The organism is Marinobacter lacisalsi (genome assembly GCF_042651045.1).
In the GTDB taxonomy this organism is placed as follows: Bacteria; Pseudomonadota; Gammaproteobacteria; order Pseudomonadales; family Oleiphilaceae; genus Marinobacter; species Marinobacter lacisalsi.
This window is the reverse complement of sequence record NZ_JBHSDI010000014.1, coordinates 1-57,671: the sequence shown is the minus strand read 5'-3', so window position 1 is coordinate 57,671 and position 57,671 is coordinate 1. Positions and strand designations below refer to the sequence as shown.

At 57.1% G+C, this 57,671-nt stretch carries 52 protein-coding genes and 2 tRNA genes (1 of these 54 running past the window's edge); 42 read left to right on the top strand and 12 right to left on the bottom strand.

Annotation, left to right across the window (positions count from 1 at the left end; translation table 11 throughout):
* The 5 genes from ACFOZ5_RS11565 to ACFOZ5_RS11545 all read left to right on the top strand — a co-directional run.
* A protein-coding gene (locus ACFOZ5_RS11565) for a GH36-type glycosyl hydrolase domain-containing protein (RefSeq protein ID WP_379887423.1) crosses the window boundary here: on the top strand, positions 1–7,491 show its 3' portion. The gene continues 1,041 nt to the left of window position 1, outside the view; the window shows 7,491 of its 8,532 coding nt (coding positions 1,042–8,532); its start codon lies beyond the left edge, outside the window; its stop codon occupies positions 7,489–7,491.
* A 140-nt stretch (positions 7,492–7,631) separates the two neighbouring features.
* Complete coding sequence (gene tadA, locus ACFOZ5_RS11560) at positions 7,632–8,123, top strand: tRNA adenosine(34) deaminase TadA (protein WP_379887421.1); 492 nt, start codon at positions 7,632–7,634, stop codon at positions 8,121–8,123.
* 29 nt (positions 8,124–8,152) lie between these two features.
* Positions 8,153–9,145: a UDP-glucose 4-epimerase GalE gene (gene galE / locus ACFOZ5_RS11555; RefSeq protein WP_379887419.1), complete on the top strand. Its 993-nt coding sequence runs from the start codon at positions 8,153–8,155 to the stop codon at positions 9,143–9,145.
* 66 nt (positions 9,146–9,211) lie between these two features.
* Positions 9,212–10,555 (top strand): UDP-glucose dehydrogenase family protein, encoded by a 1,344-nt coding sequence (locus ACFOZ5_RS11550; protein ID WP_379887416.1) that lies wholly within the window; start codon positions 9,212–9,214, stop codon positions 10,553–10,555.
* 4 nt (positions 10,556–10,559) lie between these two features.
* On the top strand, positions 10,560–10,985 hold the full coding sequence (locus ACFOZ5_RS11545) for an HIT domain-containing protein (RefSeq protein WP_379887414.1): 426 nt from the start codon (positions 10,560–10,562) through the stop codon (positions 10,983–10,985).
* 7 nt (positions 10,986–10,992) lie between these two features.
* Here the strand turns inward: ACFOZ5_RS11545 and fabR are convergent, their stop codons facing one another.
* Positions 10,993–11,622 (bottom strand): HTH-type transcriptional repressor FabR, encoded by a 630-nt coding sequence (gene fabR / locus ACFOZ5_RS11540; protein WP_379887412.1) that lies wholly within the window; start codon positions 11,620–11,622, stop codon positions 10,993–10,995.
* A gap of 471 nt (positions 11,623–12,093) precedes the next feature.
* Here fabR and aspS point away from each other — a divergent pair, with 471 nt between their 5' ends.
* The 15 genes from aspS (at position 12,094) to nadA (ending at position 24,332) form a co-directional block, all read left to right on the top strand.
* Complete coding sequence (gene aspS / locus ACFOZ5_RS11535; RefSeq protein WP_379887410.1) at positions 12,094–13,899, top strand: aspartate--tRNA ligase; 1,806 nt, start codon at positions 12,094–12,096, stop codon at positions 13,897–13,899.
* Positions 13,900–13,984: 85 nt separating this feature from the next.
* Complete coding sequence (locus ACFOZ5_RS11530) at positions 13,985–14,734, top strand: YebC/PmpR family DNA-binding transcriptional regulator (protein ID WP_379887408.1); 750 nt, start codon at positions 13,985–13,987, stop codon at positions 14,732–14,734.
* 51 nt (positions 14,735–14,785) lie between these two features.
* A complete protein-coding gene (ruvC, locus tag ACFOZ5_RS11525) occupies positions 14,786–15,343 on the top strand; it encodes a crossover junction endodeoxyribonuclease RuvC (protein ID WP_379887406.1) in 558 nt (185 codons plus the stop codon).
* Positions 15,344–15,384: 41 nt separating this feature from the next.
* On the top strand, positions 15,385–16,014 hold the full coding sequence (gene ruvA, locus ACFOZ5_RS11520) for a Holliday junction branch migration protein RuvA (RefSeq protein WP_379887404.1): 630 nt from the start codon (positions 15,385–15,387) through the stop codon (positions 16,012–16,014).
* Positions 16,015–16,281: 267 nt separating this feature from the next.
* Positions 16,282–17,319 carry a Holliday junction branch migration DNA helicase RuvB gene (gene ruvB / locus ACFOZ5_RS11515; RefSeq protein WP_379887402.1) on the top strand — a complete coding sequence of 346 codons (1,038 nt, stop codon included), beginning with the start codon at positions 16,282–16,284 and terminating at the stop codon, positions 17,317–17,319.
* Positions 17,303–17,758: a YbgC/FadM family acyl-CoA thioesterase gene (locus ACFOZ5_RS11510; protein WP_379887400.1), complete on the top strand. Its 456-nt coding sequence runs from the start codon at positions 17,303–17,305 to the stop codon at positions 17,756–17,758. The genes ruvB and ACFOZ5_RS11510 overlap by 17 nt, the downstream gene beginning before the upstream one ends.
* A gap of 20 nt (positions 17,759–17,778) precedes the next feature.
* Complete coding sequence (gene tolQ / locus ACFOZ5_RS11505) at positions 17,779–18,468, top strand: protein TolQ (protein WP_379887398.1); 690 nt, start codon at positions 17,779–17,781, stop codon at positions 18,466–18,468.
* A 26-nt stretch (positions 18,469–18,494) separates the two neighbouring features.
* Positions 18,495–18,947, top strand: a complete 453-nt coding sequence (tolR, locus tag ACFOZ5_RS11500; protein WP_379887396.1) for a protein TolR — start codon at positions 18,495–18,497, stop codon at positions 18,945–18,947.
* 3 nt (positions 18,948–18,950) lie between these two features.
* A complete protein-coding gene (gene tolA / locus ACFOZ5_RS11495) occupies positions 18,951–20,000 on the top strand; it encodes a cell envelope integrity protein TolA (RefSeq protein ID WP_379887394.1) in 1,050 nt (349 codons plus the stop codon).
* A gap of 53 nt (positions 20,001–20,053) precedes the next feature.
* Positions 20,054–21,388: a Tol-Pal system beta propeller repeat protein TolB gene (gene tolB / locus ACFOZ5_RS11490; RefSeq protein WP_379887392.1), complete on the top strand. Its 1,335-nt coding sequence runs from the start codon at positions 20,054–20,056 to the stop codon at positions 21,386–21,388.
* Positions 21,389–21,455: 67 nt separating this feature from the next.
* Positions 21,456–22,025: a peptidoglycan-associated lipoprotein Pal gene (gene pal / locus ACFOZ5_RS11485; RefSeq protein ID WP_379887390.1), complete on the top strand. Its 570-nt coding sequence runs from the start codon at positions 21,456–21,458 to the stop codon at positions 22,023–22,025.
* Between the two features lie 31 nt (positions 22,026–22,056).
* Positions 22,057–22,824 carry a tol-pal system protein YbgF gene (gene ybgF, locus ACFOZ5_RS11480; protein ID WP_379887388.1) on the top strand — a complete coding sequence of 256 codons (768 nt, stop codon included), beginning with the start codon at positions 22,057–22,059 and terminating at the stop codon, positions 22,822–22,824.
* A 47-nt stretch (positions 22,825–22,871) separates the two neighbouring features.
* Positions 22,872–22,947 (top strand) — tRNA-Lys (locus ACFOZ5_RS11475).
* 43 nt (positions 22,948–22,990) lie between these two features.
* Positions 22,991–23,066 (top strand) — tRNA-Lys (locus ACFOZ5_RS11470).
* A 204-nt stretch (positions 23,067–23,270) separates the two neighbouring features.
* The gene (nadA, locus tag ACFOZ5_RS11465; protein WP_379887443.1) at positions 23,271–24,332 is read left to right on the top strand and encodes a quinolinate synthase NadA; all 1,062 of its coding nucleotides are present in this window, start codon (positions 23,271–23,273) and stop codon (positions 24,330–24,332) included.
* A 21-nt stretch (positions 24,333–24,353) separates the two neighbouring features.
* Here nadA and ACFOZ5_RS11460 read toward each other — a convergent pair whose 3' ends face one another.
* A complete protein-coding gene (locus ACFOZ5_RS11460) occupies positions 24,354–25,832 on the bottom strand; it encodes a M48 family metalloprotease (RefSeq protein ID WP_379887386.1) in 1,479 nt (492 codons plus the stop codon).
* 135 nt (positions 25,833–25,967) lie between these two features.
* Between ACFOZ5_RS11460 and ACFOZ5_RS11455 the strand changes: the two genes are divergently transcribed.
* Positions 25,968–26,201, top strand: coding sequence for a sulfurtransferase TusA family protein (locus ACFOZ5_RS11455; protein WP_379887384.1), 234 nt, complete (start codon positions 25,968–25,970; stop codon positions 26,199–26,201).
* Between the two features lie 8 nt (positions 26,202–26,209).
* On the top strand, positions 26,210–27,283 hold the full coding sequence (locus ACFOZ5_RS11450; RefSeq protein WP_379887383.1) for an AI-2E family transporter: 1,074 nt from the start codon (positions 26,210–26,212) through the stop codon (positions 27,281–27,283).
* Between the two features lie 75 nt (positions 27,284–27,358).
* On the opposite strand, the gene ACFOZ5_RS11445 is transcribed toward ACFOZ5_RS11450, so the two are convergent.
* Positions 27,359–27,829 (bottom strand): peroxiredoxin, encoded by a 471-nt coding sequence (locus tag ACFOZ5_RS11445; RefSeq protein WP_379887381.1) that lies wholly within the window; start codon positions 27,827–27,829, stop codon positions 27,359–27,361.
* Between the two features lie 74 nt (positions 27,830–27,903).
* Here ACFOZ5_RS11445 and dapA point away from each other — a divergent pair, with 74 nt between their 5' ends.
* The 6 genes from dapA (at position 27,904) to ACFOZ5_RS11415 (ending at position 33,407) form a co-directional block, all read left to right on the top strand.
* Positions 27,904–28,782 (top strand): 4-hydroxy-tetrahydrodipicolinate synthase, encoded by an 879-nt coding sequence (gene dapA, locus ACFOZ5_RS11440; protein ID WP_379887379.1) that lies wholly within the window; start codon positions 27,904–27,906, stop codon positions 28,780–28,782.
* Positions 28,783–29,874, top strand: a complete 1,092-nt coding sequence (bamC, locus tag ACFOZ5_RS11435; RefSeq protein WP_379887377.1) for an outer membrane protein assembly factor BamC — start codon at positions 28,783–28,785, stop codon at positions 29,872–29,874.
* A gap of 80 nt (positions 29,875–29,954) precedes the next feature.
* Positions 29,955–30,671, top strand: coding sequence for a phosphoribosylaminoimidazolesuccinocarboxamide synthase (gene purC / locus ACFOZ5_RS11430; RefSeq protein WP_379887375.1), 717 nt, complete (start codon positions 29,955–29,957; stop codon positions 30,669–30,671).
* Between the two features lie 76 nt (positions 30,672–30,747).
* A complete protein-coding gene (locus ACFOZ5_RS11425) occupies positions 30,748–31,479 on the top strand; it encodes a TIGR04219 family outer membrane beta-barrel protein (protein ID WP_379887372.1) in 732 nt (243 codons plus the stop codon).
* A 107-nt stretch (positions 31,480–31,586) separates the two neighbouring features.
* Complete coding sequence (locus ACFOZ5_RS11420; protein WP_379887370.1) at positions 31,587–32,594, top strand: NAD-dependent epimerase; 1,008 nt, start codon at positions 31,587–31,589, stop codon at positions 32,592–32,594.
* 21 nt (positions 32,595–32,615) lie between these two features.
* A complete protein-coding gene (locus ACFOZ5_RS11415) occupies positions 32,616–33,407 on the top strand; it encodes a GNAT family N-acetyltransferase (protein WP_379887368.1) in 792 nt (263 codons plus the stop codon).
* Between the two features lie 298 nt (positions 33,408–33,705).
* Here ACFOZ5_RS11415 and ACFOZ5_RS11410 read toward each other — a convergent pair whose 3' ends face one another.
* Positions 33,706–34,353, bottom strand: coding sequence for a TetR/AcrR family transcriptional regulator (locus tag ACFOZ5_RS11410; protein WP_379887366.1), 648 nt, complete (start codon positions 34,351–34,353; stop codon positions 33,706–33,708).
* 171 nt (positions 34,354–34,524) lie between these two features.
* Between ACFOZ5_RS11410 and ACFOZ5_RS11405 the strand changes: the two genes are divergently transcribed.
* The 6 genes from ACFOZ5_RS11405 to ACFOZ5_RS11380 all read left to right on the top strand — a co-directional run bounded on the left by ACFOZ5_RS11405 (position 34,525) and on the right by ACFOZ5_RS11380 (position 40,846).
* On the top strand, positions 34,525–37,803 hold the full coding sequence (locus ACFOZ5_RS11405) for a carboxyl transferase domain-containing protein (RefSeq protein WP_379887364.1): 3,279 nt from the start codon (positions 34,525–34,527) through the stop codon (positions 37,801–37,803).
* Positions 37,804–37,945: 142 nt separating this feature from the next.
* Positions 37,946–38,251 (top strand): type II toxin-antitoxin system RelE/ParE family toxin, encoded by a 306-nt coding sequence (locus ACFOZ5_RS11400; protein WP_379887362.1) that lies wholly within the window; start codon positions 37,946–37,948, stop codon positions 38,249–38,251.
* A gap of 12 nt (positions 38,252–38,263) precedes the next feature.
* Positions 38,264–38,626, top strand: coding sequence for an addiction module antidote protein (locus tag ACFOZ5_RS11395; RefSeq protein ID WP_379887360.1), 363 nt, complete (start codon positions 38,264–38,266; stop codon positions 38,624–38,626).
* 452 nt (positions 38,627–39,078) lie between these two features.
* Positions 39,079–39,579, top strand: a complete 501-nt coding sequence (locus ACFOZ5_RS11390; RefSeq protein WP_379887358.1) for a hypothetical protein — start codon at positions 39,079–39,081, stop codon at positions 39,577–39,579.
* Positions 39,580–39,885: 306 nt separating this feature from the next.
* Positions 39,886–40,398: a hypothetical protein gene (locus ACFOZ5_RS11385; protein ID WP_379887355.1), complete on the top strand. Its 513-nt coding sequence runs from the start codon at positions 39,886–39,888 to the stop codon at positions 40,396–40,398.
* On the top strand, positions 40,388–40,846 hold the full coding sequence (locus ACFOZ5_RS11380) for a hypothetical protein (protein ID WP_379887353.1): 459 nt from the start codon (positions 40,388–40,390) through the stop codon (positions 40,844–40,846). Before ACFOZ5_RS11385 ends, ACFOZ5_RS11380 begins: the two co-directional genes overlap by 11 nt.
* A gap of 295 nt (positions 40,847–41,141) precedes the next feature.
* On the opposite strand, the gene ACFOZ5_RS11375 is transcribed toward ACFOZ5_RS11380, so the two are convergent.
* The 6 genes from ACFOZ5_RS11375 to ACFOZ5_RS11350 all read right to left on the bottom strand — a co-directional run bounded on the left by ACFOZ5_RS11375 (position 41,142) and on the right by ACFOZ5_RS11350 (position 46,388).
* Positions 41,142–42,284 carry a tyrosine-type recombinase/integrase gene (locus tag ACFOZ5_RS11375; protein ID WP_379887352.1) on the bottom strand — a complete coding sequence of 381 codons (1,143 nt, stop codon included), beginning with the start codon at positions 42,282–42,284 and terminating at the stop codon, positions 41,142–41,144.
* Positions 42,284–42,484 carry a DNA-binding protein gene (locus tag ACFOZ5_RS11370; RefSeq protein ID WP_379887350.1) on the bottom strand — a complete coding sequence of 67 codons (201 nt, stop codon included), beginning with the start codon at positions 42,482–42,484 and terminating at the stop codon, positions 42,284–42,286. Before ACFOZ5_RS11370 ends, ACFOZ5_RS11375 begins: the two co-directional genes overlap by 1 nt.
* A gap of 751 nt (positions 42,485–43,235) precedes the next feature.
* Positions 43,236–43,439 (bottom strand): hypothetical protein, encoded by a 204-nt coding sequence (locus ACFOZ5_RS11365; RefSeq protein ID WP_379887348.1) that lies wholly within the window; start codon positions 43,437–43,439, stop codon positions 43,236–43,238.
* Between the two features lie 313 nt (positions 43,440–43,752).
* Positions 43,753–44,682, bottom strand: coding sequence for a nucleotidyl transferase AbiEii/AbiGii toxin family protein (locus ACFOZ5_RS11360; RefSeq protein WP_379887346.1), 930 nt, complete (start codon positions 44,680–44,682; stop codon positions 43,753–43,755).
* The gene (locus ACFOZ5_RS11355) at positions 44,660–45,454 is read right to left on the bottom strand and encodes a type IV toxin-antitoxin system AbiEi family antitoxin domain-containing protein (protein WP_379887344.1); all 795 of its coding nucleotides are present in this window, start codon (positions 45,452–45,454) and stop codon (positions 44,660–44,662) included. Before ACFOZ5_RS11355 ends, ACFOZ5_RS11360 begins: the two co-directional genes overlap by 23 nt.
* 205 nt (positions 45,455–45,659) lie before the next feature.
* A complete protein-coding gene (locus ACFOZ5_RS11350; protein ID WP_379887342.1) occupies positions 45,660–46,388 on the bottom strand; it encodes a hypothetical protein in 729 nt (242 codons plus the stop codon).
* 157 nt (positions 46,389–46,545) lie between these two features.
* On the opposite strand from ACFOZ5_RS11350, the gene ACFOZ5_RS11345 reads away from it, so the two are divergent.
* Positions 46,546–46,767, top strand: a complete 222-nt coding sequence (locus ACFOZ5_RS11345; RefSeq protein ID WP_379887340.1) for a hypothetical protein — start codon at positions 46,546–46,548, stop codon at positions 46,765–46,767.
* Positions 46,768–46,785: 18 nt separating this feature from the next.
* Here the strand turns inward: ACFOZ5_RS11345 and ACFOZ5_RS11340 are convergent, their stop codons facing one another.
* Positions 46,786–47,373: a hypothetical protein gene (locus ACFOZ5_RS11340; RefSeq protein WP_379887338.1), complete on the bottom strand. Its 588-nt coding sequence runs from the start codon at positions 47,371–47,373 to the stop codon at positions 46,786–46,788.
* An 83-nt stretch (positions 47,374–47,456) separates the two neighbouring features.
* Between ACFOZ5_RS11340 and mobI the strand changes: the two genes are divergently transcribed.
* Positions 47,457–48,068, top strand: coding sequence for a conjugative transfer protein MobI(A/C) (gene mobI / locus ACFOZ5_RS11335; protein WP_379887336.1), 612 nt, complete (start codon positions 47,457–47,459; stop codon positions 48,066–48,068).
* Positions 48,069–48,368: 300 nt separating this feature from the next.
* Here mobI and ACFOZ5_RS11330 read toward each other — a convergent pair whose 3' ends face one another.
* On the bottom strand, positions 48,369–48,728 hold the full coding sequence (locus ACFOZ5_RS11330; RefSeq protein ID WP_379887334.1) for a hypothetical protein: 360 nt from the start codon (positions 48,726–48,728) through the stop codon (positions 48,369–48,371).
* Between the two features lie 244 nt (positions 48,729–48,972).
* On the opposite strand from ACFOZ5_RS11330, the gene ACFOZ5_RS11325 reads away from it, so the two are divergent.
* The 6 genes from ACFOZ5_RS11325 to ACFOZ5_RS11300 are packed head-to-tail and all read left to right on the top strand — an operon-like array spanning position 48,973 to position 57,571.
* Positions 48,973–49,170: a hypothetical protein gene (locus tag ACFOZ5_RS11325; RefSeq protein WP_379887332.1), complete on the top strand. Its 198-nt coding sequence runs from the start codon at positions 48,973–48,975 to the stop codon at positions 49,168–49,170.
* The gene (locus ACFOZ5_RS11320) at positions 49,167–52,292 is read left to right on the top strand and encodes an anti-phage-associated DUF499 domain-containing protein (protein ID WP_379887330.1); all 3,126 of its coding nucleotides are present in this window, start codon (positions 49,167–49,169) and stop codon (positions 52,290–52,292) included. Before ACFOZ5_RS11325 ends, ACFOZ5_RS11320 begins: the two co-directional genes overlap by 4 nt.
* A gap of 4 nt (positions 52,293–52,296) precedes the next feature.
* Positions 52,297–52,929, top strand: coding sequence for an anti-phage-associated DUF3780 domain-containing protein (locus ACFOZ5_RS11315; protein WP_379887328.1), 633 nt, complete (start codon positions 52,297–52,299; stop codon positions 52,927–52,929).
* 3 nt (positions 52,930–52,932) lie between these two features.
* The gene (locus ACFOZ5_RS11310; protein ID WP_379887326.1) at positions 52,933–55,755 is read left to right on the top strand and encodes a TrlF family AAA-like ATPase; all 2,823 of its coding nucleotides are present in this window, start codon (positions 52,933–52,935) and stop codon (positions 55,753–55,755) included.
* Between the two features lie 2 nt (positions 55,756–55,757).
* Complete coding sequence (locus ACFOZ5_RS11305) at positions 55,758–57,026, top strand: ATP-binding protein (protein ID WP_379887324.1); 1,269 nt, start codon at positions 55,758–55,760, stop codon at positions 57,024–57,026.
* A complete protein-coding gene (locus ACFOZ5_RS11300; protein WP_379887322.1) occupies positions 57,026–57,571 on the top strand; it encodes a DUF1156 domain-containing protein in 546 nt (181 codons plus the stop codon). Before ACFOZ5_RS11305 ends, ACFOZ5_RS11300 begins: the two co-directional genes overlap by 1 nt.
* Positions 57,572–57,671: the final 100 nt, after the last annotated feature.

Below are 57,671 nucleotides of genomic sequence, written 5' to 3'. Positions count from 1 at the left end.
CAGGGCCACCGCTGCGCCCACGTCGGCTACTACCTGATCGGTCAGGGGTTGTCGCACCTTGAAAGAACGGTCGGTTGCCGGCTATCGCTGAAAACCCGCATAAAACGGGCGAGCAGACCTGGACGGCTTAGGTTGTACCTCGGCTCCATCCTGATGCTGACGGTGCTGGCCTCGGCGGGGGCGCTGTACCCGCTTGGTGGATTTACAGCCGCTGACTGGCGCTACTGGTTTTTCACCATCATGGTGGTGATGGGTGCTTCGGCGCTGGCCGTCGCGCTGGTAAACTTGGCGGTTACGCTGCTTGTGCCACCGCGTGGTCTGCCACGGCTGGATTTCTCCCAGGGTATACCAGACGTTCACCGTACCATGGTGGTGGTACCCACGTTGCTGGGCAGCCGGGGGGAAGTTGACAGCCTGATCGAGGCCCTGGAGATACGGTATCTCGGCAATCGCGACCCCAATCTGTATTTCGCTCTGCTGACGGATTTTCCCGATGCGCCGGAGCAAACGCTGCCGAAAGACGACGCCTTGCTTGCCTATGCACGCGAAGCGGTTAAGTCACTTAATGAAATTTACCGTGAAGACCGCCCCTGCATCTTTTATCTCTTTCACCGGCCGCGTCTCTGGAACCCGTTCGAGCGTTTGTGGATGGGCTACGAGCGCAAGCGCGGCAAGCTCGAGCAATTCAACGCCCGGCTGCGGGGCGGTGCACAAAGCGCGTTCTCCGAGATCATCGGCGACCCGTCTATTCTACCGTCGATTCAGTACGTCATTACCCTGGATACCGATACCCAGCTGCCCCGGGACGCGGCACATACCCTGGTGGGCAATCTGGCGCACCCACTGAACCGACCGGTCTATGACGCCGGCAAGGGGCGCATCGTTGAGGGCTATGGAATCCTGCAGCCGCGCGCCTCGATCAGTCTGAACAGCGCCAGCCGGTCATGCTTCACCCGACTGTTCTCCGGTGACTCCGGCCTTGATCCCTATACCCGCGAAGTGTCCGATGTCTACCAGGATCTGTTCGGGGAAGGCTCATTCATTGGTAAGGGCATCTACGATGTCGATGCGTTTCGTCAGGCCGCCGACGGACGCTTCCCCGAGAACCTCATCCTCAGCCACGACCTGCTGGAAAGCGGTTATGTCCGTTCGGCCCTGGTGACCGACGTCGACCTCATCGAGGAACAGCCGGCCAGTATCGCCACCGAGTCCAGTAGACGCCACCGTTGGATTCGGGGCGACTGGCAGCTTGCTGGCTGGTTGTTGCCACGGGTGCCGGGGCCTCCCGGCCCGAACGGCGCCGGGTCAACGCGGCAGGCGAATCCGTTGTCGGCGCTGTCTTTGTGGAAAATCTTCGACAACCTGCGACGCAGTCTGGTGGTGCCGGCGTTGCTTGCGCTGCTGGTGGGCGGGTGGCTTTGGGCGCCGGCTCCCGGGGTAGTGTGGACTTTGCTGGTCGTCGCGGTGGTTTTCCTGCCTTCCCTGCTGGCCACACTGATTGAGCTGATTCGCAAGCCTGATGAATTCGACTGGCTGGTGCACCTGGGCCTGACCGGTAAGTCGGCGGGCCGCCCACTCGCGGTCGCGCTCCTGACCCTGGTCTTCCTGCCCTATGACACGCGCATATCCCTGGGGGCGATTCTGAGCTCGGGGGTACGTATGCCGTTTACGCGTCGCGGCTTGTTGCTGTGGCAACTGCCCGGCTATGCGCGCCGCAACGCCTGTCAGTCGTTGACGGATTTTTTCCGGGAGATGTGGGTTGCGCCGGCTCTCACGGGTGGGGTGGGTATGGCCCTGGTTCTGGCGGGGAGCTCTCCGGCGGTGTGGTTTTCTGCATCCCCCATCCTGTTGTTGTGGTTTGTGTCACCCGTCGTTGGCTGGTGGATCAGTCGCCCTCTCACAACCCCGGCTCCGGGCCTGAGTGGCGAGCAGCAGGTCTTCCTGCGCACCGTGGCCCGTCGGACCTGGCGCTACTTCGCGGAGTTCGTGGGCCCGGGTGACAACTGGTTGCCCCCCGACAACTTCCAGATTTCTCCTGTGCCGGCCATCGCCTCGCGTACCTCGCCCACCAATATCGGCATGTCGCTGCTGGCTGATCTGGCTGCGGTCGACTTCGGTTATCTCACGGTCGGGGAGTGCCTGCAACGCATCGACAACACCCTTGCCACGATGGAAAAGCTGGAACGTTACCGCGGCCATCTCTTCAACTGGTATGACACCCGGACGCTGCAACCGCTCCATCCGCATTACATATCGTCGGTGGACAGCGGCAATCTCGCCGGTAGCTTGCTCACCCTGCAGGCGGGATTGGCCGAGCTGAAAGACCTGCCGGTGCTGTCGTTCAGTGCGTTTCAGGGCCTGGAGGACACGTTTCAGGTATTGATCGACCACATGCCCGACTCGCCTGTCCCGGAACTGACAAACAACGTCCGCACGTTAGAGGAAACCCTGATCGCCGTCAGGCGTGAGACGCCACCACAGACTGTGGCCGCCACTATCCGTGTGCTGGACCGGATTCAGGTCGCCGGCGCCGGACTGTTGGCCTGGTTGCCGAAGGCTAACGGTGGGAGCAGCGAGCTGGTTTACTGGGCGCGGGCATTTGACCGGCAACTACTTGGTCTTCTTGGAGAACTCGAATCTCTGGTGCCCGATGAATGGCATGGCAGCGCACTTCCCACTCGCGCGGAGCTGGTCGGCGCCAATGTGGCGGGCGCGCAGACTCAGATCGATCTGATCGACAACCTGATCGACCGTTGTGGCGCCCTGGCAGAAATGGATTTCAGGTTTCTCTACGACACCGGACGGGGCCTTCTGACCATTGGCTACGACGTCAGCGAACGGCGTCGTGATCCTGCCTGCTATGACCTCCTGGCCTCGGAAGCACGCCTGGCCAGCTTCCTGCTGATCGCCCAGGGCCAGGTGCCGCAAAAACACTGGTTTACGCTCGGTCGTCTGCTGACCAGCCATGGTGGTCATGTCAGTCTGATTTCGTGGAGCGGCTCGATGTTCGAGTATCTGATGCCGCAACTCATCATGCCCAGCTTCGGGAGCACCCTGCTGGAGCAGACCTGCAAGGCCGCGGTATCCCGTCAGATCGAGTACGGCCGGCAACGGGCGGTGCCCTGGGGCATTTCTGAATCCTGCTATAACGCCACGGATATCCATCAGGTCTATCAATACCGGGCGTTCGGCGTGCCCGGGCTTGGCCTCAAACGCGGGCTGGGTGACGACCTGGTGATCGCGCCTTATGCCAGCGCACTGGCACTGACAGTGTTGCCACGGGCGGCCTGTCTTAATCTGCAGGTACTGGTTGATGAAGGCTTCCTTGGCGCCTACGGCTTCTACGAGGCCATTGACTACACGCCGGCGCGTATACCACGGGGGAAGCCAAACGCCATCGTGCAGACCTTCATGGCACACCATCAGGGCATGAGCTTCCTGGCTTTCGCGCATGTTCTGTTCAATCAGCCAATGCAGCGGCGCTTCATGTCAGACCCCCTCGCACGGGCGACGGAACTGTTGCTGCAGGAGCGGGTGCCGAAAAAGGGCAACACCCTTCACCCGCACGCGGCCGAAGTCAGCGCCGCTGCCAGCCCGCCCAGCGCGGAATTGGGCGCGACCATGCGGATATTTGCCGACCCAGGTACCCGGTTTCCCGAAGTTCACCTGCTGTCGAACGGCAGTTACCACGTTATGGCGACCCATGCCGGGGGCAGTACCAGTCGCTGGCGTGACCTTGCGGTCACCCGCTGGAGTGAAGATGCCACCACCGACTGCTGGGGCACCTTTATTTACCTGCGTGACCGCGACGACAGCAAGTACTGGTCGACCACACACCAGCCAACCCTGCGCCCGGCCGATCATTACGAGGCGATTTTCGTGCAGGGGCGTGCAGAATACCGGCGGCGTGATCATGCGATCGAATCCCATACAGAAATCAGCGTGTCGCCGGAGGACGATGTCGAAATCCGTCGTGTGACACTGACCAACCAGTCGTCCCGTAACCGTCATATTGAAGTAACGAGCTTTGCTGAAGTGGTATTGGCGCCATTGAACGCGGACCTGGCCCATCGTTCTTTCAGCAATCTTTTTGTACAGACCGAGATCCTGGCCGGTCAACGGGCCATCCTCTGTACCCGGCGACCCCGCACGCCCGGTGAGCCGGTACCCTGGATGTTCCACCTGCTGGCGGCACCGGGCGCTGTGGCTGACAAGCCAACCTACGAGACCGATCGCGCGCGCTTCATTGGTCGTGGTCGCACGGCGACCAATCCGTTGGTGCTTGATAACGGAAACCATCCATCCACCCTGTCTAACACACAGGGCGCCGTGCTGGACCCCTGCGTGGCGATCCGCAGCACCCTGACCCTGCTGCCGGATGAATCGGCGAGCGTGCAGGTCATTTCCGGGGTAGCGGAAACGCGTGATGCGGCACTGGCGCTGCTTGAGAAATACTGCGACCGCCACTTCGTTGATCGCGCGTTCGAACTGGCCTGGTTCCAGAGCCAGGAGGTGCTGCGACATCTCAATGCGACCGAAGCAGATGCCCAAATTTTTGGCCGTCTGGCCAGCTCCGTGGTTTACTGCAATGCCCTTCGTCGTGCGGTGCCCAGTATCATCGCCCGTAATCAGCTCGGTCAGCCCGGATTGTGGCGCTTTGCCATCTCGGGGGATCTGCCCATCGTGCTGCTGCTTATCGGCGACGTTAACCGCATTGATGTGGTCAAGCAGGCAGTGCAGGCCCACGCCTATTGGCGCATGAAGGGTCTTGCCGTCGATCTGGTCATTATCAATGAAGGCTTCTCCGGCTATCGGGCGGAGCTACAGGATCTGATCATGGGGCTGATCAATGCAGGGCCTGAAGCACAGGTGATCGATAGACCGGGGGGGATCTTCGTGCGGCGTGCCGAGGAGCTGTCCGAGGATGAACGTGTACTGCTTCAGACGGTTTCACGCATTGTCTTCAGCGATACCACCGAAACGCTGATCGAGCAGGTGGATCGTCGCGTATCGTCCGAGCGTGCATCCGATCTGCTGGAACCTTCGCTGCGCAGGGATGCCGAGCCGGTTGCGCCGCTGGCACCTCGTGAGCGCATCTTCAGTAATGGTCTGGGCGGCTTCACACCCGATGGCCAGGAATACGTCATAACCCTGGAACCCGGGCAGACCACGCCGGCGCCCTGGGCCAACGTGATCGCCAGCCCCCATATCGGTACCGCCATCAGCGAGAGCGGCAGTGCCTATACGTGGGTGGAAAACGCCCACGAATTCCGCCTCACCCCCTGGCACAACGATCCGCTCTCCGATAACAGCGGCGAAGCGTTCTATATTCGCGACGAGGAAACCGGCGCGTTCTGGTCGCCAACGCCGCTGCCAGCCCGCGGTCGCTCCGGCTATGTATGCCGGCATGGCTTTGGTTACAGTGTCTTTGAGCACGTTGAGGCCGAAATCTCTTCCCAACTGAGCACCTACGTGGCGATGGATGCGCCGGTCAAATTCGTGGTGATCAAGCTGCATAATCGGTCATCGCGTACACGCAGACTTTCGGTTAGCGGGTATTGGGAGCTGGTGCTGGGGGAGTGGCGGCATGCCAATCTGATGCACATTGTCACCGAAGTGGATTTGCATACCGGGGCTCTGTTCGCCCGCAATGCCTACGGTCGCGAATGCGCCAACCGTGTGGTGTTCGCACAGTCGAGCGAGCGCGAACGGACAGTGAGCGGAAACCGTACCGAGTTCATCGGGCGCAACGGCTTGCTCGCCAGTCCCGCAGCGATGCGCAGGAAGGGACTGTCAGGCACGACCGGGGCCGGCTTTGATCCATGCGCCGCCATTCAGGCCCCGATTCAGCTCGACCCCGGCCAGGAATATGAAATCGTGTTTGTGTTCGGCGCGGCCGGCAATGCTGATGAGGCACGACACCTTATCCAGCAATTCGGCGGCCAGGCCGGCGCCTGGCAGGCCCTGGATGCGGTACGGGAACACTGGAACCGTACCCTTGGCGCGGTCCAGGTCGACACACCGGACATGGCGCTTAACGTCTTGGCGAACGGCTGGCTGGTCTACCAGACCCTTTCGTGCCGGCTGTGGGGCCGCAGCGGCTACTACCAGTCCGGTGGCGCCTACGGTTTCCGCGACCAGTTGCAGGATACCATGGCGTTGATTCATGCCGCGCCAGGGCTCGCCCGCGAGCAGCTGATCCGGCATGCCGGGCGCCAGTTCCTCAAGGGCGATGTACAGCACTGGTGGCACCCACCCGGCGGACAGGGCGTGCGCACCCATTTTTCCGATGACTATCTGTGGCTGCCCTATGCCACCTGCCGTTATGTGCGGGCGACCGGCGATGTCAGCGTGCTTGATGAGTCCATCCATTTCCTGGAAGGGCGTGAGTTATATGCCGAGGAGGAGGCCTACTACGACCAGCCGCAATGCTCGCCCCAGGCAGCGAGCCTTTATGAACACTGCGTTCGTGCCATCAGGTACGGCCTGCGTTTTGGCAAGCATCATTTGCCGCTGATGGGTTGCGGTGACTGGAACGATGGCATGAACCTTGTTGGCAAGGATGGCCGGGGAGAGAGCGTGTGGCTGGCCTGGTTCCTGGTGGAGAACCTCGAGCTTTTTGCCAGCCTCGCCGGTGACCACAATGATCATGAATTTGCGGAGCAGTGCGGCGACCAGGCGGTACGATTGCGCAGCAATATCGAGGCCCAGGCCTGGGATGGCCAGTGGTACCGACGTGCCTATTTTGATGATGGCACCCCCATGGGTTCGTCCAGCAACGACGAGTGCCAGATCGATTCGATCAGCCAGAGCTGGGCGGTGATTTCAAAAGGTGGCGACAAGCTCCGGGCCCGCCAGGCGATGATGGCCGTTGACCAGCGCCTGGTGCGGCGAGACAAGCAGATTATCCAGTTGCTCGACCCGCCTTTTGATACATCAGACCTGGAGCCTGGCTACATCAAGGGGTATATCCCTGGCGTGCGGGAGAACGGTGGGCAATACACCCATGCCGCTATCTGGACCACAATGGCATTCGCCATGCTGGGTGACACCGAGCGTGCGTGGGAATTTTTCGCGATCCTCAATCCGGTTAACCACGGCAGTACGCCTGAAGCCATCGAGCGCTACAAGGTCGAGCCCTACGTTATGTGCGCAGATATCTATGGCGTGTCGCCGCACATTGGCCGCGGTGGCTGGACCTGGTACACCGGCGCGGCAGGCTGGATGTACCGGCTGACCACAGAAACCCTGCTGGGACTCCAGCTGGAAGGGGACCATCTGCGGATTGCGCCCTGCGTGCCGGTGGACTGGACTGGCTATCGAATCCAATACCGCTTTGGTGACACGGTCTACGACATCACTGTCAGTAGAACCGGCGAATCCCCAGGGCAGGTGTCCCGTGTGGTGGTAGACGGGACCGAGCGTCCCGACACCCGTATCCCTATGGTCGACGACCACGAGGACCACGTCGTTGAGGTGCATCTGGGTTAACCCGGCGGACACGTGTTCTCTGGCCGTAGCCGACCATGGTGTTTCCCCTGGTCTCAGTGTTATGCCAAAATTTAACGTCTTGAAAATTCTGTCGCTAAAAAAGCCTGTCTACAACGAAAGGGAGCGAGTCCGGATTTGCCATGCACTGTGACACTGACCAATACTGGATGACTCGCGCCCTGACCCTGGCCCGCTATGCAGCCAGCCAGGGTGAGGTGCCGGTGGGTGCTGTCGTGGTTATTGATGGAAAGGAAGTTGGCGTCGGGTATAATTCGCCCATCTCGTCCTGTGATCCTACCGGCCACGCGGAAATCCGCGCCCTCCGTGATGCCGCCGCCCGGCAGGGCAACTACCGCTTGTCCGGTGCCACGCTTTACGTAACACTCGAACCCTGTACCATGTGCGTAGGTGCGCTGGTCCACAGTCGGATATCAAGGCTGGTATACGGCGCGACAGAGCCGAAGGGTGGGGCGGTTGAGTCGGTACGGGCCACCCTGGATGAGCCCCATTTCAACTGGACGGTCGCGACGACCAGCGGAGTTCTGGCTGCCGAGTGCGGTCAGACGCTGACAGATTTTTTCGCCGCCCGCCGGGAACAGATCCGTCGGGCCCGAACCAACCCTCAGGCCTGAGTGATTCAGGGACGAAACGGAACAACAGCATGAAAGTACTGGTGACCGGCGGGGCCGGCTATATCGGGAGTCATGTGGTGCGCCAGCTGGGTCAGGCGGGGCATGACATCATTGTTTTCGATAACCTCTCCACCGGCTACGCCTGGGCGGTCACCGCCGGTGAGCTGGTGGTGGGTGATCTGGCCGACGAGAAAGCCATCGATGAGCTGTTCACCCGCCATACGTTCGATGCGGTATTGCACTTTGCCGCCAACATCGTGGTGCCGGAGTCCGTCGCCAATCCCCTCAAGTACTACAGCAACAACACCCGCAATACCCTGAATCTGCTCAAGGCTGTGGAGCGGTACGGTGTGTCCTACATGGTGTTCTCGTCCACGGCGGCGGTTTACGGCATGCCGGAGGAAACCGTGCTCACCGAGGATATGCCCCTGGCGCCCATCAACCCTTATGGGGCCTCCAAAATGATGAGCGAGCGCATGATCATGGATCTGGCCGCGGCATCCCCCTTGAGTTACGTTATCCTCCGTTATTTCAACGTTGCCGGTGCCAACCCGGACGGACTGCTGGGCCAGGCGACCCCGGAAGCCACGCACCTGATCAAGGTGGCCTGTGAATGTGCCACCGGCATACGGGACGGCATGAGCATTTTCGGCACCGATTACGACACCCGAGACGGTACCTGCGTCCGTGATTATATCCACGTGGAAGACCTGGCCAAGGCTCACGTCATGGCACTGGACTACATGGCGCAAGGGGGCGACTCCCGGGTGCTCAATTGTGGCTATGGCCGCGGGTTTACGGTTCGCGAGGTGATTGATGTGGTGAAGGCGCGCTCCGGTGTCGATTTCCCGGTACAGGAAACCGGCCGTCGCGCCGGCGACCCTGAAGCGCTGATGGCGGACAACCAGCGGATCATCGAAACCCTTGGCTGGCGCCCCGACCACGATGATTTGGAGACCATCGTCCAGACGGCGCTGGACTGGGAATTCAAATGGCAGGATATCCAGAATCAAAGCAAATAGAAATCAATGCGTTGCGATATAAAATTAAAGTGATTTCAACTCGATTAACAGGCAGGGAATGAACCCATGAAGATTACCATTTTCGGCACAGGTTATGTGGGGCTGGTGACAGGCGCGTGCCTGGCTGACTCCGGGCATGATGTGCTTTGCATGGACGTTGACCAGGGAAAGATCGAGCGACTCAAGAATGGCCAGATTCCGATCTATGAACCCGGGCTTGAGCCCATTGTCCGCCACAACACCGAGGCCGGGCGTCTGAACTTCACCACGGATACCGCTGAAGCAGTGGCCCACGGTCTGCTGCAGTTTATTGCCGTGGGCACACCCCCGGACGAGGACGGGTCAGCGGACCTGCAGTATGTGCTGGCGGTGGCGAAGTCCATTGGTGAGCACATGAATGACTACAAGGTGGTCGTGGACAAGTCCACTGTGCCGGTGGGCACTGCCGACAAAGTGCGCGACGCGGTCAGACACCAGCTGGACCGTCGTGGCGCCGAGCTGGACTTCGACGTGGTCTCCAACCCGGAATTCCTGAAGGAAGGCGCTGCCGTTAACGACTTCATGAAGCCGGATCGCATTATCATCGGTACCAACAGTGACAAGGCTGAAGAGGTACTGCGGGAGGTCTATTACCCCTTTAACCGCAACCATGACCGGATGATCTTTATGGACATCCGCTCCGCTGAGCTGACCAAATATGCCGCCAATGCCATGCTGGCCACCAAGATCAGCTTCATGAACGAGATTGCCAACCTGTCCGAGCGCCTGGGTGCTGATATCGAGGCGGTTCGTCGGGGTATTGGTTCCGACCCGCGAATCGGCTATCACTTTATCTATCCCGGCTGCGGTTACGGTGGTTCCTGTTTCCCCAAGGATGTGCAGGCCCTGGCGCGCACCGCCCACGGCTGTGGCTACGAGTCGAAGCTGCTCAACGCCGTGGAAGCGGTGAACTACGACCAGAAGCATGTGCTGTTTGACAAGGTAAGCCACTATTTCCAGGGCGACCTGGCGAACAAGACTGTCGCGGTGTGGGGGCTCGCCTTCAAACCCAACACCGACGACATGCGTGAGGCTCCGGCCCGCACATTGATGGAGTCCCTGTGGGAGGCCGGTGCAAAGGTACAGGCCTTTGATCCCGAGGCCATGGAGGAAACCCAGCGCATCTATGGTAACCGCGACGACCTGCAGCTGTGTGGTACCAAGGAGCAGGCGCTGCGGGGTGCCGATATTCTGGTGATCTGCACCGAGTGGAAGGAATTCCGCTCGCCGGATTTCGAGGCCATGGCCACGACGCTTAAAGAGCCGGTGATCATCGATGGCCGCAACATGTATGACCCGCAGGTGCTGGATCGCTATGACCTGATCTATTACGCCATCGGCCGTGGGCGTAACCAGTTCAGCGCCGGCTGACCCCATGAACAGTGAGTTCTGTCTTCACCCGCGGCTCGAGGCTGACACCATCAGCCTCGGCCGCACATCGCTTTGTGATATCCGGCTGATGAACGACCGCACCTGGCCTTGGGTGATGCTGGTGCCCCGCCGCCCGGACATACGGGAAATCTATCAGTTGTCGGTGGCTGAACAGCAGCAATTGTTGGCGGAGTCATCCCTGCTTGGTGAGGGCATGATGAGGGCGTTCAGTGGTGACAAGCTGAATGTGGCGGCGTTGGGGAACATGGTTCCGCAGCTTCATCTGCATCACATTGTCCGCCGGGAAGGGGATGCCGGCTGGCCCGGACCTGTCTGGGGGCTGCAGCCGCCGGAGCCCTATACGAATGAAGAGCTGGTAAAGTGCCGGGATCGCCTGGAGTCGGTGCTGGCCCGGCTGAGAACTTCCTGACTGCCGGTCATGACTGCGCCGTACGGTGACGGCGGGCCATTACCTGGGAGCCGAGCAGAACCATCCGCAGTTCCATCTTCAGCCGTAGCCGTAGCTGTTCCTTTTCTTCGCGGCTGGCGTCGAGGGCTTCCGCGCCCTGATTGAACACCAGGGTCACCATGGCTTCGGCAACTGTGCGTGGACTGGTAAGAGGCTTGCCCCGCTCTTCGCCGAAACGGGCCAGGTCATCCGCCAGTTCCGTCACGAAGTGATCGATTTCGGCCTTCACCGCTGTACGGAACTGCGTGGAAACCCCGGTGCGCTCCCTCAGCATCAGCCGGAACAGGTTGGCGTTATTGGCGAGATACTCCAGAAAGGTGTCCACCGAGGTGCTGATGGCGCTGCCGTCCCGGGCGATCCGCTTGCGGGCCTGTCGCATGAGTTGGCGAAGGGCAACGCCGCCTTCATCCACCAGTGCCAGGCCCAGTTCGTCCAGCTCCGCGAAATGACGATAGAACGACGTTGGCGCTATTCCGGCCTCGCGGGCCACTTCCCGCAGGCTGAGGCTGCCAAAGCCGCGGTCAGCGTTCAGCTGGGAAAGGGCCGCATCCATCAGGGCGCGGCGGGTACGGAGTTTTTGTTCGGCGCGGGCTGACACGAAGTGGTCCTTGTAGGTTTTGACGGCAGTTTATTGTAGTCATGCAATCATGAGGATGGTAGCGGGTCAGGATAATCCCGGTGTCCCGTTTGGTTAGTTCGCTGACCTACTGAGCCGCTGAGAGCCTTGAGAGCAAGGCGCGGTGGCGAAGGTTTGGTGGTTCCAAATCGAGTCAGCGCAACGCGGCTATCGAGGCTCTCAGTGGCTCCCGAAGGGCGCGACGCTGGGGCCTCTGGCCTGTGTTGCCAGTCCTTGGTGTGGAACCACCACACCTGCGAACTGGCGCCTTGGCCAGAGGCCCCAGCGTCACGCAGTAGGTCAGCGAACTAACCAAACGGGACACCAGGTCCTGATTTTGGGTGCAATTGTGTTTATAATGACCCGCTTTTTTACACCCCCTTAGGGGCGGCCGCCATCAGGTGGCACGAATTCTTCAGCACACACACTTGAACGATAGCGATGGGAACGGGTATGCGCAGTCATTATTGCGGTGGAATCAACGAATCAAACATCGATCAGGACGTCACGCTCTGTGGCTGGGTTCACCGCCGGCGGGACCACGGGGGCGTCATCTTCCTGGACCTGCGTGACCGGGATGGCATGGCCCAGGTGGTGTTCGACCCTGATACCGAAGAAAGCTTCGCCAAGGCTGAGAAGGTGCGCAGCGAGTTCGTGATTCAGGTCACCGGCCGGGTCCGCCGTCGTCCCGCCGGCACCGAGAACGCCAACATGCCCACCGGGCAGGTGGAAGTGCTCGGTCGCGAGCTGACCATCCTCAACGCTGCGGCAACGCCGCCGTTCCCCCTGGACGAGCACGTGGATGTGGGCGAGGATGTACGCCTGCGCTACCGTTTCGTGGACCTGCGTCGTCCCGAGATGCTGAACAGGCTGCGGTTCCGTTCCCGCGTCACCAGCTATCTTCGTAACTTCCTGGATGGCAACGGGTTCATGGACGTGGAAACCCCGATCCTCACCCGCGCCACGCCGGAAGGCGCCCGTGACTACCTGGTGCCCAGCCGCACCCACGAAGGCTCCTTCTTTGCGTTGCCCCAGTCGCCCCAGCTGTTCAAACAGCTGCTGATGGTGTCCGGTGTTGACCGTTACTACCAGATCGCCAAGTGCTTCCGTGACGAAGACCTGCGCGCTGACCGTCAGCCAGAATTCACCCAGGTGGATATCGAGGCCTCCTTCGTCAATGAAGAAGACCTGATGCAGCTGACCGAGTCCATGACCCGTAACCTGTTCAAGGACGTGCTGGACGTGGCCTTGCCGGAATTTCCGCGCATGCCATACGCCGAAGCCATGCAACGTTATGGCTCCGACAAGCCGGACCTGCGCATCCCGCTGGAGCTGGTGGATGTGGGTGATCTGGTCGAGAGCGTCGACTTCAAGGTGTTCTCCGGTCCCGCGAAGGATCCGAAAGGTCGTGTGGCGGCACTGCGTGTTCCACAGGGTGGCAGCCTGACCCGCAAGCAGATTGACGACTATACCAAATTTGTCGGTATCTACGGCGCCAAGGGTCTGGCCTACATCAAGGTGAACGAGATCGCCAAGGGTGTGGAAGGCCTGCAGTCTCCCATCGTCAAGTTCCTCGGCGATGAAACCGCCATGGCGGTGATGGAACGTGCCGGTGCGGAAGACGGCGATATTGTCTTCTTCGGTGCCGACAAGACCAACGTGGTCAACGAGGCCCTGGGCGCGTTGCGGATCAAGGTCGGTCACGACCTGGATATGCTTACCAGCGACTGGGCCCCCCTGTGGGTCGTGGATTTCCCCATGTTCGAGGAAACCGACAACGGTCGCCTGACGGCTATTCACCATCCGTTTACCGCGCCCAGCTGCACCCCGGAAGAGCTGGCAGCGGACCCCGCCAACGCGCTGTCGCGGGCCTACGATATGGTGCTGAACGGTACCGAGCTGGGTGGCGGTTCCATCCGTATCCACGATGAGAACACCCAGCAGTCCGTGTTCCGTGTGCTGGGTATCGACGAAGAGGAAGCCCGGGCCAAGTTCGGCTTCCTGCTGGATGCCCTGAAGTTCGGTTGTCCTCCCCACGGTGGTCTGGCGTTCGGCCTTGATCGCCTGGTCATGCTGATGACCGGCTCCAGCTCCATCCGTGATGTGATCGCCTTCCCCAAAACCCAGAGCGCCACCTGTCTGATGACCCAGGCTCCGGGTGAAGTGGACGAGAAACAGCTCAGGGAGCTCAATATCCGCCTGCGCAAGAAGCCGGCTGCGACGGCTGCTGACAACGAAGGCGGCAAGTCAGAAGGTTAACGAACGATAGTCCGACACCAGCCGCTCCGGTCATCCGCCGGAGCGGCGTCTCATTCACAGGCCAGCAGAAATAGGGGAGTGGTTTATGGCCGGGCACAGCAAATGGGCCAATATCAAACACCGCAAGGCGGCCCAGGATGCAAAACGTGGCAAGATCTTCACCAAGATCATTCGTGAACTGGTGGTGGCGGCAAAGCTCGGTGGCCCGGACCCGAACGACAACCCGCGTCTGCGGGCGGTTATGGACAAGGCTCTCACGGCCAACATGAAAAAGGACACCATCGAGCGCGCTATCGAAAGGGGCGCCGGTGGCGGTGATGACGACAACTACGAGGAGCTCACCTACGAGGGGTATGGCCCCGGTGGTGTTGCCATGTATGTGGAAGTCATGACCGATAACCGCAACCGCACGGTGGCCGAGGTTCGCCATGCCTTCAACAAGTTTGGCGGCAACCTGGGCACCGATGGTTCGGTGGCCTTCCTGTTCAGCAAGCAGGGCATTCTCAGCTACGCCCCGGGCACCAGCGAGGAACAGCTGATGGAAGTGGCGCTGGAAGCCGGCGCCGAGGATATCGTCGAGCAGGATGATGGTTCCCTCGAGGTGCGCACCACCCCGGACAATTACCTGGATGTGAAAGAAGCACTGGTCGAAGCTGGCCTGGAGCCGGACAATGGGGAAGTGACCATGGTTCCCGCCACCACGGTGGACCTGGACCGTGATGGTACCGAATCCAACCTCAAGCTGATCGACATGCTGGAAGATCTGGATGACGTGCAGAATGTCTACTCCAACGCCGAGTTTTCCGATGAGGTGTTGCAGGAACTGAACGGCTAGGCGTGTGCATGGCCGTTTTCCTACCCACATAGTCCACGGGAGCTGGGCCTGATGGCGATCATCCTGGGTGTGGACCCCGGGTCCCGTACCACCGGGTATGGCATTATCCGCACCGGTGGTCGCAAGACCGAATACCTGGACAGCGGCTGTATACGGGTCGGCGAACGCCCCATGGCCGAGCGGCTGCAGATTATCTTCCAGAGCCTGGCCACCCTGATTGCCGAGTTCCGACCGGACGAATTTGCCATTGAGCAGGTCTTTATGGCCCGCAACCCGGATTCTGCCCTCAAGCTCGGCCAGGCCCGGGGCGTGGCCATTGTCAGTGCGGCCAATTCCGGACTGGCGGTGCACGAGTACTCCGCTCGCCAGGTCAAGCAGGCTGTGGTTGGCAAGGGCGGCGCCGACAAGTCCCAGGTCCAGCATATGGTGCAGGCGATCCTCCAGTTGTCCCGAAAGCCCCAGGAAGACGCCGCCGATGCTCTCGCTATCGCCCTGTGCCATGCCCATATGAGCCAGAGCGTGGCGCGATTGTCCGGGGCGGCGGGGCAGGCTGTCTCAACGTCTCAGGCAACAGCGAGGGGGCGTGTCCGGGGCGGTCGGATGCGTTAACCTCCCCCTCATTCTGAAACACTCGAACGGAGGCAGACCCGGTGATCGGACGACTGCGCGGTATCCTGGTAGAAAAACAGCCCGGACAGGTCCTGGTGGAGGCCGCTGGCCTGGGCTACGAAGTGGACATTCCCTACACCACCTTCTTTCACTTGCCGGAAACCGGTCAGGAGGTGGTGCTGCACACCCACTTTGCCGTGCGCGAGGATGCCCACAGCCTGTTCGGCTTTGCCAACCGGCTGGACCGGGACCTGTTCCGGCTGCTGATCAAGGTTAACGGGGTGGGGCCGCGGCTTGCGGTGGGCATCCTGTCCGGGCTGGACGCCGATCAGTTTATCCAGTGTGTGGAGCAGCGGGATGCCAGCGCCCTGGTCAAGCTGCCCGGTGTGGGCAAGAAAACCGCCGAGCGACTGCTGATCGATATGGGCGACCGTATTGGTCAACTGGAGGGGCAGTTCGTGCCCCGTGGCACCGGGGCCGTGAACGCTGGCGAGACACCGAAACGGCCGCCTCGCCAGCCGGACGCCTCGGAAGAGGCGGAAGCCGCGCTGATTGCCCTGGGCTACAAGCCCCAGGAAGCCACCAGGGCGATCAATCGTGTCGCGGAAGAGGGCATGAGCCGGGAAGACCTCATCCGCAATGCCCTCAAGGCCATGATCCCCACCGGTTAACGTCGGTTTTCAGGGCGGCGGCAGCGGCATGATGCGGAGGAATGTGTAAAGAGCGTAACGTGACAGGCATACTACTGACCGTACAATGTGTCCGGGTTGAGGGGGTTACCTGAGGTGCCTGAATTTGGTCTGTTTCAGGCAGGTGCAAACAGGAAAACGCCGAAGGACTCCGTAAATGCCGGTCAGGGCGGATGAACTGATGTGCCCAATGGCACACTAATCATCCGATCACAGGTATGATGGTGAAAACCTGTAACGAGTCTTTACATGATTGAATCTGATCGACTGATTTCTCCCCAGGCCGGTCTCCAGGAAGAGGTCTATGACCGGGCCATACGGCCCCACCGCCTGGAAGACTATGTGGGGCAGCCCACGGTTCGCGAGCAGATGGAGATCTTCATTGCTGCCGCACGGGCCCGCAGCGAAGCGCTGGACCACACGCTCATCTTTGGCCCGCCGGGTCTGGGCAAGACCACCCTCGCCAATATCATTGCCAATGAAATGGGAGTGGCCATCAAGACCACCTCCGGCCCGGTACTGGAAAAGGCCGGTGACCTGGCTGCCCTCCTGACCAATCTCGAGCATGGCGACGTCTTGTTTATCGACGAGATTCATCGCCTCAATGCGGTGGTGGAGGAAGTGCTCTATCCGGCGATGGAGGATTACCAGCTCGACATCATGATCGGAGAGGGCCCCGCCGCCCGTTCCATCAAGCTTGATCTGCCCCCTTTTACCCTGGTCGGTGCGACTACCCGGGCGGGGCTGCTGACCTCACCCCTGCGGGATCGCTTCGGTATCGTGCAGCGGCTGGAGTTCTACAACACCCGGGATCTGACCTCGATTATCCTGCGGTCCGCGTCCCTGTCACACGTGTCTATTGACGATGCCGGGGCCTACGAGATAGCCAGGCGTTCCCGGGGCACACCCAGAATCGCCAACCGTCTCTTGCGCCGGGTGCGTGACTACGCGGAAGTGAAGGCCGATGGGGCCATTACCGCCGAGGTGGCCGACCTGGCCCTCAACATGCTGAAAGTGGATAACGAAGGGTTCGATCATATGGACCGCCGGCTGCTGCTGGCGATGATTGAAAAATTCGACGGTGGACCGGTGGGCGTTGACAGCCTTGCCGCGGCCATCAGTGAAGAGAGGGGCACCATTGAGGATGTGCTGGAACCGTTTCTCATCCAGCAGGGCTTCATGGTGCGTACACCACGGGGCCGTATGGTGACCAACAGTGCCTATCTCCATTTTGGTGCCACACCCACATCATCCCGGCAGGAGGACCTCCTTGACGGACAGCAGTAACGACGTCGCCCGGACTTCATCCAACTTTACCCTGCCGGTACGTGTCTATATCGAAGATACCGATGCGGGGGGTATTATCTTTCATGCCAAGTACCTGCACTATATGGAGCGGGCCCGGACCGAGTGGGTTCGCAGCCGGGGTGTTGGCCTGAGGTCCGGGCTTGGTGACAACATCAGTTACGTGGTGCAGAAGATCAACATCCATTATGCCGCACCGGGTTATCTGGATGACGAACTACTGGTGACAGCGGACCTGGTGGGAGCCGGGCGTGTGTGGATGGAGTTCGATCAGCGGGTAAGCCGCAAGGGTGACGGCCGGGAGCTGTCCCGGGCAAATGTCAGGGTTGCCTGTGTGGCCCTGGATTCCGGGAGGCCGAGGCGGTTGCCGGACGACCTGAGCGAGTTGCTGAAACAGCAGCTGGCGGCAAAGACATCTTAGAACGACATCAGGAGTAAACGGTGGATTCAGAACTTTCCGTATGGCACCTCATCGCCCAGGCAGGCCCGCTGGTCAAGCTGGTCATGCTGCTGCTGGCGCTGGCGTCGGTAATATCGTGGGCACTGATCTTCCAGCGCATCCAGGTCTTTCGCAAGGCCCGTCGGGCGCAACTGACATTCGAGGAACAGTTCTGGTCAGGCATGGATCTTGGTCAGCTCTACCGGGAGGTCAATGCCAATCCGACACCCTATTCGGGCATGGAGTCTGTGTTCCGAGCCGGTTTTCGTGAGTTCTCCCGCCTGCGCCAGCAGAGCCGTGATCCGGATGCCGTGATGGAAGGCGTCCAGCGGGCCATGCGGGTGGCCTTTTCCCGTGAGCAGGAGCGCCTGGAAATGCACCTGCCCTTTCTCGCTACCGTTGGCTCCACCAGCCCCTATATTGGTCTGTTTGGCACTGTCTGGGGCATCATGAATTCGTTCCGTGGGCTGGCAACCGTGCAACAGGCGACGCTGGCCACGGTAGCCCCGGGCATCTCCGAGGCGCTTATTGCGACCGCGATGGGCCTGTTCGCTGCTATTCCGGCGGTCATCGCCTATAACCGTTTTTCCGCCAAGTCCGATGCATTGCTGAAGAATTATGAAACCTTTGCCGAGGAATTCTCCAGCATCCTGCATCGCCGGGTTCATGACAGCGGCGCCAGCCAGGGCTGATCGCCAGGGCGACAGGAGGGGATGTAATGAAAGGCGGAATGATGCAGATGGATCGCCGCAAGCCCATGGCGGAGATCAATGTCGTACCCTACATTGACGTGATGCTGGTGTTGCTGGTGATCTTCATGGTGACGGCGCCCATGCTGACCCAGGGGGTCAAGGTGGAGCTGCCGGAGACGACATCGGATCCGATCCAGGCGGAGAAAGACACCGAGTCGGTGGTGGTATCGATTGATGCCAACGGTGCCTACTATTTGCAGGTAGGGGATGAGGGCAGTGACCCGATGCCGCTTGCGCAGGTCCAGGAAATGGTCGGCAAGATCATGGCCGGGCGCACCAACCGGGAGGTATTGGTGCGTGGTGACCAGAACGTGCAGTACGGCAAGGTGGTACGCCTGATGTCGGTGTTGCAGCAGGCTGGCGCCACCAATGTGGGCCTGATTACCGAGGCTGAAAAGACGGACGAGGCGGGTGGATAATCTGTGACGGATCCACGACCCGAAAAACGTATGGACGTGCGACCGGCGTGGACATCGCCGGTGCTGTTTTCGCTGGTGCTCCACGGGGCGATTGTGGCCATCACCCTGATGAGCTGGCACTGGATTTCGCCCATGGAGGAACCTCCCGAGCCGAGCATAACGGCCCGTCTGGTTTCTCCGGAGGCCGTGCCGCCGCAAGAAACCACTGCGCCACCACCGCAATCGGAGCCTGATGAGCCGACGCCGGTAGAGGAGGAACAGCAAGAGCAGAAGGAGCAGCAGCGACTCCAGCAGGAACAGGAGCGTCAGCGCCAGGAAGAGGCCGAGCGCCGGGAACAGGAGCGCCTTGAGCAGCAGCGTCGTGAACAGGAAGCGGCAGCACAGGAGCGTGAGCGCAAGGCAAGGGAAGAAGAAGCTGCCCGTGAACGCGCCAAGGCCGAAGCGGAAGAGCGGGCCCGTCGCCAGGCAGAGGAAGAACGCAAGGCCCGCGAGGCCGCCGAGCGTAAGGCGGAAGAGGAACGCCAGCGTCAGGAACAGCAGCGCCGAGAGGAAGAAGAGCGGCGCCGGCAGGAGGAAGAACGCAAACGCCAGGAGGAAGAGCGTCGCCGTCAGGAAGAGGCCGAGCGTCAGCGCCAGGAAGAGGAAAAGCTCCGCCAGCGTGAGCAGCAACTGGAAGCCATGGCCCGGGAAGCCGAGCAGGCCAGGCTGGCGGAACAGCGTCGGCAGCAGGAGGCGGCTGCGGCCCGCGCCCGGGAAACCGAAATGCTGAACGAGCGGTCCCGTTATGCGAACCTGATTCGGCAAGCGATCGAGAATCAGTGGCGCACACCGATTTCCGCGAAGGAAGGCATGAGTGTTGTATTGCAACTGACTCTGCTGCCTACCGGTGAGCTGCAGTCGGTGGAGGTTCTCGAAAGCAGTGGTAACCGGGCCTTCGACAACTCCGCCATCAGTGCTGCCCGTGCGGTCAGCCGTTACCAGGTCCCGGATAGCCGCGACACCTTTGAGAAATACTTCAGGCAGTTGAAAATTCATTTCCAGCCGGAGGTTTGAGGTGCAGTGCTGTGTCCCCGATTGGAAATCCGACAAACGATGGTGAGACCACAATGACACAAATGAATCAGGCGCTGACAACAGGGCGTATGCACAGAACCGTAGCGGCATTGCTGGTCCTGCTGATGGCCGTCATGCTGCTGGCTACCAGTGCCCGGGCGGAATTGATGATTCGGGTCACCAAGGGTGTTGGCGAAGCCACACCGGTGGCGGTGGTGCCCTTTGGCAAATCGGGTGATCTGCCAGCGGGTGAGGACATCAGCACTATTATCCGCAACGATCTGGAGATGAGTGGCGATTTCAGCCCCCTGTCGGCGGAAAAGATGCTGAGCCTGCCGACCAGCGGCGATGACGTTTTCTTCCGCGACTGGCGCCTGCTGGGGCAGCCCTATCTGCTGGTCGGGAATGTGACCCGGGAAGGGGATCGGGTCAGGGTTCGCTATGAGCTCTTCGATGTGAACAGTGAAAAACGCCTGTTGGGGGAAACGTCCACCACCTCGGTGAACAACATCCGCACCCTTGCGCACCATATCAGCGACAAGGTGTACGAAGCCCTCACCGGGGTGCCGGGCGTGTTTTCTACCAAACTTGCCTACGTCACTCTGGATGAACATGAGGGCAAGCCCCGTTACCGTCTGCAGGTCAGCGATGTGGACGGGCGCCGGGCCAGTGTCAGGCTCGAGAGCCGGGAACCCGTCCTGTCGCCAGCGTGGTCGCCGGACGGCAAGCAGCTGGCCTACGTGTCTTTTGAAAGCGGCAGGCCACAGATCTTTGTGCACGAACTGGCTACCGGCAAACGTACCGTCGTGGCCTCCTATCCGGGTCTGAACTCTGCCCCCAACTGGTCTCCCGATGGCCGCTCATTGTTGGTGACCCTGTCGCGTTCGGGTAACGCGGAGATCTACCGGCTGGATCTGGACTCCCGTTCCCTGACACGCCTGACGGACCACTGGGGTATTGATACCGAAGGGGAGTGGCACCCCGACGGCGAAGCCATTGCGTTCACTTCTGACCGCTCCGGCGGCCCCCAGATCTACATCAAGGACAGTCAGAGCGCCTCGCCCCGAAGGGTCACCTTTGGCGGTCGATATAACGCCCGGCCCCGATTCGGCCCGGATGGCGAGTATATCTACTATGTCCATCAGCGCGATGGCGCCTTTCATATTGCCCGTACCGAACTGGACTCCGGTGATGAGCAGGTATTGACCCGCACCGGAGCGGATGAATCCCCGAGCATCGCGCCCAACGGGCGCATGCTGATCTACGCGACCCGTCAGGGTAATGACAATGTACTGACGGTTATTTCCGCCGATGGCGGTGCTGCGTATACCCTGCCGGCGGCCCGGGGCGATGTGCGTGAACCCGCCTGGTCTCCGATCCTCCGTTGAACGGCGGTGGAACAGGATGCGGGACGTTGAAGACAGGAAAACAGAAACCAAACCAGAAGGATGTTTTATGAATACCATGATCAAGAAATCCGCATTTGCCCTCGTGCTCTCACTGGGGCTGGTCGCAGGTTGTAGTACCACCGGAGACGAGCCGATGGGCGACGACGAAATGAGTGCGGTGGACCAGGATGGTGGTGCCTCCACCTACGGCGGTGACGACAGCGGCGGTATTTCCTCCGATGAGCTGAGCGACCGCGAGCGCCGGCAGCAGGCGGGGCAGGGTGCCTCCGGCGATGATGCGGCCCTGCGTCGTATTACCACCTTCTACTTCGACTTTGATACGGCCGAGATCAAGGCGGAATCCCGTGATGTGCTGGCGGCCCACGCCCGGTACCTGTCCAGCAACCCGAACGTCAACGTGCGCCTGGAAGGCCACACGGACGAGCGTGGTACCAAGGAATACAACCTGGCTCTGGGCGAGCGCCGCGCCAATGCGGTACAGCGTTTCCTGGTGGTCAACGGTGCTGACCGCAGCCAGCTTGAAACCGTAAGCTATGGCGAAGAAAAGCCGGCGGCCATGGGTTCCAACGAGAGTGCCTGGGCCCAGAACCGTCGGGTTGAACTGATTTTCCGCTGATATTGAGCGGCGACTGACAATAGGTGTTCCCATGAGAAAGCTCCTCGTGGCGGCAGTGGCGCTGGCGGTTTCCGCCGGCGCCCTGGCGCAATCATCCACGCCCGCGTACCAGAATAACCAGTCGGAAGCCCGTCGGCAGTCTGCCGGCAATCAGGGTAATGCCGAGCTGTTTTTCATGATCGAACGACTCCAGCAGGAAGTTCGCAGCCTGCGTGGTGAGCTCGAGGAGCAGCGGCACCAGCTGGATCGGCTGACGCAGCAATCCCGTGAGCGCTACATTGACCTGGACCAGCGCCTGCTGGAACTTTCGGAGAAGCAGGATCAACGCCAGTCCAGCACAGGCGGATCGGGGCGTTCACCCGCTGCCGCGTCCCCCCAGCGACAGGTACCGCAAACCGTGAGCCGGGAATACCGGCAGCCTTCCGCGGAGGAACGGGAAACCTACGAGAAAATCCAGACCCTGATCCAGCAGGACAAGGCCTATGACAAGGCCATCGGAGAGCTCTACGATTTCATCAGCGAGTATCCGGAAGGAGACCTGACGGTCAATGCCTATTACTGGCTGGGGGAGGTCTACCTGGTCAAGCCTCAGCTGGAGCAGGCCAAGCAGGCCTTTACCATCGTGGCGACCCGTTTCCAGGATCACCGCAAGGCGCCGGATGCCCTTTACAAGCTGGGGGTGGTGCATGACCGCATGGGTGAGAAAGACCAGGCGGAAAGGTACATGAAACGGGTCGTTGATCAGTACGGAGCCAGCCAGGCTGCCAGTCTGGCAAAAAAATACCTGGGAGCCAGTTAAAAGGGGTTGATCACCCCGGAAAAATCCGTACTATATGCGCCTCGTTTGGGTCGTTAGCTCAGTTGGTAGAGCAGTTGGCTTTTAACCAATTGGTCGAAGGTTCGAATCCTTCACGACCCACCAAATCAAGAGGCTGGCACGGAGCGCTGGTCTGATCCCCGGTTACGGGTCGTTAGCTCAGTTGGTAGAGCAGTTGGCTTTTAACCAATTGGTCGAAGGTTCGAATCCTTCACGACCCACCAATCAGGCAGGCGGATCTAATGTCGCTGTCTGCCGTAAAAAGAGCCTCCGGGCTCTTTTTTTTTGTCTGGAAATCCCCACAATCAGGGGAGTGTGGCAACTATCCATAGTGCAGGCTGGCCGTGTCAGGCCTATGACCGGAAAGTGAGGGCCAAGTATGGGTGGTATACTGCACGCATTCTGGAGTAGCAACAGAGAAGCGAATGATGACACGAGCTGAAGATCGTATCCTGGTTCAGGAACACCTCGCCCACAAGGCAGAGCCAAAACCTCTGAGCGACGAGGAAAAGGCCGGGCTGGAGGCGCGCATCCGCGAGGCCCTGCGGGAACAGGATGCGGTACTGGTGGCCCACTATTACACCGATCCGGACATCCAGCGCCTGGCCGAGGAAACCGGCGGGTGCGTGGCGGATTCTCTGGAGATGGCCCGTTTTGGCAACGAGCATCCGGCTTCTACAGTGGTCGTGGCAGGTGTCCGCTTCATGGGGGAGACCGCCAAGATCCTCAATCCGGAAAAACGCGTGCTGATGCCCACCCTGGAAGCAACCTGCTCACTGGATATCGGCTGCCCCGCCGATGAGTTCACTGCCTTCTGCGATCAGCATCCGGACAGGACCGTGGTGGTCTACGCCAATACGTCCGCCGCTGTGAAGGCGAGGGCAGACTGGGTGGTTACCTCCAGCTGCGCGCCTGCGATCGTCGAACACCTTGATTCCCGGGGCGAGAAAATCCTGTGGGCACCGGACAAGCACCTGGGCGGCTATATCCAGCGGGCCACCGGAGCCGACATGCTGATGTGGGATGGCTCCTGCATCGTGCACGAGGAGTTCAAGTACCAGGGGCTGGAGGATCTCAAGGCCCTGTATCCGGATGCCGCCGTGCTGGTGCATCCGGAATCTCCGGAGGCCGTGGTGGACATGGCGGATGTGGTCGGTTCAACCTCGCAGCTGATCAATGCTGTGCAGTCCATGCCCAACGAACGCTTTATCGTGGCCACCGATAACGGCATTTTCTATAAAATGCAGCAACTGGCCCCGAACAAGACCCTGGTCGAGGCGCCCACCGCCGGTAATGGTGCCACCTGTCGCAGTTGTGCCCACTGCCCGTGGATGGCCATGAACGGGCTGGAGAATCTGCTGCATGTACTGGAGCAGGGTGATCAGGAAATCCATGTGGATGAGGCCCTGCGTGAGGATGCACTGCGTCCGCTGCGGAGGATGCTGGATTTCACCGCCAGAATGAACCTCCAGGTGGCCGGTAACGCCTGAATCAGTCGCCGGCCGGTTGCTTCAGGACCGGTTCAGGCGACGACCCACTTCCGCCAGCCTCTCGGATATAACCTGCCTGAGCGGGGCGCTGTGCGGTACCCGCTCCTGGGCCTGGCGAAGCTGGCGTTGGGCAGCTTCCAGGTCACCCATGAGAATGTCGTACTCGGCCCGCGCGCGGTGCACGCCCACGATGTTCCGGGCCATGCCCTCGGCCTCGGCCAGCCGCAGCCAAAGGTCCGCCCGCCGGGGGTGTTCCCGGGTCAGGGTGGTCAGATAGTTCGCCGCCTGGCTGCCGTTGCTGGCCTCGATTTCAATGTGGGCCAAACGGTCGGTAATCGGATAGTTGCCGGGATTGCGGCGCAGGGCAGTCTTCATCAGTTCCCGGGCCTGGCCCAGCTCGCCCTGTAACTGCAGCGCCTCCGCCAGGGTTACCTGATAGGTGATGCGGTGCGGGTTGCCATCGAGCAGTTCCTCAAGGATCCTGCGGGCACGGTCTGCCTCTTCGTTGGCCAGCAGGGCCACGGCCAGCCCATACCGGGCAGCTTCCCTGCGACCGGCAGCGGGGTTCTCAAGGTAGGCGGAAAACGCGTCAATGGCTTCGCCCTTGTTGCGGGCGTAGCGGACCTGTAACCGTGAACGCACCAGGTGATATTCCAGGCTGTCGCCATCACTGGAACCCCGAAACTGGTCCGCCCGGCTGCGCGTGTCTGATACCCGGGACTGGGTCAGGGGGTGAGTCGACAGGTACTCGGGGGGGCGATTCCCCTGCAGGCGGCTTTGCCGCATCATGATCTCGAACATTTCCGGCATGCCTGCGGGGTTGAGCCCCGCATCCGACATGATTTCCATGCCAATCCGGTCGGCTTCCTGTTCGTGGGCACGGCTGTATGACAGCATGTTCTGCACGCTCATGGCCTGGGTGCCCATGATGGCTGCCAGGCCGGCTTCGGAACCAGTCACCGCAGCCAGAACGACACCTGCGATAATGCCTGCCGCGGTCAGCGGTGCCGACCGCTCCTGCTGTTCCAGGCGCCGGGCAAAATGGCGCTGGCTCAGGTGGGCCAGTTCGTGGGCGATGACCGACCCGAACTGCTGCTCGGTTTTCGCGTTCAGGAACAGACCACCGTTAACGCCAACAATCTTGCCGGGCACCGCGAAAGCGTTAATGCCAGGGTCGTCAATCACCACAATGGTGAGCTCACGATTGCTCAGCGGCGTGTAAGGCACCAGGCTGTAAATCATTGAAGTCAGGTATTCGTTGACCAACGGGTCGTGAATCTGGCTTGCCGACCGCCGGATGGAGCTCATAACCTGCTGGCCGATCTCGGCTTCCATCTGGTCTGACAGCAGGCCGCCGCCGAGGCCACCGATGGCAGGCAGGTCTCTGTTCTGGGCCCGGGCGAGGCCGCCCATCAGGGGGGCAAACAGCATGATCAGGGCCATGACCAGTGCTACGGAGCGTCGCGGCGAGCAGGGGTAATTACGGAAATCTAAAGTCATACCTTGGCTGATATACTCCACAGAAAACAACGCGGGCCCCACGAAACACTGCCGGCACATGAAACAATGCAAGTCGCCGAATCCATGGGCATAATGGTTGCCCGGCAACCAGTGCGAGACTGACAGAAACAACGTATGGTCGATAATACCCTTGATGCTACCGGGCTGCGATGCCCAATGCCATTGCTAAAGGCCAAGTTACAGCTTGGCACCATGACACCGGGCCAGAAGCTCGAAGTGCTGGCCACTGATGCCGGATCCGCACGGGATATTCCTGCCTGGCTGGCCCATACCGCGCACGAACTGGTCTCCAGCGACGAGGAACAGGGTCGTTTTCGCTTCATCATTCGTGTCGGAAAGCAGGAGTAAGTTCCCCGATGGTTCGTATTTTACGTGGTCTTGCCCACAAATATTTCTCGGATGACGAAGCTGTCATCCTGTTCCTGCTGTTATTGGGCGGTGTCCTGACCATCATGTTCCTTGGTGCCATGCTGGCACCGGTGATCGCCTCGGTCATTATTGCCTTTATACTCCAGGGTCTGGTGACACGACTGAACCAGGTGGGGCTGCCGGAACTGGTTTCGATCGTTGGCGGGTTTGTCGTGTTCCTGGGAACCCTGGCAGCTTTCCTGTTCGGGCTGCTGCCGCTGATCTGGGCCCAGCTGGCTTCCCTGGCTACTGAAGCCCCGCGCATCTTCCGGGAAATGCGCAGTTACCTCGAGCTGCTGCCGGAGCAGTACCCCAATCTGATCTCCATGGAGGCGGTCAACGATTTCTACCACCAGGTGACCTCTGAGCTGGGTAACGCGACCCAGTGGCTGGTGTCCTTCTCCCTGAGCAGTATTCCCGACCTGGTGGGTCTGCTGATCTACCTCGTACTGGTACCCATCCTGGTGTTTTTCCTGCTTAAGGACCGGCGCCTGATACTCGGGGCCATCGCCCATCTGTTGCCGAACCAGCGGCCGATGATGAGCCAGATCTGGCAGGAAGTGAACCAGCAGTGCGCCAACTATGTCCGTGGCAAGGCCGTTGAAATCCTGATTGTAGGCGGCGTGACCTTCATTACCTTCCGGCTGCTCGGCGTGCCATACGCGGCGTTGTTATCGCTGCTGGTGGGGCTGAGTGTGGTCATTCCCTACATCGGGGCGGCCGTCGTCACCGTACCGGTGGCCATGATTGCGCTGTTTGCCTTCGGCTGGGGGTCGCACTTCATCTGGGTCATGGTGGCCTACGGCATTATACAGGCGCTGGACGGCAACGTTCTGGTACCGTTGCTGTTTTCCGAGGTAAATAATCTGCACCCGGTGGTGATCATTATCGCCGTGCTGTTCTTCGGCGGAATCTGGGGGTTATGGGGGGTGTTCTTCGCCATTCCGCTGGCTACCATGGTCAAGGCGGTGTTTTCAGCATGGCCGGTGCGACCCGGTAATCCCGAAGAGCTTGTGGAGTGATGTTCCCGGTCTGGTGAGTTGCCCCCGGAAACGAGGGCACTGGCGTGATCTGGTGCGGTATACAGCCGGCCGGGCTTACAGGGCCCGAACGGCGTCCAGGACCTCTTCGGCATGACCCGGCACCTTCACACCCCGCCATTCCCGGCGTAGCTTGCCGTCATTGTCGATCAGGAAGGTGCTTCGTTCGACCCCCATGTGCTCCTTGCCATAGAGCTTCTTGAGTTTGATAACGTCGAACAGGGAGCAGATGGCCTCATCCTTGTCAGAGATGAGATGGAACGGGAAATCGTGTTTGGCGCGAAAGTTTTCGTGGGCCTTGAGCCCATCCCTGGAAACACCGAGAATGACCGCGTCGAGCGCCTGGAACTGATCGTGAAGATCGCGGAAATTCTGGCCTTCGGTGGTGCAGCCAGGGGTGTTGTCCTTCGGGTAGAAGTAGATCACTACATGCTTCTTGCCCCTGAAATCGGACAGCCGGATGGTCTGGTCTCCGGTGGCAGGCGCTTCAAAATCGTGAACCGGTTGGTCGAGTTCAGGCTTTGCCATGGCTCCTCCTTTGTTTCCCTTGTGTCGGTTGACACCCAAGATTACCATAACCGTTTTATCTGCACGGAGTCCTTATGATTACTGGTAGCCTTGTCGCTCTGGTGACGCCCATGCACCCGGATGGCAGCATTCACTGGGAGCAGCTGGATGCACTGGTGGACTTTCACCTTGATAACGGTACCCACGGCATTGTCGCGGTCGGTACCACTGGCGAGTCAGCAACCCTGACCCCCGAGGAACATCTCAAGGTGATCGGGCAGATCATCAAACGCACGGCAGGCCGGATCCCGGTCATTGCCGGTACCGGTGGTAACTCCACCCATGAGGCGATTGCGCTCACCTCCGAGGCGGCCAGGCTCGGTGCGGACGCCTGCCTGCTGGTGGTGCCTTACTATAACAAGCCCACCCAGGAAGGCCTGTATCTGCACTTCAAGACGATCGCCGAGTCCGTGCCGAACGTCAGTCAGATTCTCTACAATGTACCGGGCCGCACGGCCTGTGACATGCTCAATGAAACGGTCGAGCGGCTGGCGGACATCCCCAACATCGTGGGCATCAAGGACGCGACCGGCAACATCCCCCGGGGTGCGGAACTGATCCGGGCCGTGGAGGGCCGGCTGGCCGTCTACTCCGGTGATGACGCCACCGCAGCGGGTCTCATGCTGGCCGGCGGCAAGGGCAACGTATCGGTGACCGCCAACGTAGCGCCGAAGCTGATGTCACAATTGTGTGAGGCAGCAATAGCGGGCAACGAAGAGGAATCCGACCGTCTGAACCACATCCTCGAGCCGCTCAACCGCAAGCTGTTTCTCGAAGCCAACCCGATTCCGGTCAAGTGGGCCCTGCAGCGTATGGGCATGATGGATACGGGCATCCGGCTGCCCCTGACACCCCTCAGCGAGAAGTTCCATGGTGAGGTTGAAGAGGCACTCAAAGCGGCAGGCGTACTCTGAATGAGACACAGCAACAACTCAGTGATGCTTTGTTCCCATGGGTTGCCACGGGTTCGTTCACTCCTGGCACTGGCTGCTGCGGGGGTCCTGGTCAGCGGCTGCAGTCTCTTTCAGGACAGCTCCGATGACTATGCGACCGCGAAGCAGGCGGAACCCCTGCATGGCATCGACGGCGAGCCGTTACCCCGGCAGCGCTCTGCTTATCCCATCCGTTCGGTCAGCGGCAGCGGCACCATGGCCAGTCAGGTGCCGCGCCCGCCGGACCTGACCGCCGAGATTCTTGACGAGAACTACGTTATTGAGTCGGTGGATGATCAGTCCTGGCTGCTGGTGAATGACGTACCAGGACGGATATGGCCATCGGTGGCGGCCTGGATGAACCAGGTGGGCCTGGGGGTGGCTTCCGATAGCACCCAGTTGGGCATGATGCAGAGCGAAATTGTCAATTTCAGCCGCCGTGCCAGAGCGGTGGTGGGGCTGGACGAAACCGGGGCCGACGAACCGCTGACGTTGGTGCAGGCGCGACTGGCGCCCGGCGTACGGCGTAAGACCACCGAAATCCAGCTTCGCCCGAGGCTGGTAGCGGAGTCCCCTGGTCGCCTGCTGTCCTGGCAGGATGACCCCAGGGACCAGGCGCTGGAAGAAGAACTGCTCCGGGACCTGTCTGAATTCCTCCAGGCCCGGGAAGACAGCCGCTCCTATTCCCGGGCTGCGCTGTCCATGAGCAGCGAGCCCCGTGTCACCATGCGCCAGCCCGACGCCGAACAGGCACAGGCGGTGGTGATCGAGCTGCCTTTTGACCGGGCCTGGGGTGAGGTGCGCCGGGTATTCGAAGACGAGAATATTCCCATCCTGGACCTCGACCAGAGTGCCGGCTATATCCTCGTGGACGGTCGTCCCGCGGATGAGCGCGAGCGTAGCTGGTTTACCAGCTGGTTTGCCGGGGACGAGGTCAAACCGGTTGCTACCAACCGTATCGAACTGATGGAAAGCGGCGACAAGGTCTTTGTCACCGCCGAACGGGCCGACAGCTATAATGGCGGTAACTACTCCCGGTCCGTGCTGTCCCGGCTCTACGAATACCTCTATTGATAACCGTCCCCGGTCGAAGACGGGGCGGAATGAACCATGGTGTGGCCAGGCAGCTATCGCGCTGGCCACCGGAGACTGATATGGAAAAGCACAAAGAACTCTACGCGGGCAAGGCCAAGTCCGTTTTCACCACCGACAACCCTGACCGTTTCGTGCTGGTGTTCCGTGACGACACCTCGGCCTTTGATGGTGAAAAAAAGGAACAGCTGAATCGCAAGGGCATGGTAAACAACCGTTTCAATGCCTTCATTATGGAAAAGCTCGAAGCGGCCGGCGTTCCCACCCATTTTGACCGCTTGCTGTCATCCACCGAATCGCTGGTCAAAAAGCTCGACATGATTCCCGTTGAGTGCGTGGTTCGCAACGTATCGGCTGGCAGCCTGTGTCGCCGTCTGGGCGTGGAAGAGGGCCAGGACCTGAATCCACCTACCTATGAGCTTTTCCTGAAGAACGATGCGCTGCACGACCCCATGATCAACGAGTCGCTGTCGGTGACCTTTGGCTGGGCGAAGCAGGAAGAGCTGGACGAGATGAAGCGGCTGACCTATCAGGTCAACAGTGTGCTCAAATCACTGTTTGCCGACGCCGGTATGCTGCTGGTGGATTACAAGCTGGAGTTCGGTCGTTGCGATGGGCGTATCGTTCTGGGTGACGAGTTCAGCCCCGACGGCTGCCGCATCTGGGATCGGGAGACCCGCAAGAAGATGGACAAGGACCGTTTCCGCCAGGGACTTGGTGATGTCATTGAGACCTACGAGGAAGTCGGGCGGCGTCTCGGCATCCACTTCGACGAATGAATAGCGCGGGGCCGGTTCGGCCCCATCGTTTTTCTGCAAACCCGTAGTTTGCGCAATCGCCAGACGGGAGACTGCCATGAAAACCCTGAAATCAGCACTGGTCGTATCGGCCCTGTTTACCATGCCTGTTGCCCAAGCCGATGTACTGGGTTTCGGCGCCAGTATCGGTTACTGGGACTCCGATCTCTCCGGCAAGGCCGCCAAGGGCGGCGACCGGGTCAACGTCGAGAATGATCTGGACCTCAGCAATAACAATGAGGTCAACCTGAGCGCCTACCTGGAACACCCGGTTCCACTGTTGCCCAATGTCCGTCTGAGCTATCTGCGCATCGATCAAAGCGGCCGTGGAGAACTTGGCACCGGCTTTGACGGCATTCCTGTCGGCGCGACGGTGGATTCGAGCCTTGACTGGCGCCAGACCGACCTGACCCTCTACTACGAAGTGCTCGACAACTGGATTAACCTGGATCTGGGCCTGACCGCCCGCGATCTGGACGCTGAGTTGAAGGTGAGCGACAGGGCAGGCCTGTACAACAGTGAGACGAAGATCGATGCAGTCGTGCCCATGGCCTATGCCGCCGGTCGGTTTGATCTGCCCCTGACCGGCGTATCGGTCGGCATTAACGGCAATGTCGTCAGCTACGGTGGCGACTCCGTGTACGATTACGATATCTACGGCCAGTATAATTACGCAGGTGTGCAGCTGCGTGCAGGCTACCGTGAAATGGCCGTGGACTACGAAGACGGCGACGAACGTCTGGACATCGATGTGGGCGGTCCTTTCGCCAGCGTTGGCTTCAGCTTCTGACTGGGAAGGCCCGCCACTGCGGTTGACGGAGTTGGCGGGCTCTTAATGGCTGTAGGCCAGCGAATTAACCAAACGGAACACCAGTCCCGAACGACAGGACCACGATCTTGAAACTGCTTGTTACCGGCACGGCCGGATTCATTGGCTTCCACCTTGCGCGCCGGCTTCTGGAGCGGGGCGATGACGTCATTGGCGTGGATAACGTCAACCCTTATTACGACACCAGCCTGAAGGAAGCCCGGCTTGACCGGCTTCGCGATTTCCGCGGCTTTACCGAGGTGCGCCAGGACATTGCTGATCGTGGTGCGATGGAGGCGATCTTCCGGCAACACCAACCGCAGCGGGTGGCCCATATGGCGGCCCAGGCCGGCGTGCGGTACTCCATTGAAAACCCCAACGCCTATGTCGACAGCAACCTGGTGGGGTTCGTGAATATCCTGGAAGGGTGCCGCCACAACCAGGTGGAGCACCTGGTGTATGCTTCCAGCAGCTCGGTTTATGGTGCCAACGAGACCATGCCGTTCTCGGTTCAGGACAACGTGGATCATCCCGTAAGCCTGTACGCGGCGTCCAAAAAGGCCAACGAGCTGATGGCCCACACCTACAGCCACCTTTACCAGTTACCCACAACCGGGCTGCGTTTCTTTACCGTCTACGGACCCTGGGGGCGGCCGGACATGGCGCCGTTCCTCTTCACCCGGAAGATTCTCGCCGGTGAGCCGATCGACGTTTTCAATTACGGGCAACACAAGCGAGACTTCACCTATATTGACGATATTGTCGAAGGTGTGATCCGTACACTGGATCGTGTGGCCCAGCCCAATCCAGACTGGAGCGGACTGGAACCGGACGCCGCCTCCAGCAGGGCACCTTACCGGTTATACAATATTGGCAGCAACAACCCTGCGGAGCTGGCCCGTTTCATCGAGATTATCGAGCAGGAAACCGGCCGGACCGCGGAAAAGAACTATCTGCCCATGCAACCCGGCGATGTGGAGGCCACATACGCCGATGTGGACTCACTGATCAAGGATGTAGGTTACCAGCCCGAGACCTCGCTGGAAGACGGCCTGGCGCGTTTCGTCGCGTGGTATCGGGAGTTTTACCGGATATAGCGAAACCGTCGGGAGGATACTGTGATAGGTCCCCAGCTCGCAGACGAGAACCTGGTTGAATCATTTCGCATGCACGGGCGCTGGCAGGAGCCTGCGGAGGTCTGTGAGCGTGATGGTGTACTAATGATTGCCGGCTCCAACAGCCGCCCCGGCCTGTATCGCAACTGCGCCATGCGGCTGGACCCGTCTGTACCGGCCGGAAAGGCGTTCGAGCGGGCCATGAAATTCTTCGGTGCCCGGGAGCGGGGGTTCGCCCTGCTGACCCGCAAGCGACTGGACGAGGACATGGAAAGCCTGCTGTCCGATGCCGGTATTTTCCCCCGAGGCAGCTCTCCCTGCATGATCATTAACCGGGAACTGGAAGCGGCGCCACTGCCCACCGGCATGTATACGGAAGTCATTGAAGACGAAGACCGGCTGAGAGACAGTGTCCAGGTCAACATGGAGGCCTACCCCAGGTTGGGCATGTCGGCAGCGGACGTGGCAACCTTCTTCGAGAACGGTGACCGTGTGCTGAACGACAATGTGTCTGGCGTTGTTGCCTACAAGGACGGCGTGCCCCTGGCCACGGCACTGACCTACCTCACTGGCAGCTCCGCCGGTGTCTACTGGGTGGGCACCCTGGCATCCGCCGAGCGCCAGGGGCTGGCAGGTGCCTGCACACGCCTTGCCGTCAACGCCGGTTTCGAACAGGGTGCCCGTCTGGTCACCTTGCAGGCCAGCCCCTTTGGCCTGCCGCTGTACCAGCGCCTTGGCTTCCGGAATTACGACGGGCTCAGTTTCTATATTTTTGGTCGTTCACAGGTAAGCTGACGGCCGGTATTATCAAACCCGACCAACGCTCTGACAGGAAAGGATGCCTGTGAGTGATGGGGTTGTTGGCCCGGTGGGGCAGGGCGCTCTGGCTCCGATATCGTTTACTGAATCGCAAGGACCGTACCCCGCGTTCTTCCCTCGTTCGTTTCTTTTACTCAAGCCTCGCTTTGCTGGGCCTTCTGGCTGTGCTCTTCAGGTTGTGCGGCCAGAACAGATGCTACGAACCCCTGGCCACACTGGTTGAAGCCGTCTTCCAGGGTAATGTGGAGGAAGTAAAGCGAATGTTTGACGACGTTTAATGCCCCGCGCCATAGGCCGCGTTGATGGTTCGTTTCGCGGCGTCGTAATGGTTCTTGAGCCGTTTGATCCCCGACATCTGGGTAATCGGCGAACCGAAGTACCATAACGGGGTGATGATCATAACAATATCTTGCACCGGCGTGTCCGCCCGGTATTCACCCGTGCCAATGGCCAGTCTTACCGCATGGGCCACACACTCCTCAAAGTATCGTGACATCTCGGCGATACCCTCAACCACTTCGGTGTCCACCGTGCTGAAGTCAAAGCGGGCCCGGGAGGAAAGGCTCCACGGGGTCAGTTCGTCGCCCGGTTTGTTGAACTCCCCGAAGCGGCTTCTGGCATCCTCAAACAGCAGGTCGATTCGTTCTTCGAGCGACAGACCCGGCTTTAACCAGATCCTCTCCAGAGAGACTTTTACCTCCTCAAACGTCTGGCCAAAGACCTCCTTGACCAGCTCGGACTTATTGCCGAAGTGATAGTGAAGATTTGCCCGGGTCGAGCCGACTTCCTTGGCAATATCCCCGTAGCTCACCGCATCGAGGCCCCTCGTAATAAAAAGGCGCCGGGCCACCTCAAGCACTTGGGCCCGGGTGTCTTTCGATTTCCGGCGAGCCGGGGACGCTGTTGCTGAGGCCTCGGCCATGAGTACTCCTGAAGCTGGGATCTGTTGTGCTCATCATTGCCAATCGCTTACTTACTTGCAAGTCAGTTTTGTTTCATTAAAACTGACTTGGGCGTAAGTAGTTTCAGGAAGAACAGTAAGGAACGTCTGCTAATAACCACAACAGAAACAATAGAAAAGAAGGTGAAATCGATGGAGAGGATTCTGGTCGCCAATCGCGGTGAAATTGCCATCCGGATCATCCGGGCCGCGCGTCAGTTGGGCAAGGAAACCGTTGCGGTGTACGCCAGGGACGATGCAGCCTCTCTTCATGTCACATACGCTGACCAGGCTTGCGAGCTTCCCCGGGAGGGTGCGGCTGGCTATCTGGATGCCCGGGCCCTGGTTGATGCTGCATGCCGCATGGGTTGTACAGCGGTACATCCGGGCTACGGTTTTCTCAGTGAGAACGCCGACTTCGCCCGGCTTTGTGCGGCTGAAGGTCTTCGCTTTATCGGCCCGACCCCGGAAATCCTGGACCTGTTCGGCAGCAAGGTCAAAGCCCTGCAACTGGCCCGTGACGCAGGTGTGCCGGTAATGCCCGGCACTTCCGAGGCCACCAGCTTGGAGGCCGCCCGTGCATTCGCCGGAGAACACGGTGCCGTTATGCTCAAGGCCATGGCCGGTGGTGGAGGCCGTGGCATGAGGGTGGTGCGAGACGCCGGGGAGCTCGACGAGGCGTTTGAACGGTGCTGCTCGGAAGCCCGGCAGGCCTTTGGCAATGGCGACCTGTATGTCGAGAAACTCCTGCTCTATGCCCGGCATATCGAAGTGCAGGTTATTGGTGACGGCTCCGGCCAGGTGACTCACCTCTGGGAGCGGGATTGCACGGTCCAGCGCCGCCACCAGAAGCTCATTGAGATCGCCCCGAGCCCGGTGCTTGATGAACACCTGCGGGAGCAGATCCTGGACGCGGCTGTGAAGCTGGCCTCCCATGTTAACTACAGTAACATTGGCACCTTCGAATTCCTGGTGTCTGACGAGGGCTTCTGGTTCATGGAAGCCAATCCCCGGCTGCAGGTCGAGCACACCGTGACCGAGGAAATCACTGGCATTGACCTGGTCCAGACACAAATCCATATTGCCTCCGGTCAGTCGCTGGCGGACCTTGGCCTGCAGACATCGCCCGCGCCAAAGGGATTTGCCATCCAGGCCCGTGTGAACCTGGAGGAGCTCTCCGAAGATGGCACGTCAGTGCCCCGGGCCGGGCTGATCAGGGCCTTTTCACCACCGTCTGGCCCCGGCATTCGGGTGGACACCTATGGCTACGCCGGCTACCGGAGCAGCCACCGCTACGATTCACTGATCGCCAAGGTAATCGCCCGTGGCCATGATTTCCCCGGGGCGGCAAAAGCATTGTCGGCAGCCCTGCGCGAATTCCATATCGCGGACATACCGACCAACACGCCGTTGCTGAGGGCCATTCTCGACCACCCGGACTTCCTTGGCGGCGACTACAGCACATCCTTCATGGCTGACCACATGAAGGCGTTACAGGGAAGCATGGCGGGGCAGAGTACGCTCGCGCCCCCAGGCTCGCCCGATAGCAGTCCGCAGGACCAGACTGTCGGCCCGGATACAACCGCACTTCCGGCGGATTACGACCCTTCCGACGCCATCCACGCGCCGATGGAAGGGATGATTGTTTCGTTGGATATAGCCATTGGTGATCGGGTACGCCGGGGAGACCCCCTCATGGTGATCGAGGCCATGAAAATGGAGCAGTCGGTTCGTGCGTCTCACGACGGTATCGTCCGGTCGATTGCCGTAAAGCCCGGTGACGTTATCAGGGAGCGGAGTATTCTGGCGATCATCGAGTCCAGCGGTACGGAGGCATCCCATGAGGATTCCGCAACCGGTTCGCTGTTTACCGAAGAGGATCAGGGCTGGGGTGCGGAAGTCGACGAAATCAACCGTCGGCTCGAGCTGGCCCAGGAAATGGGTGGTCCGGACAAGGTCGGGAAGCAGAAGGCCAAGGGCAAGCTGACCGCCCGCGAGCGTGTGCAGGCCCTGGTGGACGAGGGCAGTTTCACGGAATTGGGGGCCCTGACCGGTTTTGGCGAGTACGACGAGAACGGCGAGCTGATCACCGTCAAGCCCGCCAATTTCATAGGCGGCACCGCGCGGCTTGATGGCAGGCGGGTCACCCTCGGCGTGGACGACTTCACTCTGCGGGCCAGCTCAGGCGATGCCGCCATTCACGCCAAGCAGATCTTCCTGGAGAACTACGCCCGCCAGATGCGATTACCCGTGGTACGCCTGCTGGATGGTGCGTCCGGCGGTGGTAGCGTGAAAATGGCCCTGCAGAACGGTTTCCATTATGTGCCCCTGAACCCCGGCTGGGATGCCGTGGTGGACAACCTTTCCCTGGCGCCGGTCGTCGCAGCGGCCGTGGGCCCGACCGTCGGGCTGGGGGCAGCGAGGCTTGCCATGTCGCACCTGGCGGTGATGGTCCGGGGCATTGGCCAGGCGTTCACCGCCGGGCCCCCGGTGGTCAAGGGCAGCACCGGGGAGGACCTCACGCTCGAAGAGCTCGGGGGCACCGACATCCACGCGGAGAGTGGCGTTGTTGAACGCATGGTCGGTTCCGAGCAGGAAGCCTTTGACGTCATTCGTGCCTTCCTGTCCTATCTGCCCCGGAATGTTGACGAGCTTCCACCGAGAGAGGCTTGTGACGACCCGGTGGATCGATGCGAGGAATCCCTGCTGACAGCCATCCCCCGCAACTCCCGCAAGCCCTACGATATCGGGGCAATCCTGGAGTCGATCTTTGATCAGGGGTCGGTGTTCATTTATTCGGAATACGGTGGCTCGACCGTCACCGCGCTGGCCCGTCTCAATGGCCATCCCGTTGGTGTACTGGCGACCAACCCGCTTAAGGGTGTCACCATGTCCGTCGAGGGCGCGCAGGCCGCTACCCGTCTGGTGGACCTGTGCGAGACGTTTCACCTGCCCCTTGTCAGCCTCACGGATCAGGGTGGCGTCTCCATCGGCTCCGCGGCGGAGCGGCGGGGCACCATCCGCCACGGTGTACGAGCCATTTCCGCGATATACCAGGCCAGGGTTCCCCAGGCAGAGCTGATCCTGCGCAGGATCTTTGGCGTGGGCGGCGCGGGCATCGTCAACCGGCACCGAGCGTCGCCAAGCTGGTCCTGGCCGTCGGGCAGCTGGGGCTCACTGCCGTCCCGTGGGGGCATCGAGGCTGCGTTCAGCGGCCAACTGAACCAGGCGGAAGACCGGGAACAGGAAATGCAGCGGTTGGAACGATTGATGGAAAACATCGCCTCTCCCTTCCGCACCGCCGAGAAATTCGGAGTTCAGAACATGATCGATCCACGGCAAAGCCGTCGACTGCTCTGTGAGTGGGTGGAGGATGCCTACAGTACATTGCCGCAGTTGCTCGGCAAGCCGGCGTTCGGCGCTCGTCCTTAGTCTCCGTCATTGTTCGACGCCTTTCCGGTCCTGGTAGAGCAAGGCGGCGTCCCTTGTGAGGAAGTCGCCCTTTGGCCTGATCTTGGTCTTTTAGACCATCCCAAACATTGTTGTTTTGTATTCTTTTGGATACACTTTGATCATGTACAAAATTTACGCATCTCAGCTTTTCAATGACTGGCTGGATGGTCTGAAGGACCAGAAAGCGAAAGGCAAGATACTGGCCAGGATGGACCGTGCGGAGTGTGGAAACTTTGGAGATCACAAGGCGCTCGGTGACCACGTATCGGAGATGCGGCTGACCCATGGTCCCGGGTATCGGATTTATTACACGCAGGTTGAGGATGTGGTTTTCCTGCTCCTGAACGGTGGTGACAAATCCTCCCAGAAGAAAGATATCAGGAAGGCCAAGGAAATGGCCGCTGAGCTTCATGAGGCTGGCAGGTAGGAGGTGATGACGATGGCTGTAAATCAAGATGCAATGGAAAAGTACGGTGTCCGCCCCTTTGATGTGGCGGAACACCTGAAAACCGATGAGGATATCGCCGGCTACCTGACGGAAGTGCTTGTAGAGGGCGATATGGACGCGTTGCTGAAAGCACTTAACAATGTCGCCAGGGCCCGTGGTATGACACAGGTTGCAGAGGCGGCCGGTTTAGGTCGAGAGAGTCTGTATAAGGCTCTCTCTGAAGGTGCCAAGCCCCGGTTCGATACAATCAACCGCGTACTCAATGCGCTCGGCGTCTGTTTGCGGGCAGAGCCTGTTGGTAGTGAAACAACAGCACGAAACTCAGGCAACGACGAAAAGCTGAACCTCGCCTGATACGGCGGCGCAGGAAAATAAATCGTAAAAAGCCCCCGAACGTTTCCGCTCGGGGGCTTTTCAGTATCTGGTAGGACCAGGCAGATTTGAACTGCCGACCGCTGCCATGTCAAAAATGCGCGCTAACACTCAGTAAGTGTATGTGTCTGCTATAGAAATATCTTTCAGCGCCATGCATCTAGTGCACGTACTTCACACTTTATGAATCAGTACACTAGATACTGTATATTGACAATACTCTATCGACCAAATCTCCTGTCCCCATGGCTATAGACGACAACGAAAGACATACGAAAAACGGTCAAGATGCCGATTAGCTGGAGGATGTTGCTTCAGATCTCGAGAGAGTCAAACGAAAACAAGAAGAGGCTTTTTCTGATGAAGCGGGTGAACCGAGATTTAGCCGGTCTGGAGTAAATCCCCAGGAAGCTGCTCACCGTAGAACCCAGAACTTGCATAAGGCTGCTCAAGCGGTTGACGCAAGGAACAAGAAACGCGAGGCAGATAAGGAGGAGCAGCAGCGCAGAGCACTGATTGCAATGAGTGAGCTCGCGGAAGTGCAGTCCGACAATCTGATAAAGCTCAGACAACAGGTGGAATCAGACTCGGTTCAAGCTGGTATCAATTTCGACAAGTCTCATCGACTTGAGAGGCGGGTCTATATTCTGAATTGGGTCATTGTGTCCGTATCGATCGTCACCGGTTTGATTGCTGCTGCTGGGGTTTGGGTGACCATGCAGTCTGGTACAGATATCTCCCCTGAAATTGAAGCTCTCACCGAGTCAGTTGTTGAATTGAGAGGCTCAGTATCGGAGTTGGAACGGAAAATAGGCCAGCTTAGTCCCGCCGATTCAGAAGCGATTTCAGCCCCAGCCCAGCCTCAACCCGCACCAGCTCCCGCTGATGCCCCTTCTGATAGTGCTCCGTCATCTTCTCATCAGCGTGGGCCATAAGCGGCTGGATGTAGGTCTCGTTGTCGTAGCCAGCTCGCGTGTAGAGCCATGAGCCCAGGCACGGATTTCGTGGAAGGTGGGACGTTAGCCCCGGGGCAGGTGGTCACAGGCGCCGGATTGATCGCGGTACTTCCGGAACTGCTCAATGAAGTGGTTTGGGGCCGGTTTGGTCCAGTGGTTGCGTTCTTCAGCTTCTTTCGTGCGTTTGGTGAAGTCAGCGAACGGGAGGTCCACCTCACGTTGCAGCAGGTTCCGGCCGAGTATAATATGCCGTGGAGTAAAAGGACTTGAAAAAGGATTGACGACATGGACGCACCGCGAGCTGAGGCGACCCTTGAGGGTCGGCGCCTTTACGACCGGGATCACGATTCCTACCATTACTACGAAATTGAAGGTGTCATCTGCACCGTCAATGAGCACTGCACTCTCGAACAGGTCGCTCTTTTCAACCGGATGCACCCCGCCCCGGGGACCTTTTCCAGTACGACACCGGTAGTCAGTGGCCAGTTGGGCATGGCAAGCCTCGGCTACGAAGGCACGAAACTGGATGACTTTGGCCCGATCATTCACCAAGTGTCGAACGACGGGCTAACGGTGGTGAATATCACGGCGGAGGGCCATCGTCTATATCCTGGTTACGTCCGTCGAACGGTTTTCCGCAAAGGCGACGATATCTACATCAGGACGGTCGGCGAAGGTATCGGAGCCATGCCCCGCATCAATGAAGATTTCGCCTCGGTTCTGTGGAACGGCCTCGTGAATTCGCATATCCGGTACCGGATCAACCTGCAATACAGGGTCAAGCAGCATGCCCGGTGAGCGGATTTTTCGCGGTTTTCTGGGGTTCCTGGTAACGCCCGCTATTGCAGCCGTCGCTTATGCCTTATTCGCATGGGGTGGAGAGCTTCGGCTGTTCGTTTTGCCATTCACGCTTGCCGTGGCGTATGGGCTGACGGTAGTTTTCATGTTACCGGCGTTTCTGTTGCTCACCACCAAGGGCTGGTATTCATGGTGGTCTGCGGTCGCCGTGCCCGGGATCATACTTGGTGTGTTCTTCCTGATATCTTCCTATTTCTCGTATCAGGATTATGGAGCGCTGGAATCTGGTGGGCGTGTACTGGCGAAGGATGGCGCGTTGACGACGGCTGGTTGGCTCAACCTCTTTGTTGATAGCGGGATAATGGCCGCTATAGGCTGCGCTTCCGGTTCGATTTTCTATGTCATCTATGGGCCAGTAAGGCGTTCTTGTAGGGTAGGAGCAGGGTAGGGGCGTTATCCTCTTCTCATTGCGGCCCAGCGAGACGTCGACGAGGGCCAGACCGGATTGCTTTTCCCCTCTATCTGGCCGCAAAAGAAAAGCCCCCGAACGTTTCCGCTCGGGGGCTTTTCAGTATCTGGTAGGACCAGGCAGATTTGAACTGCCGACCTCTGCCATGTCAAAGGGAAGGCTTAAGCTGTCCAAGTTGTTGTTTTATAACCAAATGAGAAGCTATTTTGTGCGAACTCAACGCATTAGGCGAACATAAGGAAAACAACGACTTGTATACTGTATATTGCATCCACTAATGGCCCAGAATATCCGATACATCCAGATCGGCCCGTACCTTTACCCACTGCTGTTCATGCCCCTTCTGGTAGTGCTCGGTCATCTTCTGGTCTGCGTGAGCCATTAACGGCTGAATGTAGCTTTCGTTGTCATAACCCTGTTGCTTATAGAGCCAGGAACCCAAAGCCCGGATTTCATGGAAAGTGGGACGTTCTCTCCGCTCCACCGTATCGAAAATACCCGTCAGATCACGAAGGCGACGGAACTCCGATGAAAAATGGTTGGCAGTAAGCTGTGACCAGTGTTCGCGATCCTGTGCTGTGTTACGTCGCTCCGGTTCGCGGTGAACAATATACGGACTGGCGATGCCGGAGCGCCTAGCCCGGGAAATGATCCCGGCCAGTCTGGAGCTTTCGATTTCCAGATACGCATGTTCATGCTTCTCGACCTTCTGGCGGATTACGCGGATCGTTCCTGTTTTTTGATCGAACTGCGAGAACTTCAAACCGATTACTTCATAGCGTCCCTGTAGGGTGATCAGTGCCAGCTCCATCGCAATTTGCATCCAGCTGGGGGAGATGGCATGGATAGCAGCGAACTGTGCTGGGGTCATGCGCTTCCTCTTCTTTTTAACGTCGGATCGGGCGAATGTAACTTCTGCCGGATTTTCCTGGTCAGCAGGATAGAGGCCTTTTGTCTGTGCAAATCGGAAGAGATCCACCAGGGTATTCCGGTGCTTTACATAACTGTCCCGGGTGAAGCTGGAATCCAGATATTCCGAAATGGCTTTTACATCCCTGGATTCAATGAGCTCCCGGCCCATATCCGCATCAAAGCGATTGAGCCGGTAATTGATGTTCTGGAGCGTACTGGCGGCCAGCTCCTTGTCAGCCAGATGCTCTTTCCGGTACCGGTCGATAAGGTGGCTCATGGTCTGGTCAGCAGTGCCTAGGACAGAACCAATCAAATCCCTCTCCCTGCTTAGCAGGCCATTGAGCTGGCGTGCTGCGGCCACAGCTTCGGGCTTTATGCTGCCCATGGTGTGCCAGGTCCGGGTGTCAGGTCGCCTGTATCGGAAGTAAGGGACGCCGTTGCGAACCTCACAATAGAGGTTCTCTGGCAGGTCAGAGTTACGCCGTAGGCGCTTTCGTGGAGCCATTAGTTAGCCATCACTCTGTCAATAAGCGGGTTGCCGGTAGCGGCGTTGTATTTTTCCGGGTCGACAAACCAGAGGTAGCCAACTTTACGGGCGCCAACAATATGGCCCCCCTTGGCCCATTTCTGGCAGGCACGTAGGGTTGGTCTGGGTTCATCGAAGGTTTCATTGCGCCAAGTTTCAAGGGGTTTAAGTTTAGCCATGATCACCTCCCGCGCTCTTGCTCTGGACGTAGACAGATTTTAACTTTGGCCCTTTCCTAATGTTTTTGCATACGTGCTTGAGTGGGAACCAGCTCAGGGAAGCTGTATCGTCTTTAATTGGCGATTGATTGGGGAAGTCATTTTCCGATTTCATGATCTTATCTATCTCCTGCATTTTTTAATAAAAATAGGTTTACTGAACTGTTTATATCGGTGCCATTTTTTATTATTCTTAAGGCTAACGATAAAGCATAGGTGCATAATCTGTGATTCCTTACTCCAGATATATTAAAGTTAAATTGCTTTTCGATATTCGGCTCTTTGATATGTCTGCAGTCCGATAAGTTTATTATTCTGCAGCTGGATTCAACTAACCTTTCTAATTTTTCTTGACTGTCTAATCGAACGAATATATAAGAGTTGGTTTCTATTCCTTTATTGCATCCATAAAGTTCGATAATTGGACCAAAAAACTCTATTTGGAAAATGTCTTGATTAAATTTATTGATAAGTATCCGCTCTGCCATCTCCTGCAAGTAGACATTCTTAGAATAAATTGAGTAAGCATGATTTAGCATGGTTTACCTCGGACAATGCCAAGTTAATTGGAATGTATTTATTGATCTCTTGTTCATATTTTACTACAAAGGGAAGTTTGACCAAGAAAATAGATTTATAATTGGCGGGACATTAAATGCTAGGAATTTTATTTATTTCTCCTGCAGTGGGGTGCTGCAGGAGATCTGGCTAATCAAAACCAATTTGGACCATTAGACTGGAAAAGATCATCATTGCTTACCTTGTCGACTTCCTCTTTTTCAGTTTGCAGCCTCATAAATTGTGATTGTTCACCTTTATGAGTTCTGATAAGCAAGGAAACTTCTACTTCGTGAAATTCTTCCACTTCCTGAGCAAGAGCTCTGATTTCGTGCATCAGGTTCTGAATGTTACGCATGTCGTTCTCCTGGGTGGGATGCGATTCCAGTTCAGACTACAACATTGCTTTGATCTAGCAAGCAGACGCAGCGGGTGGCATTTGAGAGGGGTTTGTGGCCGGGATCATTGGATAGTGCTAGAGCTTCAGTAGATGCTCATTCAGTGTTTAGGGCCTGGCTATTTTTTTCTGTGGCCGGGGCAATAAGGGTAATTAGTACTATGAGATAATTCGTACTATTTCTCCTTCACCAAAGAGTGTCCCGAGCCCGTCATTACTGACGGAGTCGAGATCCTCACTGAATGAAGCCTACTGCTACGAAGCCGGCTTTGTTTCAGGGGTGGAGGATGCGCTCTAATTCGTTCAAGGCTTTGCTATGGCTAGCCGCGCTCATTTTTTCGAGATTTCGCAACTTCCATCGAACTGCAGGAAGGTGTTCAACACCAGGGAGTCCCAGTAGAGTCCATTCCGGCGCGCATCGCTTGAACGTCAGCAAGAATTGTCGCTCCTGTTCAGTCAATGATGAATGAATCAGATTTACTAGCTGGTCACGAGTTGTTTCCAGTTCGTGCAGTGGCACATCTTCCTGCGCCATGCTTCGGAATTCGCCTTCATATAGGCCTGAAATGTCTTTGAAGTTTGGGCGCAGAAGTTCAGCGATGGGTCGGTTGTGGCTAATCATATAGACCAAGAGGGCCTTTCTCAGGCTGTCAGCGATTCCTTCGTTATCCAGCAACAACTTTACATCGAATAGGTCTCTCGGATGCTGGCGGTCCAGGGCTGCGCATATTTTCCCGGCATAAAGATCCGCGAAATGAACGACTTGGATTTCAGCGTACCCAAAATCTTCTTCCACGCTCTCGCTGACAGGCATCACCGTGGGGGTGTACACGGTTCCTCTTAGCACTGGCGAAAGTTCGATTTTGATCTGCGCGCCTTCTTTGTTCACGGTGAGTCGTAAAGCATCCTGTTTCTCGCGAAATGATTCGACAACCCGAACGCCGGGTATTCCAGAGCGAATGGACTCGGCCAACGTCGTAAGGCTTTGTCGAATCGTATTCAGCGCCTCGGCACGTTCCATCATGGGAAGAAAGACCAGATCAATATCCACGGATAAACGGGGGAAATCCCGGAAAAACAGGTTTATGGCTGTGCCCCCTTTGAGTGCAAAGCAGCCATGCTCAGCTACGTAAGGCAACAGTTGTAACAATAGCTGGACCTGTCGATGGTATTGAACTCGTCTATCCATGCTCATTCTCGTCATGCATCTCTCTAGGTACAGTTATGGCCCACTTGGGGTGAAGTCGGCCGCGCTGTGCTATAACTCGCTTTCCGGACCCCAGATCGTATGCGTCAGGCTCAAGGCCTTTAAACCAGGCATGCCCATTCCGCTCAGCTAGCCATAGAAATAGCCGTTTGACCTTTATATTGCCGCATGCTCTCAGAAGAGCATCTATCTTCCTCGGCGATAGGTTAGATAATCCCTGCATCAGCGCATCTGCGTGTTCAAAACTGACAGCGGAGGGCACCTCTGTCAGCACTTCCAGCAAAGCTTTTTCCGGACACGAATAGGTGACAGGAGGTAGCCCGTCTTGCCAGTTATATTCGCGAAGAAATCCGAGATTCCTCATCACTGATTCGGGCCAAAGACGAGCGGTGCTATGTCGCTCGAAGTGCGCAGCTACTGGGATTCTGTTGATCCAGCCTGGTAGGGGCGATTCTGAGAATATATGAACACGCACCTCCGAACTCGTTGACAAGAAGTGCGTGAATCCAGCGAGATCCAAAGCGGTTAAGCCGCCCACGTGGATAGGCTGTTCGGACATTCGTTGAAGAGAAGCCACGACACCTGGCCAGCGAACGGATTTTTCGTACAGCGCGTAAACCCCTGAAGTCAGGGGAAGTAGGGTCCGACTACGTATGGCATTGTCCACAAAGTGCAGGTTCAGGCCCTGATCGATTAACCACTGCTTGGTCGCCAGCATAGAAACTGGTAACAGCTGCTTTAACCGTTCGCGTGCTTCTTTATTTAACATGGTTTGAGTAACCCCAAAAATGCGGCAATGACCGCCGTGTTATTTATGATACGCAAACCGGCAAAGATCTCAAGGTTTAAATATTCGATAAAATACGTCGATAAATGCCGTGAAAAGTGCAGAAGATAAACCCAAGGTTGTATTGCCGTCCTGAAAGGTGATCAGGGAGTAAAAAAGGACAAGAGGTCCTGGGGAAGCGCCTTATCTAAAACATATGAATGTTGAGGTCAGGTGAAGGCGCCCAGCTGGGGTGGCGCTCTCTCATGCCTCGTGGTTCCCCCCACTGCTTGCTGCGAAAAAGGCCTACTGCTGTGTTGATAGCCTTTTCAGGTGAGCCATAAGCGTCTTCGGTCATGTCACCATGGAGGATGCTCCAGGAGACCTGCGCAGCGAATTTTTCTACGTCCGGGGTCAGGTGTTGGCTGCCGTTGAGAACCCGCTTGATGACTTTCAATTCAATCGAAAGCTGGCTCAATGGAGTCGCTGAAGGGTCGTCTGCAAGTGCTTTTGCGAAGCCGAGGAGGTCGTCTTTTGGTGGGTGTTTAAGGTCGCTCCGGTAGCGATAGCTACTGACGTACTGCAATAGTGCCTTGGGAAATAGAATCTTGGTTGTAGAAACCCTTTGACGAAATGGGTCAAGACTCGACTTGCCATTGTTGATTCGACGGATTAACGACGCTTCCACCAGAGCTCTGTTGGCTCGTTCAACGGAAGACCGTGAGATTCCGAGCCTTTCCTGAAGCGACTCAGCACTGATGGCGCACTCCCATGAATCCTGCATTTTCCCGAGCCGCCAATATTCGAGGAATACCCGGATGGCAGAACTGCTCAGGTTCGTCTCGTTGTGGAGGTAGTTCTCCAGAGCGATCGGGGTGTTACGGTATTCATAGTGGCGGTCGATAAACTGGGCGATTTGCGCTTCGCGGGTGGTCATGATCGTCTGTGTTTCTAGGGTAAATGAACGTGTAGTGAATAATTTACCGAGAATTGCCGTATAGAGGTACCCACGTTACATTTTATTACGTTCCAGCGGCCTCATTGACCGTTGGGCCAGGGGAGTGAGCATCACGGAAATTGAAGGAGGCGCATTCATGCCCATTACAATAGAGATTAAATTTGATCCGCGAGAAACGTTGCCGGCGAAACTTTCCCGGCAGGCCGGACTGAGAGGGTTAACTGACGCTGAGTTCGCGAAACGGTTGATTGCGGATGGGCTGGAGCGGCTGGATACCGGAAATAACCAGCCGGCAGAGCCGGGCGAGACCATGGATGATTTTTTGATAAGGAACGGCGCGCTTTATCCCAATAAATAAAGCGCTGACTGTTGTCTGTCAGGCGTCCCGGTTTCTTGGATAATTTATGATCGTTTCAGTGGTGTTGATCGTCACGTTCGGTGCTTGACGATGCCCACCCTGCAGCAATTGATACTCCGCTGGATGTAAGACCGGCCTGCGCATGCTCTGAAATAGTGTGGGCACTGGATCGCTCATCACCGGATCGCTCGCGTTCGCGATCAGTCGACCGATGATCTCATCAACGACGATATTGTCGGCATTTTCGACGTCGAAATATTCGAAGAAATTTTCCTGATTTCGTTCGTCCATGGACGCAATGATTCCGTCAACGTCCAGTACCGGTACGCCCGCTATCGCGAGGGCTTTTGCATCATCTCTGGTGTAACACGGACGGAAGAAGCCCTGCGTCCCCTGATCTTCTTCTTCGGAAACATAACGAAACCCGCCGTCATGAGCACGGTGGATCGAAAACCTCCCCAAGATCATCTGTTCCATAAGAAATTCATTAATAAGCCCAAGAATTGTTTTGTCATCTGTATATACAGTAAAAATAAAAACAATAATTACCTCAATCGGTTGATCCATAAAATGATACATAAAAATGAAGGCTGTTCGAGTCGTCAAAACGCCAATTTTCCGCGTTTAGACGAAAATAAGTGTATTCATTTCGAGATAACCTATAGGAAATAAACTATTGGAGGTCGGATGTGAATATTGAAAAATGCTGGCACGTGATAAAGCAAGAAATTGCCAATATTGATGATCGCAGATCTAATGATTTTGATCTGTTGTTACGATGTCTCGTATTGGCCGCTGAGGACGTCGTCGACGAGTTCAAAGAATCGAGAGAGTTTCATAAAAAAAAGAACTCGAAATTTCAGTTTTGGACATACGTACCGAGTGTGTCGCGCGGGGCGGCTACAGTTGTTATCCGATGGCGTAAATATAGTGGCCATGGAAGATTCTCAGATTCAGTGGCAACATCCGTGCTAACCAACTACAGGATTCCGATGTCTGTGTTTCAAAAAACAACGAGAGCTGAAAAAAGGGCGATTGTCCACGCGGAGGCTCAGTTTGCGAAAATCCGAAAAATTGGTGAGCAGTTAATAACGATTGGCCAGGCTCATAATGCGATGATCGACATTGCCGGAGCTCGCCCTCTAAAAAAAGGCTTCTACGTCAACGACACAAAATCGGAAGAAGATGAGCAGGTAGACAAAAACGCCGACAATACCTCGATTAATGAAACGAAAGAATTCACGGAGCGAGAACGCGACGAGTGGCGCAGACGGAACGGTTTACCCCCGCGGTACAGCTAACGGCTGTACCACAGGGGGGAGGGTTGTGGCCAAGATAGGATAGGTAACATGGCCTCCTGGATGCTGTATCCAAAAAAGAAGTGGCCGAGGGGAGGGGGAGTGTAAAAAAAGCGGCCTCGAACATGGATACATTGAACTCGAAGCTCAGGAAAACCTGCCGATAGATTCGTAGATGTTAGGGTTTGAGAGAGCACCGACAGAGTACCTGTAGTGTACCTGGCTCACATATCCACTGGATTTTGGTTAGCCTAGAACAAAGTTTCAAATATGCGGTACACTTCCGGTACATTACAGGTACACTTAAAACGAATCGTTTAAATCATTACAAAACGGATCGTCGTCAATGCTGGAAAAGCTGATATCAATGCCGTCTGGCGACAAATCGAACCCGAATGGATTTCCCCCGACGTCGAACCCACCAATACCGCCATGCGCCATAGGAAGCCCGGTAGCCGGATTAATATGGCATTCGTCCATAAATCCGTTATTTGGTTCAGAATCCGCGAGTGCTGAGTCCTCATGATCAAAGCGATCTAGGTCGTCATCGTCGTCTAAAATTGAGCTCGCCAGCGCTGCCCCGAATGCAGCACCTGCGATAAACCCCACAGGTCCGAAGACCGCGCCAATCGCCCCGCCAAGTATTGCCAGAAGAATTATCACAAGCCTACCTCGTCAAAGTCTCACTCACACAGAACAAGGTTATCTGAATCTGGTATTCGCCCAAATCGCGGTGCGGAGAGGTAAGTAGATTCAGAACTGATAGTCAGCTCAATCGACCGTAAGAGCACATCTTTCTTTGCTTCATGGCGGCAGCAGGTTGGGTGGCCGGGGTTTTTGAGTGTTTGTCCCTTAGGGTTCTGTGCAGTATATTGCAGTACATTTGCAGAAGCTTCTGGAGAAGGCCATGGCTGCCACAAAAACAGCAACGCTGACCTTTCGCATAGACCCGGCCCTGAAACAGGCATTGCGTGACGCTGCGCAACAGGAACATCGATCCATCGCCAACATGGTGGAGGTACTGATCCGGGATTACTGTGAGGGACACGGCATCGCCATTGAAGGCCCAGAAGAAACAAAAATCGATGGGGAACGTTCAGCATGATCAAGACAGTAAAGCAGGCCTGCCACTTCAACCCGGTGATTCAGGATTACCGGATGAGCTCCGGTATTGAGAACCTGGCGGACCTGATCAGTGACGCGGGAGATGGTCGGGAGTTCTTCTCCAGAAACTTCGTCACGCATGGTATGGAGCAGTTGTTTCGTGAAGGAATGCTCCGACTATCCGGCAAGTCTGACCAAGCTGTGTTCGAGCTTACGCAAGCCATGGGCGGCGGTAAAACGCACATGATGATCGCTCTGGGCCTGTTGGCCAGGCATACCCATCTCCGTCCTGAGGTTCTACCATCCGAGCTCAGTGAGCGCGTCGATTTCGGGGATGCGCGTATCGCCGCTTTTAATGGGCGCAACAACCCTGACAACTATGTGTGGGGTGATATAGCGTCCCAGCTTGGTGAGGACGAGGCGATCAAGCCCTACTGGGTGAATGGACCCAAGGCCGTGGATCAACGTCAATGGAAAGAGATCATTGGTGACAAGCCGACTTTGATCTTGCTGGACGAGCTGCCTCCTTACCTCCAAAACGCCTCTACTCAAATGTTTGGAAACGGCACTCTGGCGGATATGGCTGTTTATAGCCTGAGTGCTTTGATGACAGCGGCGTTGGAACTACCGAACTGCTGTATTGTTATCGCCAACCTCTCAGGCAGCTACAAAGCCCAGACTAAGGCTCTTGCGGAGGCGGTGGACAACCTTCAGCAGGAGGCTCGCCGCCAGGCTATGACCATTACCCCAGTGCAGCTGGCCGGCAATGAAATCTACGAAATTCTTAAAAAGCGCTTGATCGATGAGCTCCCCGACGAAGCTACGATCGCTGAGATTGCTGAAGAGTATGCTCAGCAGGTCAAAAAGGCGGAGGACGGCGGGTACATCGTAGCGGCCAGCATCGAGCAGATCGCTGAGCAGGTCCGGGAAACCTACCCGTTCCATCCGTCGTTCAAGCACTTGGTAGCCTTGTTCAAGGAGAACGAGGGCTTCCGGCAAACTCGCGGTTTGATGCAGTTCACCGCACGCCTTCTGAAGAGTGTTGAGCAGCGAAAGACTGACGATGTGTTCCTCGTTGGCACACAGCACCTGGACTTCAACGATTCTCAAGTCAAGGATGAGGTTGAGCGCATAGCGCCAAATTTGATACCTGCGATTTCGCATGATATCGCCGATGATGGTGATTCGATTGCCGAAATGATCGACAACGAACTCGGTGAAGACGCGGCTCAGCAAGTCCTGACGTTGCTTTTAACATCGTCATTGTCACGAGCCGTTGGAGGGCGGATAGGCCTTTCAGAAAGCGAGGTTATCGAGTTCCTCGCTGCACCAAACCGAAAAGCCGATGCGTTTATGGATGCCCTGCAGAGGCTGCGTGAGCAAGCCTGGTATCTGCACCGCGAAGAACAAAGGTATTTCATTAAGGAGACGGAAAATCTTTCGAGGCAGATTGAACGCAACGCTAAAGAGGTGCCCCAGCCGAAAATAGACCAGGCACTCATTAATTGGTTGAGCGGCATTCTCCAACCGGAGAGAAAAAATGTGTACCAGGATGTACAGGTGCTGCCGCAGTTCGATGATCTGAGGCTCGGCGGTCCGAGGGTGCTGATCGTCATAAAGCCTGATGGCAAGGTGCCCCCAAGTGACTTGCAGAATTTCTTCGACTATCAGCAAGAGAAAAACAACCTGTTGGTCCTTACTGGTCAAGACAGCCATCTTACTGATGCCGTCGAAGACCGACTCCGAGAGCTGTACTCGATTGAACAGATAAGCAAGCGCCTAAAATCTGGCGATACGTTGTTCGAGGAAGCTCGGGATCGAATGGAGGAGGCTAAAGACCGATTCAATAAGGCACTCTCGGCCGCTTACAACCGGGTGTATATTCCCAGCACCGATGAAATCGACGGTCGACAGTTTCTGGCACCGGTTACGATCGATAATGGTTTGAAGCTTGGCGAGGGCGACCAGTCTGCCGAGGCTCAAATAGAGGCTTTGCTGGCCAGTCCACGTTCCAACTACAAGCTTGCGATGGATCTGTCTGATGATTATTCGCAGTACTTCGCTATGGCAGAGGAGTACCTCTGGCCTGCCGGAAAGGAAAATCGTCGCACTCCCTGGAAAGATGTCGTATCTCGTGCCAAGAGCAATCCAGCCTGGCCATGGATGCCGGGCGCTAGTGGTATGGATACCCTCAAAGCTGAAGCACTGAAGCAGGGCCGTTGGCGTTTGGGAGAGGATGGGTACGTAGAAAAGGGACCATTCCCGAAAGAAAAAACTGCTGTGAATGTGTCCTTGGTTGGCTCTCATCCAGAGACGGGTGAGGCCATTCTTAGCCTAACACCTCGCCACTCAGGCGAGAGTCCTGTCGTATACGTTTCCACCAGCCCGGACGTTTCAGAGGCGGACACAAAAGTAGAGGACTTGGAAAGCTTTCACACGACTGAAGGCACGCTCTACTTCATGGCCAAAGACCCTACCGGAAAATATGAGGTGGGCACACCAGCGCGTTGGCTGGCGGACTTGAAGATTCGTCATCAGGTCTCGCCGGCGGGTGATAAGCGGACGGTTACCTTGCAGTGCACTCCCCAAGCTGAGATGCATTTCACCGTGGATGGTGCGAACCCCAAGGATGGTAAGCTGTACGAGGGACCTTTTGAGGTTGGTCCTGAGGCTATTCGTCTCCTCGTTCACGCGAAGGCGGGTGAGGCAACGAAAAACGCCGACTTCCAGATTCCGGCCAGTGGTGATGAGCGGGTTCAGATCGACGATACGAAACCGGCGCGATTGGGCAGTACAAAGCGTGTTGCTTTGGACACCACAGATCGTGTTTTTGGAGTGATCAATAGATTCAAAGACCAAACAGGCACACGATTCAAAGGAGTTCGAATTGAGATCGGCGAGGGCGAAAACACGGTAACCGTGCGCTTCCAGGAACGAGAAATCTCCGCGGCCATGATCGAGGGTACCGTCAACAGTCTGCGAGAGGTTCTCCATGAGTCGCAGGCTCAGGTGACGATCACCATCTCGGACGGTATTCATTTTGAAAGTGGCTTCGAAGCCAAAGAGTTTGCCAAGATCGCTGGCATGGAGCTTCGCCCAGGCGATGTCTCCCAAGAGGATTAACCAGATGTCGAATGAGCGCGTCGTTCGCGATAAAAAAGAAACACAAGGTAAGCGCGATGAAGAGCCTCAAACGCTAGGTTTTGGAGTGCCTGCTACTTCCGACCCTCATCATTTCAAGGTGATCATTCCGAAAGCAAACACTGGCAGGGTTCAGATTAGCGAGTACTTGGGCCTACAGACACAGAGTACTGAGTTGTCTGTAATCGATCGGGTATTTCTGGAACGCCCGAGATGGACTGCCGTCCGCGCTGAGGTACAACGTGCTTTTAATGCAAGATTGAAGGCTCACAACCTCAGGACCTCAGCTTGGAAGGTTGGCGAAAATGTCGTTGATCGCTTATTGGGGAAGGAGCTTTGTGTATTGGCTTGGGCCATTGAGGACATGGAGATGGATAAAATTCCTGTGGCCGTTCGCAATTGGCTGGCTTTACGACCTGAAGAGCGTTGGTGGCTATTTGGCATGACGTCTATTAGCACCGGGGGGATCAAAGACGGCACTAAAGGATGGCGTTTGGCTCTCCGCCATGCACTAGGTGATGTCGCACAAAGTGATCTCCTGCAACCTCGGGCTCGGAAAGAGCGTGGAGGTGTCAACGACGGGGCTCGTCCGACACTGGACTTGTTTGGTGGAGAATAAGTGATGAATGGCAACAAATCAGACGCCCCCCAAACGTGGCCTTATCCTGGCTCGCGCTGGTGGAAATTCGACTTCCATACTCATACTCCCGCATCGACAGATACGAAACATTGGCAAGATGTAAAAGGCACTCCCGATGAGGTGACACCGGAGCAGTGGCTGCTGAAATACATGCAAGCTGGTATTGATTGTGTAGCTGTGACTGATCACAACAGTGGTGCTTGGATTGATGAGGTTAAGGCAGCGAATCAGCGAATGAAGTCCCTGGCAGAGCGAGGAGAAGCTTGCGAAAACTATCGCGAGATAACCCTTTTTCCAGGTGTGGAGATCTCCGTTTCCGGCGGATTTCATTTGCTAGCTATTTTTGATGTAGGCGCGACTACGCGGACTATTAACGATTTGTTAGCAGCTGTGCGGTACCGAGGGTCCGACGGGGATAGTGACGGCGTTACCAGTGAGGGGCCTGAGCGAGTTGTCATCGAAATTCTTGAAGCGGGGGGGATCCCGGTACTTGCACACGCGGACAGCCAGAAAGGACTCCTAGCAGTCCAGCCAGGCACAAAAAAATGCCAACTTGATCCCAACACGGTAAAGCAAATTCTTGATATCGAAGAGTTGCGAGCTGCGGAGTGGGTCGACAAGCAATCCATGTTTCCAGAACTGGTCGAAAAAAGATGCTCCCACCTTGCTATGGTGCTTGGTAGTGACAGCCACTCTTTCCAAGGCAATGCAGTTCCGGGATCTCGCTATACATGGGTCAAAATGGCACGGCCCAACCTGGAGGGGTTGAGACTCGCGATATTAGATGGCAATGATATCTCAATTCGCCGAAGTGACGATGATGCCTTTGAGCCATACCACACGCCAGAACATGTTATTACGGCCATTCAAATCCAATCTGCCCGTTATATGGGAAACGGCCGGCCCGCACGGGTGGAGTTTAACCCATTTTATAATGCGCTTATTGGAGGGCGAGGCACCGGTAAGTCAACCATCGTTCATGCACTGCGCCTCGCATACAGACGCCAGGAGGACTTGAAACGCCTGGAAGGAACTGAACCATTCCGCCAATTTGAGTTATTCGCTAAGACTTCGAAGGGGCGCGAGGGAGAGGGCGCGCTTCGGGAGAAAACCGAAATCCTGATTGAGGTGGAGCGCGATGGAATTCCGCATAGGTTACGTTGGCGAGCAGATGGTCAGGGCGAAGTTGTTGAGGAAAAGACCAGCCTTGGCGTATGGAAAGAGTCAACCGACCCAACGATAAACGCTGAACGTTTTCCGATTCGGTTATTTTCACAAGGTCAAATCGCCGCCTTGGCAGGGGAGAATCGTCAAGCTTTGCTTGATGTCATTGATGAAGCCGCGAACGTAGCGCCGCTGAAAAGGAATTTTGAAGATCTTAAGCAAACTTACTTCACGCAGCGGGCCAAACTTCGCGAGTTGAGTACCCGCTTGCAAGAACAGCCGAAACTGGAGAGGGAACTCAAGGATGTCCTTCGTAAGCTTGAGGCATTCTCTCAGTCACACCATGCTGAGGTTCTAAAGGCTCATCAAATCGCCCAACGGCAACAGCGGGAAGTGATTCAGACGCAGGAGCAGCTTGATGCTTTTCCGAAGCAAATTGAGTCAGTTTTAGACGAGCTGGTGCTGGATGACTGGCCGGAGAGTGTTTTTGATGGATCTTCAGACGCTGACATTCTGAGTTGGCGAAGTGATGCAGAGGCTGTGCTCGCAGGTGTGCGTAAAACGTTGTCTGAGGAAGTCTCAGTTTTTAAGAAGAGATTGGGTCAGCTGCACGAAAGTACCCAGATTGGTGCTTGGCGTAACCGTGTTTTCACAGCTAACGAAAATTACAAAATTCTGCAGTCCAAGTTGGTGGAGCAAGGTGTCACTGACCCCCAAGCCTTTGGTCGCCTGGTTCAGGAGCGTCAAAAGCTGGAGGGGCAAATAAAGCAGTTATCGCTTGTGCAGGAAGAGAAGGAAGAGTTGGTCGCCAAATGTACACGTCAGTGGCAAGAGCTGGCGCAGGCGCGCAAAGCCATTAGCGAGGCTCGGAATAAATTCATACAGGAAACGCTCGGGGATAATACGTTTGTTCGCATGACCGTTGTCTCGTTTGGATACGATGCAAAGGCCATTGATCAAGAACTTCGCGCCTTGCTGGACATAACACCCGGGAAATTTGAGAGTGATCTCCTCCAACGAGACGAAGGAGGTGAGCCGGAGAGCGGTCTCGCTTATGAGCTCATAAGGTCCTCCGATAGAGAAGAGGCGCTAAATTCCCTTAAACGACGGTTGCTTAATGGCAACGAACTAGGTGGCCATTTTCGGAACTTTCTCCAACGCAAGCGAGAGAACACACCTAGCTTCGCGGACCAGGTTATCTGCTGGTTTCCTGAAGATGATCTCAAGATTGAATACAGTCGGTCTGGAGAAGGAACCGACTGGAGGCCGATCACACAGGGATCACAAGGGCAGCGTTCAGCGGCGCTTTTGGCCTTTTTATTGGCGTTTGGTAAAGAACCTTTGGTCTTGGATCAGCCTGAGGATGATTTGGATAACCATCTGATATACGACTTGATCGTTCGACAAATTCGTGCCAACAAACAGCGCCGACAGCTGATCATTGTTACCCATAATCCCAATGTTGTCGTAAACGGGGATGCTGAAATGGTCCACGCCTTCGACTTTTTGGGGGGGCAGTGTGGAGTTGTTCAAAAAGGGGCTCTTCAAGAAAAATCGCTTAGAGACGAGGTCTGCAGAGTGATGGAAGGGGGGCTAGAAGCTTTTAGTCGTCGCTGGGCAAGGCTTGGCCGGGAAAAATGACGATGTTTGGAAGTAAAGTAGAACTTTTGGAGAAAATCCGTCTGGGTGAAGATAGCTATCTGGAGCTTAAGGATGTGCGCTTTGCTGGCGGTAAAGTGCGAGGCCCCCGGCAGAATGATTTGGCTGACGAGCTCGCGGCTTTTGCTAATAGCCGGGGTGGGCTATTGATACTCGGGGTCGATGACAGAACACGAGAGGTCCTGGGCATTGACACTGACCAGCTGGAACAAGTCGAAATATTGGTACAGCAGTCGTGTGAGCAATCCATACGACCACCACTTTTTCCAATGATTGAGCGTTTAATGCTGGCGGATTCAACAGGCAGCGATCGGGCTGTTCTGAAAGTCGAAGTCGCCCCTAGCCTCTTTGTCCACCAGAGCCCATCGGGTTACTTTCATCGATTGGGATCTTCCAAACGACCGATTCCACCCGATCATCTCGCGCGTCTTTTCCAGCAGCGCAGCCAGTCTCGGTTGATACGTTTCGATGAAACGCCAGTTGCAAAGGCATCCTTGCAGGAATTGGACGAACCGCTATGGCGTCGTTTTACCCCGGCGAATGCTAAGGAAGATCCGGAGCATCTGTTGAGTAAACTTGCCATGGCTAGTCGGGATGATGCAGGTGTGTGGCGACCGACAGTATCCGGGCTTCTCCTGGCCTCTCACCAACCAGAGAGTTATTTGCCGGGAGCTTTTGTTCAAGCTGTAGCCTACGCTGGCACGAATATCGCGCCGACAGCCGAACACGCCTATCAACGAGATGCTCGCGATATCACTGGACCATTGGACGAGCAGATTTTTGGAGCCTGTGACTTTGTGCGCAAGAATATGCAGGTTGCGGCGCAAAAGACGGAAAGTGGCGGTCGGGAAGATCTACCCCAATTCGACATGCTAGCGGTGTTTGAGGCTGTAACCAATGCGATCGCTCATCGTGATTACTCCATGCCTGGCAGTAAAGTGCGCTTGCGCCTGTTTGATGACCGGCTGGAAATTTATACTCCCGGTCTTTTGCCAAACACCATGACTACCGATAGCTTGCCATATCGGCAGGCTGCCCGGAACGAGGCGATTACTAGCTTGTTGGCTCGATGCCCTGTGGAGCGGGATGAGTTGGCGCATTACCGCAGCCATATTATGGATAAGAGAGGCGAAGGGGTGCCCATTATCCTGCAGCGCAGCCGGGATCTATCTGGAAAAGAGCCTGATTACCGTATGGCGGACGACAGTGAGTTGCTCTTGATTATTTATGCAGCAAAATTTGAGGATCATTGATGGCAGTTAAAGCTGGAATAGAATGTCAGGAAGCAAATGTTGAACTTGTGCCTCGGGCGCTGAAGGATGCACCGGCACTTATCGAAGCTGTATTCCCCGCCCAGAAAATTTCATTCGAAGCGCAAAGGGAACGCAAGGCCGGTGCCGGTCAAACGCTTACTGCTCTTGGATCGTACTGGAAAGGGCGTAAGCCCTTAATACTTGTGCGTGCCATTGTCTTAGGCACGCTTTTGCCGCAAACCGACGATGCTGAGCGAGATTTGGCAATTTTCGAAAAATTGCTAGCTTTTGATGACGAGGGCTTAAGTCGAAGAGCGTTAGTGCAAAACAACCTTACTCCTGCTGATATTGCCTCTCGAATCGATCTTCGAAACCCATGGGATTATTTTACGCATAACCTCAAGTCTGATGATCCGATGTTTGATGAGCTTGCTCATTGGACTTGCCCTTTTGATGCATCTGAGGACGGCATAAAGTTGCGCTGGAGACGGGATGCTACTGAGTCGGATAAGTTAGAACTCTATGGCAAAGCGCTCGGAAGGTAATCCCCCCATTTTTAGCGGGGTTCAAAAGTAGACCTCAGGCCATGATGGCCAACTTCTGTTGAGGAGTAATTCCCCCGAGTCCCATATTGGGTCGTTCGTG

Excerpts from the sequence above, each read along its gene's own strand:
- ACFOZ5_RS11380 (WP_379887353.1), top strand. The coding sequence starts at position 40,388 with ATGCCCGGTGAGCGGATTTTTCGCGGTTTTCTGGGGTTCCTGGTAACG.
- ACFOZ5_RS11320 (WP_379887330.1), top strand. The coding sequence starts at position 49,167 with ATGATCAAGACAGTAAAGCAGGCCTGCCACTTCAACCCGGTGATTCAG.
- ACFOZ5_RS11405 (WP_379887364.1), top strand. The coding sequence starts at position 34,525 with ATGGAGAGGATTCTGGTCGCCAATCGCGGTGAAATTGCCATCCGGATC.
- ACFOZ5_RS11385 (WP_379887355.1), top strand. The coding sequence starts at position 39,886 with ATGGACGCACCGCGAGCTGAGGCGACCCTTGAGGGTCGGCGCCTTTAC.
- ACFOZ5_RS11425 (WP_379887372.1), top strand. The coding sequence starts at position 30,748 with ATGAAAACCCTGAAATCAGCACTGGTCGTATCGGCCCTGTTTACCATG.
- ACFOZ5_RS11530 (WP_379887408.1), top strand. The coding sequence starts at position 13,985 with ATGGCCGGGCACAGCAAATGGGCCAATATCAAACACCGCAAGGCGGCC.
- ACFOZ5_RS11345 (WP_379887340.1), top strand. The coding sequence starts at position 46,546 with ATGCCCATTACAATAGAGATTAAATTTGATCCGCGAGAAACGTTGCCG.
- ACFOZ5_RS11375 (WP_379887352.1), bottom strand. The coding sequence starts at position 42,284 with ATGGCTCCACGAAAGCGCCTACGGCGTAACTCTGACCTGCCAGAGAAC.
- bamC (WP_379887377.1), top strand. The coding sequence starts at position 28,783 with ATGAGACACAGCAACAACTCAGTGATGCTTTGTTCCCATGGGTTGCCA.
- ACFOZ5_RS11325 (WP_379887332.1), top strand. The coding sequence starts at position 48,973 with ATGGCTGCCACAAAAACAGCAACGCTGACCTTTCGCATAGACCCGGCC.
- ACFOZ5_RS11355 (WP_379887344.1), bottom strand. The coding sequence starts at position 45,454 with ATGTTAAATAAAGAAGCACGCGAACGGTTAAAGCAGCTGTTACCAGTT.
- ACFOZ5_RS11300 (WP_379887322.1), top strand. The coding sequence starts at position 57,026 with ATGGCAGTTAAAGCTGGAATAGAATGTCAGGAAGCAAATGTTGAACTT.
- ruvC (WP_379887406.1), top strand. The coding sequence starts at position 14,786 with ATGGCGATCATCCTGGGTGTGGACCCCGGGTCCCGTACCACCGGGTAT.
- aspS (WP_379887410.1), top strand. The coding sequence starts at position 12,094 with ATGCGCAGTCATTATTGCGGTGGAATCAACGAATCAAACATCGATCAG.
- ACFOZ5_RS11550 (WP_379887416.1), top strand. The coding sequence starts at position 9,212 with ATGAAGATTACCATTTTCGGCACAGGTTATGTGGGGCTGGTGACAGGC.
- ruvB (WP_379887402.1), top strand. The coding sequence starts at position 16,282 with ATGATTGAATCTGATCGACTGATTTCTCCCCAGGCCGGTCTCCAGGAA.
- ACFOZ5_RS11395 (WP_379887360.1), top strand. The coding sequence starts at position 38,264 with ATGGCTGTAAATCAAGATGCAATGGAAAAGTACGGTGTCCGCCCCTTT.
- ACFOZ5_RS11305 (WP_379887324.1), top strand. The coding sequence starts at position 55,758 with ATGTTTGGAAGTAAAGTAGAACTTTTGGAGAAAATCCGTCTGGGTGAA.
- dapA (WP_379887379.1), top strand. The coding sequence starts at position 27,904 with ATGATTACTGGTAGCCTTGTCGCTCTGGTGACGCCCATGCACCCGGAT.
- ybgF (WP_379887388.1), top strand. The coding sequence starts at position 22,057 with ATGAGAAAGCTCCTCGTGGCGGCAGTGGCGCTGGCGGTTTCCGCCGGC.
- ACFOZ5_RS11445 (WP_379887381.1), bottom strand. The coding sequence starts at position 27,829 with ATGGCAAAGCCTGAACTCGACCAACCGGTTCACGATTTTGAAGCGCCT.
- nadA (WP_379887443.1), top strand. The coding sequence starts at position 23,271 with ATGACACGAGCTGAAGATCGTATCCTGGTTCAGGAACACCTCGCCCAC.
- ACFOZ5_RS11310 (WP_379887326.1), top strand. The coding sequence starts at position 52,933 with ATGAATGGCAACAAATCAGACGCCCCCCAAACGTGGCCTTATCCTGGC.
- ACFOZ5_RS11460 (WP_379887386.1), bottom strand. The coding sequence starts at position 25,832 with ATGACTTTAGATTTCCGTAATTACCCCTGCTCGCCGCGACGCTCCGTA.
- ACFOZ5_RS11315 (WP_379887328.1), top strand. The coding sequence starts at position 52,297 with ATGTCGAATGAGCGCGTCGTTCGCGATAAAAAAGAAACACAAGGTAAG.
- galE (WP_379887419.1), top strand. The coding sequence starts at position 8,153 with ATGAAAGTACTGGTGACCGGCGGGGCCGGCTATATCGGGAGTCATGTG.
- ACFOZ5_RS11350 (WP_379887342.1), bottom strand. The coding sequence starts at position 46,388 with ATGACCACCCGCGAAGCGCAAATCGCCCAGTTTATCGACCGCCACTAT.
- ACFOZ5_RS11365 (WP_379887348.1), bottom strand. The coding sequence starts at position 43,439 with ATGCGTAACATTCAGAACCTGATGCACGAAATCAGAGCTCTTGCTCAG.
- tolR (WP_379887396.1), top strand. The coding sequence starts at position 18,495 with ATGAAAGGCGGAATGATGCAGATGGATCGCCGCAAGCCCATGGCGGAG.
- ACFOZ5_RS11545 (WP_379887414.1), top strand. The coding sequence starts at position 10,560 with ATGAACAGTGAGTTCTGTCTTCACCCGCGGCTCGAGGCTGACACCATC.
- ACFOZ5_RS11410 (WP_379887366.1), bottom strand. The coding sequence starts at position 34,353 with ATGGCCGAGGCCTCAGCAACAGCGTCCCCGGCTCGCCGGAAATCGAAA.
- pal (WP_379887390.1), top strand. The coding sequence starts at position 21,456 with ATGAATACCATGATCAAGAAATCCGCATTTGCCCTCGTGCTCTCACTG.
- ACFOZ5_RS11400 (WP_379887362.1), top strand. The coding sequence starts at position 37,946 with ATGTACAAAATTTACGCATCTCAGCTTTTCAATGACTGGCTGGATGGT.
- ACFOZ5_RS11370 (WP_379887350.1), bottom strand. The coding sequence starts at position 42,484 with ATGGCTAAACTTAAACCCCTTGAAACTTGGCGCAATGAAACCTTCGAT.
- tadA (WP_379887421.1), top strand. The coding sequence starts at position 7,632 with ATGCACTGTGACACTGACCAATACTGGATGACTCGCGCCCTGACCCTG.
- ACFOZ5_RS11455 (WP_379887384.1), top strand. The coding sequence starts at position 25,968 with ATGGTCGATAATACCCTTGATGCTACCGGGCTGCGATGCCCAATGCCA.
- ACFOZ5_RS11450 (WP_379887383.1), top strand. The coding sequence starts at position 26,210 with ATGGTTCGTATTTTACGTGGTCTTGCCCACAAATATTTCTCGGATGAC.
- ACFOZ5_RS11360 (WP_379887346.1), bottom strand. The coding sequence starts at position 44,682 with ATGACGAGAATGAGCATGGATAGACGAGTTCAATACCATCGACAGGTC.
- purC (WP_379887375.1), top strand. The coding sequence starts at position 29,955 with ATGGAAAAGCACAAAGAACTCTACGCGGGCAAGGCCAAGTCCGTTTTC.
- tolB (WP_379887392.1), top strand. The coding sequence starts at position 20,054 with ATGACACAAATGAATCAGGCGCTGACAACAGGGCGTATGCACAGAACC.